54 protein-coding genes (1 of these 54 cut by a window edge) are annotated in these 56,518 nt (G+C 67.3%); 21 read left to right on the top strand and 33 right to left on the bottom strand.

Annotated elements, in window-relative coordinates:
• The 4 genes in view from QZW52_RS02840 to QZW52_RS02825 are tightly spaced (at most 7 nt apart) and all read right to left on the bottom strand, a layout consistent with a single transcriptional unit that may run on beyond the window.
• Positions 1-890: the 5' portion of a S49 family peptidase gene (locus QZW52_RS02840; RefSeq protein ID WP_293995005.1), read on the bottom strand. Its footprint begins 142 nt before the window's first position; only the first 890 of its 1,032 coding nucleotides appear in the window; the start codon lies at positions 888-890; its stop codon lies off the left edge, out of view.
• Between the two features lie 7 nt (positions 891-897).
• Positions 898-1,278 (bottom strand): Rieske (2Fe-2S) protein, encoded by a 381-nt coding sequence (locus tag QZW52_RS02835; RefSeq protein ID WP_293995003.1) that lies wholly within the window; start codon positions 1,276-1,278, stop codon positions 898-900.
• Entirely contained in the window at positions 1,275-1,952 is a 678-nt protein-coding gene (locus tag QZW52_RS02830; protein WP_293995000.1) for an HAD family hydrolase, read from the bottom strand. The genes QZW52_RS02835 and QZW52_RS02830 overlap by 4 nt, the downstream gene beginning before the upstream one ends.
• On the bottom strand, positions 1,949-2,920 hold the full coding sequence (locus QZW52_RS02825; protein ID WP_434738257.1) for an RluA family pseudouridine synthase: 972 nt from the start codon (positions 2,918-2,920) through the stop codon (positions 1,949-1,951). The genes QZW52_RS02830 and QZW52_RS02825 overlap by 4 nt, the downstream gene beginning before the upstream one ends.
• A 674-nt stretch (positions 2,921-3,594) precedes the next feature.
• On the opposite strand from QZW52_RS02825, the gene QZW52_RS02820 reads away from it, so the two are divergent.
• From QZW52_RS02820 to QZW52_RS02805, 4 genes are all read left to right on the top strand, one after another.
• Entirely contained in the window at positions 3,595-6,690 is a 3,096-nt protein-coding gene (locus QZW52_RS02820; protein WP_293994997.1) for an Rne/Rng family ribonuclease, read from the top strand.
• Positions 6,691-6,775: 85 nt separating this feature from the next.
• Entirely contained in the window at positions 6,776-8,635 is a 1,860-nt protein-coding gene (gene pabB / locus QZW52_RS02815; RefSeq protein WP_293994994.1) for an aminodeoxychorismate synthase component I, read from the top strand.
• Between the two features lie 102 nt (positions 8,636-8,737).
• A complete protein-coding gene (locus QZW52_RS02810) occupies positions 8,738-9,499 on the top strand; it encodes an OmpA family protein (protein ID WP_293994991.1) in 762 nt (253 codons plus the stop codon).
• A 38-nt stretch (positions 9,500-9,537) separates the two neighbouring features.
• Positions 9,538-11,913: a hypothetical protein gene (locus QZW52_RS02805; RefSeq protein ID WP_293994989.1), complete on the top strand. Its 2,376-nt coding sequence runs from the start codon at positions 9,538-9,540 to the stop codon at positions 11,911-11,913.
• 17 nt (positions 11,914-11,930) lie between these two features.
• Here QZW52_RS02805 and nagZ read toward each other — a convergent pair whose 3' ends face one another.
• The 22 genes from nagZ to QZW52_RS02695 form a co-directional block, all read right to left on the bottom strand.
• A complete protein-coding gene (gene nagZ / locus QZW52_RS02800) occupies positions 11,931-13,031 on the bottom strand; it encodes a beta-N-acetylhexosaminidase (protein WP_293994986.1) in 1,101 nt (366 codons plus the stop codon).
• 25 nt (positions 13,032-13,056) lie between these two features.
• Positions 13,057-13,455: a holo-ACP synthase gene (gene acpS / locus QZW52_RS02795; protein ID WP_293995012.1), complete on the bottom strand. Its 399-nt coding sequence runs from the start codon at positions 13,453-13,455 to the stop codon at positions 13,057-13,059.
• Positions 13,456-13,480: 25 nt separating this feature from the next.
• Positions 13,481-14,275, bottom strand: a complete 795-nt coding sequence (locus QZW52_RS02790) for a pyridoxine 5'-phosphate synthase (protein WP_293994982.1) — start codon at positions 14,273-14,275, stop codon at positions 13,481-13,483.
• 5 nt (positions 14,276-14,280) lie between these two features.
• Positions 14,281-15,099, bottom strand: a complete 819-nt coding sequence (gene recO / locus QZW52_RS02785; protein ID WP_293994979.1) for a DNA repair protein RecO — start codon at positions 15,097-15,099, stop codon at positions 14,281-14,283.
• Between the two features lie 18 nt (positions 15,100-15,117).
• Positions 15,118-16,047, bottom strand: coding sequence for a GTPase Era (gene era, locus QZW52_RS02780; protein ID WP_293995009.1), 930 nt, complete (start codon positions 16,045-16,047; stop codon positions 15,118-15,120).
• Between the two features lie 206 nt (positions 16,048-16,253).
• Positions 16,254-16,952: a ribonuclease III gene (rnc, locus tag QZW52_RS02775; protein ID WP_293994975.1), complete on the bottom strand. Its 699-nt coding sequence runs from the start codon at positions 16,950-16,952 to the stop codon at positions 16,254-16,256.
• Positions 16,953-16,975: 23 nt separating this feature from the next.
• The gene (locus QZW52_RS02770; protein WP_293994972.1) at positions 16,976-17,368 is read right to left on the bottom strand and encodes a DUF4845 domain-containing protein; all 393 of its coding nucleotides are present in this window, start codon (positions 17,366-17,368) and stop codon (positions 16,976-16,978) included.
• 11 nt (positions 17,369-17,379) lie between these two features.
• Positions 17,380-18,351, bottom strand: a complete 972-nt coding sequence (gene lepB, locus QZW52_RS02765; protein WP_293994969.1) for a signal peptidase I — start codon at positions 18,349-18,351, stop codon at positions 17,380-17,382.
• Positions 18,352-18,391: 40 nt separating this feature from the next.
• Complete coding sequence (gene lepA, locus QZW52_RS02760) at positions 18,392-20,200, bottom strand: translation elongation factor 4 (RefSeq protein ID WP_293994967.1); 1,809 nt, start codon at positions 20,198-20,200, stop codon at positions 18,392-18,394.
• A gap of 169 nt (positions 20,201-20,369) precedes the next feature.
• On the bottom strand, positions 20,370-21,917 hold the full coding sequence (locus QZW52_RS02755) for a DegQ family serine endoprotease (RefSeq protein ID WP_293994964.1): 1,548 nt from the start codon (positions 21,915-21,917) through the stop codon (positions 20,370-20,372).
• A gap of 69 nt (positions 21,918-21,986) precedes the next feature.
• A complete protein-coding gene (locus QZW52_RS02750) occupies positions 21,987-23,042 on the bottom strand; it encodes a MucB/RseB C-terminal domain-containing protein (protein WP_293994962.1) in 1,056 nt (351 codons plus the stop codon).
• A complete protein-coding gene (locus tag QZW52_RS02745) occupies positions 23,039-23,632 on the bottom strand; it encodes a sigma-E factor negative regulatory protein (protein WP_293994959.1) in 594 nt (197 codons plus the stop codon). The genes QZW52_RS02750 and QZW52_RS02745 overlap by 4 nt, the downstream gene beginning before the upstream one ends.
• A gap of 25 nt (positions 23,633-23,657) precedes the next feature.
• Positions 23,658-24,266: an RNA polymerase sigma factor RpoE gene (gene rpoE, locus QZW52_RS02740; RefSeq protein WP_293994956.1), complete on the bottom strand. Its 609-nt coding sequence runs from the start codon at positions 24,264-24,266 to the stop codon at positions 23,658-23,660.
• Positions 24,259-24,750 carry a hypothetical protein gene (locus QZW52_RS02735; RefSeq protein ID WP_293994953.1) on the bottom strand — a complete coding sequence of 164 codons (492 nt, stop codon included), beginning with the start codon at positions 24,748-24,750 and terminating at the stop codon, positions 24,259-24,261. The genes rpoE and QZW52_RS02735 overlap by 8 nt, the downstream gene beginning before the upstream one ends.
• 33 nt (positions 24,751-24,783) lie before the next feature.
• Complete coding sequence (gene fabF / locus QZW52_RS02730; protein WP_293994951.1) at positions 24,784-26,028, bottom strand: beta-ketoacyl-ACP synthase II; 1,245 nt, start codon at positions 26,026-26,028, stop codon at positions 24,784-24,786.
• Between the two features lie 27 nt (positions 26,029-26,055).
• A complete protein-coding gene (gene acpP / locus QZW52_RS02725; protein WP_293994947.1) occupies positions 26,056-26,292 on the bottom strand; it encodes an acyl carrier protein in 237 nt (78 codons plus the stop codon).
• 120 nt (positions 26,293-26,412) lie between these two features.
• Positions 26,413-27,162, bottom strand: coding sequence for a 3-oxoacyl-ACP reductase FabG (gene fabG / locus QZW52_RS02720; RefSeq protein WP_293994944.1), 750 nt, complete (start codon positions 27,160-27,162; stop codon positions 26,413-26,415).
• Entirely contained in the window at positions 27,159-28,097 is a 939-nt protein-coding gene (gene fabD / locus QZW52_RS02715; RefSeq protein ID WP_293994941.1) for an ACP S-malonyltransferase, read from the bottom strand. Before fabD ends, fabG begins: the two co-directional genes overlap by 4 nt.
• Positions 28,098-28,171: 74 nt before the next feature.
• The gene (locus QZW52_RS02710; protein WP_293994938.1) at positions 28,172-29,173 is read right to left on the bottom strand and encodes a beta-ketoacyl-ACP synthase III; all 1,002 of its coding nucleotides are present in this window, start codon (positions 29,171-29,173) and stop codon (positions 28,172-28,174) included.
• Positions 29,170-30,276, bottom strand: coding sequence for a phosphate acyltransferase PlsX (plsX, locus tag QZW52_RS02705; RefSeq protein ID WP_293994935.1), 1,107 nt, complete (start codon positions 30,274-30,276; stop codon positions 29,170-29,172). The genes QZW52_RS02710 and plsX overlap by 4 nt, the downstream gene beginning before the upstream one ends.
• Positions 30,277-30,355: 79 nt before the next feature.
• Positions 30,356-30,538: a 50S ribosomal protein L32 gene (gene rpmF, locus QZW52_RS02700; protein ID WP_179632828.1), complete on the bottom strand. Its 183-nt coding sequence runs from the start codon at positions 30,536-30,538 to the stop codon at positions 30,356-30,358.
• A gap of 55 nt (positions 30,539-30,593) precedes the next feature.
• On the bottom strand, positions 30,594-31,181 hold the full coding sequence (locus tag QZW52_RS02695) for a YceD family protein (RefSeq protein WP_293994927.1): 588 nt from the start codon (positions 31,179-31,181) through the stop codon (positions 30,594-30,596).
• 47 nt (positions 31,182-31,228) lie between these two features.
• Between QZW52_RS02695 and QZW52_RS02690 the strand changes: the two genes are divergently transcribed.
• Positions 31,229-31,858: a Maf family nucleotide pyrophosphatase gene (locus QZW52_RS02690; RefSeq protein WP_293994925.1), complete on the top strand. Its 630-nt coding sequence runs from the start codon at positions 31,229-31,231 to the stop codon at positions 31,856-31,858.
• Complete coding sequence (locus tag QZW52_RS02685) at positions 31,855-32,625, top strand: SAM-dependent methyltransferase (protein WP_293994923.1); 771 nt, start codon at positions 31,855-31,857, stop codon at positions 32,623-32,625. Before QZW52_RS02690 ends, QZW52_RS02685 begins: the two co-directional genes overlap by 4 nt.
• Here QZW52_RS02685 and QZW52_RS02680 read toward each other — a convergent pair whose 3' ends face one another.
• Positions 32,626-34,110: a DEAD/DEAH box helicase gene (locus QZW52_RS02680; protein WP_293994921.1), complete on the bottom strand. Its 1,485-nt coding sequence runs from the start codon at positions 34,108-34,110 to the stop codon at positions 32,626-32,628.
• Between the two features lie 266 nt (positions 34,111-34,376).
• Between QZW52_RS02680 and QZW52_RS02675 the strand changes: the two genes are divergently transcribed.
• The 12 genes from QZW52_RS02675 (at position 34,377) to QZW52_RS02620 (ending at position 47,422) form a co-directional block, all read left to right on the top strand.
• Positions 34,377-35,840 (top strand): mannose-1-phosphate guanylyltransferase/mannose-6-phosphate isomerase, encoded by a 1,464-nt coding sequence (locus tag QZW52_RS02675; RefSeq protein ID WP_293994918.1) that lies wholly within the window; start codon positions 34,377-34,379, stop codon positions 35,838-35,840.
• A 56-nt stretch (positions 35,841-35,896) separates the two neighbouring features.
• Positions 35,897-36,961, top strand: coding sequence for a dTDP-glucose 4,6-dehydratase (rfbB, locus tag QZW52_RS02670; protein WP_293994916.1), 1,065 nt, complete (start codon positions 35,897-35,899; stop codon positions 36,959-36,961).
• On the top strand, positions 36,958-37,860 hold the full coding sequence (rfbD, locus tag QZW52_RS02665; protein ID WP_293994913.1) for a dTDP-4-dehydrorhamnose reductase: 903 nt from the start codon (positions 36,958-36,960) through the stop codon (positions 37,858-37,860). The genes rfbB and rfbD overlap by 4 nt, the downstream gene beginning before the upstream one ends.
• Positions 37,861-37,875: 15 nt before the next feature.
• Complete coding sequence (gene rfbA, locus QZW52_RS02660; protein ID WP_293994911.1) at positions 37,876-38,757, top strand: glucose-1-phosphate thymidylyltransferase RfbA; 882 nt, start codon at positions 37,876-37,878, stop codon at positions 38,755-38,757.
• 20 nt (positions 38,758-38,777) lie between these two features.
• A complete protein-coding gene (rfbC, locus tag QZW52_RS02655) occupies positions 38,778-39,329 on the top strand; it encodes a dTDP-4-dehydrorhamnose 3,5-epimerase (RefSeq protein WP_293994909.1) in 552 nt (183 codons plus the stop codon).
• Positions 39,330-39,433: 104 nt separating this feature from the next.
• On the top strand, positions 39,434-41,383 hold the full coding sequence (locus QZW52_RS02650; RefSeq protein ID WP_293994907.1) for an SLBB domain-containing protein: 1,950 nt from the start codon (positions 39,434-39,436) through the stop codon (positions 41,381-41,383).
• The gene (locus QZW52_RS02645) at positions 41,320-42,504 is read left to right on the top strand and encodes a Wzz/FepE/Etk N-terminal domain-containing protein (protein WP_293994905.1); all 1,185 of its coding nucleotides are present in this window, start codon (positions 41,320-41,322) and stop codon (positions 42,502-42,504) included. Before QZW52_RS02650 ends, QZW52_RS02645 begins: the two co-directional genes overlap by 64 nt.
• Before the next feature lie 27 nt (positions 42,505-42,531).
• Positions 42,532-43,707: an EpsG family protein gene (locus QZW52_RS02640; protein WP_293994903.1), complete on the top strand. Its 1,176-nt coding sequence runs from the start codon at positions 42,532-42,534 to the stop codon at positions 43,705-43,707.
• 69 nt (positions 43,708-43,776) lie between these two features.
• Positions 43,777-44,616: a glycosyltransferase family protein gene (locus QZW52_RS02635; protein WP_293994902.1), complete on the top strand. Its 840-nt coding sequence runs from the start codon at positions 43,777-43,779 to the stop codon at positions 44,614-44,616.
• Positions 44,617-44,630: 14 nt separating this feature from the next.
• Positions 44,631-45,359, top strand: coding sequence for a glycosyltransferase family 2 protein (locus QZW52_RS02630; protein WP_293994900.1), 729 nt, complete (start codon positions 44,631-44,633; stop codon positions 45,357-45,359).
• Complete coding sequence (locus QZW52_RS02625) at positions 45,359-46,108, top strand: glycosyltransferase family 2 protein (protein ID WP_293994898.1); 750 nt, start codon at positions 45,359-45,361, stop codon at positions 46,106-46,108. Before QZW52_RS02630 ends, QZW52_RS02625 begins: the two co-directional genes overlap by 1 nt.
• A 60-nt stretch (positions 46,109-46,168) precedes the next feature.
• Positions 46,169-47,422: an oligosaccharide flippase family protein gene (locus QZW52_RS02620; protein WP_293994896.1), complete on the top strand. Its 1,254-nt coding sequence runs from the start codon at positions 46,169-46,171 to the stop codon at positions 47,420-47,422.
• On the opposite strand, the gene QZW52_RS02615 is transcribed toward QZW52_RS02620, so the two are convergent.
• Positions 47,388-48,617 carry an acyltransferase family protein gene (locus QZW52_RS02615; protein WP_293994894.1) on the bottom strand — a complete coding sequence of 410 codons (1,230 nt, stop codon included), beginning with the start codon at positions 48,615-48,617 and terminating at the stop codon, positions 47,388-47,390. The genes QZW52_RS02620 and QZW52_RS02615 overlap by 35 nt on opposite strands.
• Positions 48,618-48,963: 346 nt before the next feature.
• Between QZW52_RS02615 and QZW52_RS02610 the strand changes: the two genes are divergently transcribed.
• Positions 48,964-50,085, top strand: coding sequence for an MraY family glycosyltransferase (locus QZW52_RS02610; RefSeq protein WP_293994892.1), 1,122 nt, complete (start codon positions 48,964-48,966; stop codon positions 50,083-50,085).
• A 35-nt stretch (positions 50,086-50,120) separates the two neighbouring features.
• On the opposite strand, the gene waaC is transcribed toward QZW52_RS02610, so the two are convergent.
• Positions 50,121-51,113 (bottom strand): lipopolysaccharide heptosyltransferase I, encoded by a 993-nt coding sequence (gene waaC, locus QZW52_RS02605; protein ID WP_293994891.1) that lies wholly within the window; start codon positions 51,111-51,113, stop codon positions 50,121-50,123.
• Positions 51,110-51,760, bottom strand: coding sequence for a DUF4254 domain-containing protein (locus QZW52_RS02600; protein WP_293994890.1), 651 nt, complete (start codon positions 51,758-51,760; stop codon positions 51,110-51,112). The genes waaC and QZW52_RS02600 overlap by 4 nt, the downstream gene beginning before the upstream one ends.
• A gap of 82 nt (positions 51,761-51,842) precedes the next feature.
• On the opposite strand from QZW52_RS02600, the gene QZW52_RS02595 reads away from it, so the two are divergent.
• Positions 51,843-52,790, top strand: a complete 948-nt coding sequence (locus QZW52_RS02595; protein WP_293994889.1) for a glycosyltransferase family 9 protein — start codon at positions 51,843-51,845, stop codon at positions 52,788-52,790.
• The gene (locus tag QZW52_RS02590; RefSeq protein ID WP_293994888.1) at positions 52,709-53,881 is read left to right on the top strand and encodes a glycosyltransferase family 4 protein; all 1,173 of its coding nucleotides are present in this window, start codon (positions 52,709-52,711) and stop codon (positions 53,879-53,881) included. The genes QZW52_RS02595 and QZW52_RS02590 overlap by 82 nt, the downstream gene beginning before the upstream one ends.
• Here the strand turns inward: QZW52_RS02590 and QZW52_RS02585 are convergent.
• The 3 genes from QZW52_RS02585 to QZW52_RS02575 all read right to left on the bottom strand — a co-directional run.
• Positions 53,873-54,715 carry a DUF5672 family protein gene (locus QZW52_RS02585; protein WP_293994887.1) on the bottom strand — a complete coding sequence of 281 codons (843 nt, stop codon included), beginning with the start codon at positions 54,713-54,715 and terminating at the stop codon, positions 53,873-53,875. The two genes, QZW52_RS02590 and QZW52_RS02585, sit on opposite strands and share 9 nt — an antisense overlap.
• 41 nt (positions 54,716-54,756) lie before the next feature.
• Positions 54,757-55,587, bottom strand: a complete 831-nt coding sequence (gene xdhC, locus QZW52_RS02580) for a xanthine dehydrogenase accessory protein XdhC (protein WP_293994886.1) — start codon at positions 55,585-55,587, stop codon at positions 54,757-54,759.
• Positions 55,584-56,518: molybdopterin cofactor-binding domain-containing protein (locus tag QZW52_RS02575; protein WP_293994885.1), on the bottom strand; the 935-nt coding region annotated here is incomplete at its 5' end. The genes QZW52_RS02575 and xdhC, both read right to left, overlap by 4 nt.

Genomic DNA, 56,518 nt, shown 5'->3' with positions numbered 1-56,518 from the left:
ACGTAGTCGAGGTTGCCCAGCCCATCGGCCAGCCCTTGCTTCACGGCTTCCTCGCCACTCCAGAACAGGCCGCTGAAGGTCTCGGGCGTTTCCTTCAGGCGCTCGCCACGGCCTTGCTTGACGGTGTCGATGAACTGGCGGTGGATCTGGTCGAGCATGGTCTGGGCGAAGGCGCGCTGCTTCGGGTCCAGCGGGGAATAGGGGTCGAGCATGCCCTTGTTGCTGCCGGCAGTGAGCAGCCGGCGCTCGACGCCCACCTTCTTCATGACTTCCTCGAAGCCGAACCCATCCATCAGCACGCCGATCGAGCCGACGATGGACGCCTTGTCCACGTAGATCTCGTCAGCCGCGACGGCGATGTAGTAGGCACCGGAGGCCGCGCTTTCCTCGACCACGGCGTAGAGCTTCTTGTGGTGCTTGTCCTTCAGGCGGCGGAGTTCGTCGTAGACGATGCCGGCCTGCACGGGGCTGCCACCGGGCGAGTTGATGCGCAGCACCACGGCCTGCGCGCCCTGGTCCTCGAAGGCATCCTTCAGGCCGGAAAGCAGCACCTCGGCACTCGCCTCGCCGCCCGAGCTGATCTCGCCGCGCAGCTCGACCAGGGCGGTGTGCGGGCCAGTGGGGGTGCTGCTGTGGCGGTTTTCGCTGTAGACCGTCCAGGCGGCGAACAGGCCAAGACCCAGCCAGCCGAGCCGGAAGAACAGGCTCCAGCGGCGGGTGCTGCGCCGGTCGCGCAGGTAGTCGCGGGCGAACTGCTCCATCACGGGGTCGAAGGCGCCGCGCGAGACCGCCGCCGGTGCCGCCGGTGCCACCGTGGCGGCGGGGGCGTGATGAATGGTGTCGGGGGCCGGTGCGGGCGCGGGGGAGGGCGTGTCGTCAGGCTGGGTCATGGGAGCTTCAGTCGCCGAAAGCCGGCGTCAAGGTGCTGGAAGGATACCAAGACACCTGTCCCTCGCGCTCGACCACCTGCAGCGGTTTGAGCCGCTTGCCCCGACACGGCCCGCCCACGCAATACCCGGTCGCCGGCTCGTAGACCGCGCCGTGGATCGCGCAGAGGATCCACTGGCCGCTATCGTCGAGGAAGCGCCCTTCCTTCCAGTCCATCTCGGCCGGAACGTGGGCGCACTGGTTCAGGTAGCCGACCACCTGGCCGCCGTGGCGCAGCACGAAGCCGCGGGCGGGCTGACCATATTCGAGCAGGTCGAAGACGTGGGCGAGGCCGCCGTCGGCGAGGTCGGTGGCGGCGCACAGGGGGATGGCCATCGATTGGTCGCTCATGCGTGTGCGCCCAGCCAGTCGCGCAGCTCCGCCACCGAGTGCGCGACATGCCGCGGCCCCAGCTCCCGCAGCGGCGCGTGTTCGTGCGCGCCATAGGTGACGGCCACGCTGTGTGCCCCGGCGTTGGCGGCGAGCTGCAGGTCGTGCGTGGTGTCGCCGATCATCAGCGTGCGCTCCGGCTCGACGCCGAACTCGCGCATCAGTTCGTGCAGCATCTGCGGATGCGGCTTGGAGCGGGTTTCGTCGGCGGTGCGCGTGGCGTCGAACAGCGGTGCGAGGCCGGACAGGCGCAGCGCGTCGTTCAGGCCCTGCCGGTTCTTGCCGGTCGCCACGGCCAGCCAGTGGTGGCGCAGGCGCAGTTCGGCCAGCAGCTCCGGCACACCGGCGAACAACGACACCGCCTCGTGGTCCTTGAAATAGTGATGCCGGTAGCGCCGACCGAGTTCCGGGTAGCGGTCCTGGCTCAGCCCTGGGACGGCGTGCATCAGCGCGTCCTGCAGCCCGAGGCCGATCACGTAGGACGCGGCTTCGTCGCTGGGCACGTCCACGCCCAGATCCCGGCACGCAGCCTGGATGGCGCGCACGATCAGCGCGGTCGAGTCGTAGAGCGTGCCGTCCCAGTCGAAGACGATGAGGTCGTACTGGCGCGGGCGGAAGGCGGTGGAGTCGGTCATGGCGCTGGAGCGGAAGCAGGTTTGGCGGCGGGGCGCAGGTGGGACAGCAGGGCGGTGCATTCCGGGGGCAGTGGCGCCTCCAGCTCGATGCGCTCGCCCGTGGCGGGGTGGTCGAAGGCGAGGCGGCGGGCGTGCAGGAACATGCGCTCGAAGCGGCAGCCGGGGGCGGCGGGGGCGTCGCCGCGGGCCAGCGCCTTGTTGAACGCGAAGTCGCCGTACTTGTCGTCGCCGACGATCGCATGGCCTTCGTTCAGCAGGTGGACGCGGATCTGGTGCGTGCGGCCAGTCTTGATGGTCACGTCCAGCAGCGTGCAGTCGGCGTAGCCCTGCGCGATGCGGACCAGCGAGACTGAGCGGCGGCCGTCCGGGTGGTCCGCCGCGACGGCGCACACGCGGCGCTCGCCGGCCGCGTCGAGGTACTTGTGCAGCGCCACATCGACCACCTTGCGCGCCGCCGGCCAGGCGCCGATCACCAGCGCGGCGTAGGTCTTGCCGGTCTCGCGCTGGCGGAACTGGTCCTGCAAGGCGGTCAGGGCGCTGCGCTTCTTGGCGATCAGCAGCAGGCCCGAGGTCTCGCGGTCCAGCCGATGCACGAGTTCGAGGAACTTCGCCTGTGGACGTGCCCGGCGCAACTGCTCGATCACGCCGTGGCTCACCCCCGAGCCACCATGCACCGCCACCCCCGCCGGCTTGTCGATCACCAGCAGGTGCTCGTCCTCGAAGCGGATCGGGAACTCGCGGGGCGGCGCCGTCGAAACCGTCGGCTCGCTCAGGCGCAACGGCGGCACACGCACGTCGTCGCCCGCCTCGACGCGGGAATCCGCACTGGCACGGCCCTTGTTGATGCGGACCTCGCCGCTGCGGATGATCCGGTAGACGAGGGTCTTGGGCGCACCCTTGAGTTCGCGCAGCAGGAAGTTGTCGAGGCGCTGGCCGGCGCTGCCTTCGTCGACGAGCAGGTGGCGCACGGCAGGCGGTGCCACGGGTAATCCCTCATTCAGAGGCAGGCGCGTGGCTGGTTTCGGGCCGGCTTTTCCGGAGCCGGGCCGGTTGGGCTTTGCCCCTATAATGCGTTGGACCACGATTGCGCTGTAAGTGTTTGATTTGCCTGAGTTTAGCGGGCACTGAGAATCAGCCACCAGTGCAGGGTGGTCGGACTGGCCCGCAGCCCCTGAGGGGTGTGTGGACCGGGTCCAAACGCTGATGCAGCGTGTTGCCGACTGTGTGGTGCGCCCTCCCAAGGTGAGTGCGCGGATGCTCCGGCAGCACGCAAAGAGACCACGCTGAAAGAGCCCCGAAACAAGGTTTTCGGCGGCAGCTTCCGAACAGGGGCTGTTGCCCGCGTCCGAGCACAGACGCCGTCGCATGAACGATTTCGAGTTTCCGCTTCCCGCCCCGACCCCTGGTGACTGTTGTCCCCGGTCGGAGCCGCACGCTTCAGTGTGCGCGTCGGATGGCGGACCCGTGCCCTGCCGGCCCGGAGGCCGACACCACGGCGACACTGCGTTTCCTGCCCCGGCATCCCGATCGACGCACGCGCCAACGCTGCGCCACTGAGGCGCAGTCCAGGGCGATTCCTTCCCGGCTCCGCGGCGCGGTTTCGTGCATCTCATGAAGACATGAATCATGAGGAGAGACACGCATGAAACGCATGCTGATCAACGCCACGCAGCCCGAAGAGCGCCGCCTGGCGATCGTTGACGGTCAGAAACTGATCGACTTCGAAACCGAGATCGAAGGGCGCGAACAGCGCAAGGGCAACATCTACAAGGCCGTCGTCACCCGCGTCGAGCCGTCGCTGGAAGCCTGCTTCGTCGATTACGGCGAAGACCGCCACGGCTTCCTGCCGTTCAAGGAAATCGCCCGCAGCTACTTCCGCGAAGGCACCGATGTCCGATCGGCGCGCATCCAGGACGCCATCCGCGAAGGCCAGGAGCTGCTGGTCCAGGTCGAGAAGGAAGAGCGCGGCAACAAGGGCGCGGCGCTGACCACCTTCGTCTCGCTGGCCGGCCGCTACCTCGTGCTGATGCCCAACAACCCGCGCGGTGGTGGCGTGTCGCGCCGCATCGAGGGCGAGGACCGCGAGGAGCTGAAAGAGAACCTCGAACAGCTCGAATACCCCAAGGGCATGAGCCTGATCGCCCGCACCGCCGGCATCGGCCGCACGGCGCCGGAGCTGCAGTGGGACTTGAACTACATGCTCAAGCTCTGGACCGCGATCGACGACGCGGCCAAGGGCGGCAAGGGTGCCTACCTGATTTACCAGGAATCGTCGCTGGTGATCCGTGCGATCCGCGACTACTTCACCGCCGACATCGGCGAGATCCTGATCGACACGGACGACATCTACGAGCAGGCCAAGCAGTTCATGCTGCACGTCATGCCCGAGACGGCCAACCGCGTGAAGCGTTACCGCGACGACGCGCCGCTGTTCAGCCGCTTCCAGATCGAGCACCAGATCGAGACCGCGTTCAGCCGCACGGTGCATCTGCCGTCCGGCGGCGCCATCGTCATCGACCACACCGAAGCCCTGGTGTCGATCGACGTGAACTCGGCCCGCGCCACCCGTGGCGGTGACATCGAGGAGACCGCGACCCGCACCAACCTCGAAGCTGCCGACGAGATCGCCCGACAGGCCCGCCTGCGCGACCTGGGTGGTCTGCTGGTGGTGGACTTCATCGACATGGAAGAGTCGAAGAACCGCCGCGAGGTCGAGACCCGGCTGCGCGACGCGCTGCGCTACGACCGTGCCCGCGTGCAGTTCTCGACGATCAGCAAGTTCGGCCTGCTGGAGATGAGCCGCCAGCGCCTGCGCCCCGCGCTGAGCGAAGGCAGCCACATCACCTGCCCGCGCTGCAACGGCACCGGCCACATCCGCGACACCGAGTCTTCCGCCCTGCAGACGCTGCGCATCATCCAGGAAGAGTCGATGAAGGAAGGCACGGCGGCGGTCCACGTCCAGGTGCCGGTCGAAGTTGCCAGTTTCCTGCTGAACGAGAAGCGCCCCGAGATCACCAAGATCGAGATGAAGCAGCGCGTGACGGTGATGCTGGTGCCGAACAAGCACCTCGACACGCCGAACTACAAGCTGGAGCGCCTGCGCCACGACGATCCGCGCCTGGAGAACCTGCAATCGAGCTACTCGATGGTGGAAGAGCCGGAAGACGACGTTGGCATCACGCGCCGCGAGAAGAACGTCAAGCCCAAGCAGGCGCCGATGATCCGCGGCGTGCTGCCCGACCAGCCCGCGCCGGTCGCTGTGCCCAAGGCCGAACCGGCCCCCGCTCCGGTCGCTGCCGCACCGGCGCCCGCAGTGGCGCCTCCTGCCCCGGTGGCCCCCGCGCCGGCCCCGCAAGCCGTGGCCGCTGGCACCGGTTTCTTTGGCTGGATGAAGCGCCTGTTCGGTGCTGCGCCGGCGCCGGCACCGGTCGCCCCCGTGGCTGCGCCTGTCGCTCCGGTGGTCGAAGCCCCGGTGGAAGCCAAGACCGACAAGCCGGCCGATAAGGCGGACGGCCGTGGCGAGCGCCGCGGTGGTCGCGAAGGCGGACGTGATGGTGGCCGTGACGGCAATCGCCGCGATGGTCGCCGTGGCGAACGTGGCGGTGAACGTGGTGGTGAGCGCAACAAGCCTGAAGCGGCTGAGCGCAATGGTGAACGTGCGGCTGAACGCGCGCCCGCCGAGGCCCGCCCTGAAGGTGGCCGTGGTGGACGCGGCGACCGTTCGCAGGACCGCCGCCCGGCCGAGGCGGGTGCTGTTGTCGCTGCCGCTGCCGCTGCCGTTGCGGACCTGCCGAGCAGCGGTGGTCGTCCGCCGCGCGAGCGCCGCCCGGCACCCGAAGTGGCCGCGCTGGCCGTCGAGGATGTGCAACCCGGTTTCGAGGACACCGCGTCCCCGGCGCCGGAAGGTGAAAGTGCTGCGGCCCAGGCCGAGCGCGAAGGCCGCCGCCGCCGCCGTGGTGGCCGTGGTCGCCGTGACCGCGAAGAGGCACGTCCCGGCGAGAACGGGGCCGAGGCCGAAGGTGGTGATGCCGCTGCCGTGACCACAGAGACTGCGTCCGCTGCCGAACCGGCTGCAGACGCTGCTGTTGGCGCTGCTGCCGCTGTTGGCACCGAGCCGCGCACCGACGACATGGGTGAAGACGGCCGTCGCCGTCGCCGTGGCCGTGGTGGCCGCAACCGCGAAGAGGCGCCGGCGGATGCTGCCGTGGCACCGGCCGATGCCGATGCCGTGGTCGCGGAAGCGGCTGTGGTGGAATCCGCCGTGGTCGTGGCACCGGTGGTGGTCGCTGCGGCGGTCGAGCCGGTGGTTGCGGCTGCGCCGGTGGCGGATGTGATCCCGGACGCTCCGGTGGCCGAGGTTGCGCCGGCCGTGGCAGCGGTGGCGGAAGTGGCCGCAGTGGCCGCGCCGGTCGCTGTCGCACCGATCGCCGAAGCCCCTGCTGCGGTGGTGGTCGTCGCCGCGCCGGTCGTGGCTGCGCCGGTCTATGTCCTGCAGCTCGACGAGCTGGCCGCGGTGGCCCGTGGCGCGGGACTGGAGTGGATCAACAGCGACACCGACAAGGTCCGCGCCGTGCAGGAAGCCATTGCCAGCACGCCCGCCCCGGTGCGCCAGCCGCGCGTGCCGCGTCCGGTGGTCGTGGTCGATGAAGGTCCGCTGATCCTGGTCGAGACGCGCCGCGATCTGGCCAGCCTGCAACTGCCGTTCGAGACCACCAGCTCGGAGTCTGCCGAAGCCTGATCGACCGCACCTCGACCGCTTCGACCCGACGCCGCCCGGCCTTGCGCCCGGCGGCGTTTTTTTGCCCGCTTTGCCCGTTTTACCCATGTCCTCACCCATCCCTCACCCCGTGTTTGCCCTGCTGGACGACGCCAGCGCCCCCGCCGATGTGCCCGCGAGCCGGCTGTTCACCGGCTGGCTCGGCGAATACCGCTGCACCGACCCGGCGGAGCTGGCGGCCGTCTGGTCCGCGGCGACGGCGGGTCTGGTGCAGGGCGAGCACCTGGTGGTGCTGGCCGACTATGAGTGGGGGGTGCGGCTGGCGGGGTTGGCGGCGCCACCGGGGGCCTTGCGGCTGCTGTGGTTTGCGCGCTGCGAGCGGCTCGCGGGGCCTGAGGTCGAGGCGTGGCTGGCGCAGCAGGACGGCACGGCGGCGCCCGGCCCCGCCGGTGTGGTCGGCCTGACGCCGGACGACGGCGAGGCGACCTACGCCGCCGCCATCGCCGAGATCCACGCCCGCATCCGCGCCGGAGAAACCTACCAGGTCAACCACACGCAGCGCCTGCGCGGCCGCAGCGTCGGCACACCGCTGGCGCTCTACCGGCGGCTGCGGGCGGCACAACCCGTCCCCTTCGGCGCCCTGATCGCCTTGCCGCAGGACCACTGGGTGCTGTCCTGTTCCCCCGAGCTGTTCGTGCGGCACACGGCCGGCCACCTCGTCACCCGACCCATGAAAGGCACCGCCCCGCGCCATGCCGACCCCCTCGCCGACCAGGCCAGCGCCGACTGGCTGGCCAGCGACGCGAAGAACCGCGCCGAGAACCTGATGATCGTGGACCTGCTGCGCAATGACCTGGGCCGCCTGGCGACGGTCGGCAGCGTGCGCGTGCCGGCGCTGTTCGCCATCGAGCCGTACCAGACGGTGTTCCAGATGACCTCGACCATCGAGGCCGACCTGCCGCCCGCCACCGACCTGCCCGATGTGCTGCGCGCGATGTTCCCCTGTGGCTCGATCACCGGCGCACCCAAGCACCAGACGATGTCGCTCATCGGCCAGCTCGAATCCTCGCCCCGCGGTCTCTACACCGGCGCGATCGGCTGGATCGACGCGCCGGGCGCTGCCGACCGCGCAGCCGGTCGGGTGCTGGGCGACTTCTGCCTGTCGGTGGCGATCCGGACGCTGGAGGTCGGCACAGCCCATCCGCAGGACGGCACGCGCGCGGTGACGCTGGGCGTGGGCGGCGGCATCGTGCTGGATTCGGATGCGGTGTCGGAGGCGGCGGAGTGTCGCCACAAGGTCCGCTTCCTGACCCGCACCGATCCCGGCTTCACCTTGTTCGAGACGCTGCGGGTCGAGGGCCGGCAGGTGTGCCGCTTCGAGGCCCATCTGGCGCGGCTGCTCGCCAGTGCGGTGGCGCTGGGGTTCACTGCGTCGGCCGCCGCGGTGCGGGCGGCGGTGGACGAGGTACTGCAGTCCCTCTCGGTGGTGCCTGCGCAAGTGGTGCGGCTGCGGGTCGATCTGTCCCATGATGGCCGGCTGGCCTGCCGCAGTGGGGCGCTGACACCCTTGCCGGACGGCCCCGTGCGCCTGCTCGGGCCGACGGGCCGCGTGCCCCTGCAGGAATCGGCGCTGCTCGGCCACAAGACCTCCTTGCGCACCGCCTACGACGCCGCTGTGCGGGAAGCCGAGTCCGTGGGCGCCTTCGACCGGTTGTTCGTCAACGCCGCCGGGGCACTGACCGAAGGGGGGCGCAGCACGCTGCTGGTCCGGCTGGACGGACGCTGGACCACTCCGCCGCTGTCCGCCGGGGTGCTGCCGGGGGTCATGCGGTCGGCGCTGCTGGCGGACGCGGGCTGGGCCGTGTCCGAACGCCTGCTCTGGCCGGCGGATCTGGCGCGTGCAGAGGGGTTGGCGGTGTGCAATGCACTGCGCGGAGTCTTGCCTGCGGTGCTGGTTTCTCCTTAGTTCCTTGGCTCATGGCTTACCCCGATCCCCACCGAAAGGATGTTAAAGAAGTCACAAGTACCGATACATTACTCGGCATTAGGACGGCAAAGAGGAGACGAAATGTCGAGGCGATGGTGGAGTTGCCCGGTCTGCACCGTACTGGGCTTGGTGGGTCTGGCCCTGTTGGCGTGGTGGCTGATCGGGCGTGGTGACGGCAAGGCAGACGCGGTGCGCCAGCGCACGGAAGCGGATGCGGCTGAAGTGCTGAGCGCGGCCGGGTTCCCCTGGGCGCGCTTGAAGATCGACAACGAGGTGGGCCGCATCGTCGGTGATGCGCCCTCGGTGGCGCAGCGCACGGCGGCCTACGCGGCGGCGAACACCACCTTGCTGCCGATGATGGGCGTACCCGGCGTGTTCGCGCGGCTGGAGGACGGGCAATCGTCCCCGGCCCTTGCGCTGCCCGAGGTGCCCGCAGTTCCCAAGGTGCCCCAGGCGGCGGCCTCCGGTGCATTGACCGCCGAGGACTGCCAGGTCGCGATGGCGCGGGTGCTGGAGTCGCGGCAGATCCGGTTCAAGCTGGCCTCCGCGGAGCTGGATCCGAGCAGCGTGCCCTTGCTGGACCAACTGCACGGCCTGTCCCGGCGCTGTCCCCAGGCACGGATGCGCGTCGAAGGACACACCGACGCCCAAGGCGACGCGGTCGCGAACATGCGCCTGTCGCAGCGCCGGGCGCAGGCCGTGGTGGAGGCACTCGCCAAGCGGGGCATGGCGGCGAACCGCTTGCAGGCGCAGGGCTTCGGCGAAGAGCGTCTGCTCGATGCCGGCAGCACGCCCGAGGCCCACGAGCGCAACCGGCGCATCGAGTTCCATCTGGCTCCCTAGCCCAACCCCAACACTGCGAACACTGCGGAGAGACCACCATGTACCTGTTGAGCCAGCTCTGGCTGTACCTCTTGCTGGCCTGTCTGGCCGGACTCGCCCTCGGCCTGCTGCTGAACCGGATCTGCCAGCAACGCCGCCATGCCACCGAACTCGCCGCGCTCCAGGCGCAGCACAGCGAGGCCCGCGCACGCTCGGATGCGGTCCTGGTGGACTTGCGCGGTGAACATGCGCTGGCACTGGAAGCCGCTGGCGCCGACCACGCGGCGCTGCAAACCCGGCTGGAGGCGCTGGACACGGAACACCGCCTCACCGGCGAACGTGCCCTGGCACTGAGCGCGAGCGTGGACGAGCACCAGACCGCACGCCAGGGGCTGGTGTCGGAGGTCGAGTCGCTGCAGGGGCGCCTGGGCGCGCTGCAGGCCACGTACGAATCGCGCATCACGCTGCTCAACACCGAAACCAGCCATGCGGTCCAGTTGACGGATGAATTGGCGGCGCTGCAGGCGCGGCATGCTGCGCTGGAAGAGGCGCACCGCAGCGCCCTCGCCGAGCGGGCCGAGGTCGCCAAGGAAGCGTATGCCGCCTTGATCGACACCCAGGCCGAGCGCGATGCCGCCCGTGCGGCCGCTGCAGAGACCGAGGCCGAGTTGATGCGGGAGCGGCAGGCTGCCGTGCTCGCCGCTGGCGTGGCTGCCGCTGCGGCGCTGTCGGCACGCCAGGCTGCTGCGCAAGCTGAAAGCGCGGCACGGCAGCAAGCCGACACCATCGCCGCACGGGACGCCGAGTTGGCCGCGCTGCGCAACCAGCACGCAGCGTTGCAAGGCGATCTGAGCCACCACCAGTCGCTGCTGTCGGTGGAGACGGGCCGTGGTGCTGAACTGCTGGCGGGCCTGACGGTGCTGCAGGGCACCCACAGTGCTGCGCTGAGCGCCCATGGCGACGCGCTGGCGCAGGCGCAGACCGAACTGGACGCCACCCGCCAGACCGCCGCGGTGACCGAAGCGGAGTTGCAGGCCCGGCTCATGGCAGAGCGCGAGGCTGCCGCCGCTGCTGCAGCGCAAACCGCTGCCCGAGTCGCGGCTGCGGAAGCTGACCGTGTGGCACAGGCCGACACCATCGCCGCACGGGACACCGAGCTGGCCGCGCTGCGCGACCAGCACACGGCGCTGCAAGGCGATCTTAGCCACCACCAGTCGCTGCTGTCGGTGGAGACGGGCCGTGGTGCTGAACTGCTGGCGGGCCTGACGGTGCTGCAGGGCACCCACAGTGCTGCGCTGAGCGCCCATGGCGACGCGCTGGCGAGGGCGGAAGCCGAACTGGCCGCAGCCCGCCAGACCGCTGCAGCGACCGAAGTGGAGTTGCAGGCCCGGCTCGTGGCGGAGCGCGAGGCTGCCGCCGATGCCGCCGCGAAAACCGCAGCGCAAACCGCTGCCCAAGTCGCCGCTGCGGAAGCTGACCGCGCTGCACAAGCTGACCACACCGCTCAGCAGCACGCCGACGCCACGGCCGTGCTCGAAACTGAGCTGGCCAGGCTGCGCGATGCCGCCGCCGCGTGTGACGCCGAGGCGTCACGGCAGGCCGCCCGCGCCACCGAAGTCGAGGCGGAACTCTCCCGCGAGCGGCAGGCGGCGCTCCTTGCCGCCGGCGTGGCCGCTGCCGCTGCGTTGAGCCGCCAGCAGTCGCACCAGCACGCCCTGGCTACGCTGGAGCAGCAGCACACCGACCTCACGGCCCAGCGCGACCGCCGCATCGCCGAGTTGCAGGCGCTGCTGGCCGACCAGGAGGCCGCGTGGCAGGCGGCTGAACGCCAGGCTCAGGAATTGCGCGATGCCCAGGCTGCCGGCCAATCCGCGGCCCAATTGCGCGAGCAGGCAATCCAGCAGGAGCTGGCACTCACCCAGACCCGCATCCAGGAGCTGGAGACCGAACTGCGCACCCTGCGCCTCACGCTGACCGAAAACGACGAGCAGCTCGCCACCCTGAGCGCCCGTCTGCAGGCCGAGCGCGACCAGCAGCAGGCCGCGCAGTTGCGCATTGCCGAACTCGCCGCGCTTGTGCCGCCGCCCGCGCCGGAGGTGCCGGTGGTCGTGCGTCCGGCGGTGTCGGCGGCGGCGACCATCACCAGCGCCGAACTGGAGCGGCTGGTGCTGGCCGCCGGGGCCGGACAACAGCCCGCGCCGGTCGAGGTAGACCACCAGCGCCCCGATGACCTCAAGATCATCGACGGCATCGGCCCGGTCAATGAACGCTGGTTGCACGCGCACGGCGTGCATTACTTCTGGCAGATCGCGAGCTGGTCGCCGGCCGAGCTGGCGTGGGTGGCGCACCACCTGCCCAACTTCGGCTCCCGCGTCTACCGCGAGAACTGGATCGCGCAGGCGGCCAAGCTGGCCGCCCAGCAGTCGATCCGCTGAACGGCCGCGGCGGGGGATCAGCTCCCCAGCCGCTCCAGCGCCCGCAGGTAGGGCGCATGGTGCATCAGGTCGTCCCACGGGATCGGCGGCGTCTGGGGCAGCAGCGCCAGGCGCCGTTCCTCGCTGTCGGGGCTGGTCTGCCACGCGCCGCGCTCCAGTGCCGCGGCGAGTCCGTCGAGCAGGTCGTCCACCGCCTTGCCCCCATCCAGCGACTGGTTGCACAGCAGCACCATGTCGCAGCCCGCCGCCAGTGCCAGCACCGCCGCTTCCGCGTAGTCCAGCACAGCGCCATTCTTCACCCCCGGCACGCGCCGCGCCCCTTCCATGCTCAGGTCATCGCTGAACACGAGGCCCGTGAAGCCCAGCCGCTCGCGCAGGATGCCCTGGATCCAGCGCGACGAGTAACCCGCCGGGCGCTTGTCCACCTTCGGGTAGATGACGTGCGCCGGCATCACGCTGGCCAGGCTGGTCGAGAGCCATTCATACGGCCGCGCATCGTCGGTGAGGATGGCGGTCAGCGTGCGCTCGTCGCGTGGCACGGCAACGTGGCTGTCTGCCTCCGCCCAGCCGTGGCCGGGGAAGTGCTTGCCGCAGTTCGCCATGCCCGCTTGCAGCAACCCATGCATCAGGCTGCGCGCCAACGTGCCGACCACTCGCGGATCGCGGTGAAACGCGCGGCTGCCGATCACGCCGCTGCGGCCGTGGTCGAGGTCGAGCACCGGCGTGAAGCTCAGATCGACGCCGCAGGCGCGCAGCTCGGCGGCCAGGATGTAGCCGGCGGCGGTCGCCATGTCGCAGGCGGTCATCGCACCGTGGCCCGTACCATGGCGGCCATCGTCCATCCAGCGTTCGCCCAGCGTACGCATCGCGGGCAGGTGCGTGAACCCGTCGGTGCGGAACCGCTGCACCCGGCCGCCTTCGTGGTCCACGCTGACCACGATGTCCGGGCGCGTTGCCTTGATCTCGGCAACGAGCTGGGTGAGCTGGGCGCGGTCCTGCCAGTTGCGGGTGAACAGGATCAGACCGCCCACCAGCGGGTGCTGCAGGCGGCGGCGGTCGTCGCCGTTCAGCGTGAGACCGGCGACATCGAGGACGACAGGGGCGTGGGCGTGGTGCATCGGCAGGGCAGGTCCGTGGGAGAGGTCAGGGGGTGCGGGTTTCGACCACGACGAAGCTGGTCGCGTAGTCGGTTTCGTCGGTCAGGCTGACGTGGGCGGCCAGATCGCGTGCGGCAAACCAGTCGGCCAGCGGGCCGTGCAGGCGGATGAAGGGCTTGCCGCTGGGTTCGTTGAGCGTCTCGCAGTCGCGCCACTGCATGGGGGCACGCAGGCCGAGTCCGATCGCCTTGGAAAATGCTTCCTTGGCAGAAAACCGGGTGGCCAGATAGGCGACGCCGCGCGCCTCGACCTTGGCGCGGCGGTGGTGGAAGACCTGCAGCTCGGTCGGCCCCAGCACCTTCTCGGCGAAGCGGTCACCGCGCCGGCCCAGCACCGCGGCGATGCGGCGGATGTCGCAGATGTCGGTGCCGATGCCGTGGACCATCGCGGTGTCCGGGTGGTCGGTGGCGTCAGCGGGCAGGCGCAAAGGCGCGCTGGATGCACCGCTGGTAGTCGCGCACCGTCTCGGTGTAGCCGAGTTCCAGCGCGTCGGCGATGAGCGCGTGGCCGATGGACACCTCCTGCACCCCGGGCACGGCGCGCAGGAAATCGCTGAGATTGTCGCGGTTCAGGTCGTGGCCCGCGTTGATCCCCAGGCCGACCGACAGCGCGGCTTCGGCAGCCCGGACGTAGCGGTCGAGCACCTCGGCTTGCCGCGGCGTGCCCCAGGCACTGGCATAGGCTTCGGTGTACAGCTCCACCCGGTCGGCGCCGAGGTCGCTGGCGGCGCGCATCATCTCGGGGATCGGGTCCATGAACAGGCTCACGCGCACGCCCAAGGTCCGCGTTTCCTCGATCAGCGGACGCAGCCGCTCGGCGTCGTCGGGGAAGGTCCAGCCGTGGTCCGAGGTGAACTGGCCGACCGTGTCCGGGACGAACGTGGCCTGGTGTGGTCGCACGGCGCGTACCACGTCCATCAGGTTGTGGAAGGGGTTGCCCTCGATGTTGAACTCGGTGTGCGGCCATGCCTGCAGCAGCGCGGCCAGATCGGTCACGTCGTCCGCGCGGATGTGGCGCGCGTCGGGGCGCGGGTGGACGGTGATGCCTTGTGCGCCGGCTTCGAGGACGAAGGTGGCCGCGCGGGTCACGCTCGGGAGGCCCAGGTGCCGCGTGTTGCGCAGCAGGGCGACCTTGTTGAGGTTGACCGACAGGGCGGTACGGCCACTGTGGGCGTTGCACGATTCGGGGGCGACGAGGGGATTCATGGTGGTCAGCGGGCGGTGTCGGTCAGTTTCTGCAGCTCGACCATCAGCGCGCGGGTGCGCAGCATCGAGGTGCCGAGATGGTAGTGCAGCAGGTGGCGCAACTGCGTGCGCAGCTCGGGCAGGGCGCCTTGACAAGTCTGCTGCAGCGCGCCGAGATCGAACGCATTCAGTGCCGACTGCAGCGCCAGCAGCGTGGCGCCACCGAGGCCCGGTGCGCCGTCGGGCAGCGGATGGACGCCGGTGTCGGGATGCAGCCCGTGGCGCACGTCCGTCCGCACCGGTTGCTGCGTCAGCGTCACCCGGTCCAGCTCCGGCAGCACCCCCGATTCGCGCAGCAGCCACAGCTCGAAGGCGCGCAGCGCAGCGGCGGTCTGCGCCTCGTCGTGCGGGGCGAGGCGGGGCAGGGTGGCGGCGTAGACCTCGAACAGGCGCGGGTGGGCGTCATGCCGCGCCAGTCCACGCAGCAGCAGCTCGTTGAGGTGGAATCCCGCCAGCAGCGCCGCACCCGACAGCATCGCGCCACCGCCCGCCCATTCGGCGCCACGCAGCAGGTGGAGATCGGGTGGCGCGTCGTGGCCGCCGGTGTCGGGGTGGGGTTCGGTGTCGCGCCGGGCGGTCTTGCCACCGAGCACGATCGTCAGCCGCTGGAAGGGCAGCAGCACGCAGCGCATCTGCGAGTGCGGCCGTTTCGCGCCCTTGGCGACCGCGGCGATGCGGCCGTGCTCGCGGGTCCAGAGATCGAGGACCAGGCTGGACTCGCTCCAGTCGTGGTGGTGCAGCACATAGGCCGCGATCGCTGCGGGCGCGGCACGGCGCGTGGCCATCGGCGAGCGGCCTCGGGCTTACTCGTAGCCGTAGCTCTTGAGCCGCTTCTCGTCGTCGGCCCAGCCCGAACGGACCTTGACCCAGACTTCGAGGAACACCTTGCGGTCGGTGAGCCGCTCCAGCTCGGTGCGGGCCTCGGAGCTGATGCGCTTCAACCGCTCGCCGCCTTCGCCGATGACCATGCCCTTGTGGGCGTCGCGCTCGACGATGATGGTCGCGGCGATGCGGTTCAACCGCCCCCCTTCGACCTCTTCGTACTTGTCGATCTGCACCGTGGACGTGTATGGCAGCTCGTCCCCCGTCAGGCGGAACAGCTTCTCGCGGATCAGCTCGGCCGCCAGGAACTTGTCGCTGCGGTCGGTCAGCGCGTCCGCGTCGTAGTACCAGGGCTGCTCGGGCAGGTAGGGGCGGATGATGTCCAGCAGGCGCTGGGTGTCGTCCTTCTTGGTTGCGGTCAGCGGCACGAACTCGGTGAAGGCGTGCTTGGCCTGCATCTGCTGCAGCCAGGGCAGCAGGTCCGAGCGGCGCGTGATGAGGTCGAGCTTGTTGGCGATCAGGAAGGTCGGCTTGCCCGTCGGGATCAGCGACAGCACCTTGGCGTCGGCAGGACCAAAACGGCCCGCGTCCACCACGAACAGCACCACGTCCACGTCACCGAGCACCGACTGCACCGTCTTGTTGAGGTTGCGGTTCAGTGCCGCGGTGCCGCGGGTGGTGTGGGTGGTCTGGAAGCCTGGGGTGTCCACGAAGACGTACTGCGTGTCGGCCTGGGTCGAGATGCCGGTGATGCGGTGGCGGGTGGTCTGCGCCTTGCGGGAGGTGATGCTGACCTTTTGGCCGATGAGCGTGTTCAGCAGCGTCGATTTGCCCACGTTCGGGCGGCCCACGATGGCGATGAGGCCGCAGCGGCGGTCGCCGTCGTTCGAGCCGACGGCGGCCTTGAGCATCGTGTCGAGGTCCGGTGCGTCGTAGGCGAGTTCGTCGGCGTCCTCTCCGAGGTCGTCTTCGTCCTCGTCGTCGCCATCCACGATGGGCTGGCCGTCGTCGTCGAGTTCGATCAGGGCGTCGTTCAGACCGTCTTCATCGGCAAAGTCGTCCACCGGATCGAGCAGGTCGTCCGGCAGGGTGGCCGCGTGCGGCTTGGAGGGGGTGGTCATTCTGGGGCGGCGCTCAGTTGTTCGAGGACAAGGCGCGCGGCTTCTTGTTCGGCGGCGCGGCGGGAGCGGCCTTCGCCGCGGGCCTGCACACCGGAGCCGGCGATGCTGCAGACGACGACGAAGGTCTGGTCGTGTGCGCGGCCACGGGTGGCTTCGATGCGGTAATCGGGGACGCTCTGGCGGCGCGCCTGCAGCCATTCCTGGAGCTGGGTCTTGGCGTCCTTGCCCCAGGCCTGGGTAGCGGTCTCGGAGATCAGCGGTTCGAACAGGCGGCGGACCAGGGCCTCTGCCGCGTCGAAACCCGAATCGCGGAACACCGCCCCGATGACCGCTTCGAGCGCATCGGCCAGGATCGACGGCCGCTGGGCGCCACCACCACGGGCCTCGCCATCCGACAGGCGCAGCACCGCCGGCAGGTCCAGCGACAAGGCGATGCGGTGCAGCATGTCCTGGCGCACCAGGTGGGCGCGGATGCGGGTCAGGTCGCCTTCGGGGGAGTCGTCGTACTGCTCGAACAGCAGGTCGGAGACGGCCATGTTCAGCACCGAGTCGCCGAGGAATTCGAGCCGCTCGTAGTGGTCGGCGCCGAAGCTGCGGTGCGTCAGCGCGCAGACGAGCAGCTCACGCTGGCGGAAGGTGTAGCCCAGGCGCTGGGAGAGGGATTCGAGGGCAGCAGACAGATTCGACGGATTCAAGACAGACCTTCAGACCTTCAGATTCACTGCGACCGGCCACGGTACTTGATCAACAGCGAGACCGGGCCGAACAGTTCGATTTCCTTGTCGTAGGCAAAGGCCACGACGATCCGGTCATTGTCCTTGGTCACGTCGAGATCCTTGCCGGAAATCGACTGTATCGAATACTCGATGCTCTTGGCACGTTCGAAGGCGGCGCGGATTTCCGGCACGGTGCCGCCGCCCTCGATGGCGATCTTGCTCACCACGCGCTTGATGGTGGCGAACTCGTTGATGGTCGGCAGCACGCGCATCGCCACCAGTGCCCCCATGGACAGCAACACCGCCCAGAAGACCAGGCCGAGCAGCGTGACGCCGCGTTGCGTCGCCGGGCGCGCGGCAGCAGCGACCGGAACCGGATAAGAACGTGGAACCATCCGAGAACTCCTCAATTGAAGGGGCCGATGCGCTTGAGACTGCCGAAGTTCATCCACACGAAGAAGGCCCGGCCGACGATGTTCTCGTCCGGCACGAAGCCCCAGAAGCGCGAATCTTCGGAGTTGTCGCGGTTGTCGCCCATCATGAAGTAGTGTCCTGCAGGAACCTTGCAGGTGACGCCTTCGGCGGTGTAACGGCAGTTTTCAACCCCCGGAAACTGTCGTGCGCGCATGCCGTAGCTCGACGGCTGTTGCGGATCGACCAGCAGCCTGTGGGTCACGCCGTCGCCCACGTCCTCGCGGAACTGGCGCGAGTAGGTGCGGCGGTCCTCGTCGTAGTAGTCGTCGAGCTGCTGCAGCGGCGCGAGCTTGCCGTTGAGGTAGAGCTTCTGGTTGATGTAGGCGATCTCGTCACCGGGCACGCCGACCACGCGCTTGATGAAGTCGATGCCCGGATCGACCGGGTAGCGGAACACCATCACGTCGCCGCGCTTCGGGTCGTTCAGCGGGACGAGCTTCTTGTTGATCACCGGGATGCGGATGCCGTAGTGGAACTTGTTCACCAGGATCAGGTCGCCGATTTCCAGCGTCGGGATCATCGAGCCGGACGGGATCTTGAACGGCTCGAACAGGAAGGAGCGCAGCAGGAACACCATCAGGATCACCGGGAAGAGCCCTGCGGTCCAGTCGAGCCACCACGGCTGGGCGAGCAGGCGCTGGCGGGCCGGTTCGACATCGGTGTCCACCTTGTCGATGCCCAGGCGGGCGAGTTCTGCCCGGCGCGCACCGTCCTGCTGGGTCAGTGTCGCGGCCGCCGCCAGGCGCTTCGGCAGGAACACGAACCGCTCGGCCAGCCAGTAGGCGGCCGTGACGACGGTGAGGATGAACAGCAGCAGCGAGAAGTTGCCGCTCCATTTGCCCAGGTACCAGCCCGTGCCGAAGAAGGCGAGGCAGGCGTAGAGGATGCCGGTGAGGAGGCCCATCGTTCGTCCGGTTGGTGTGGTGAGGAGCGGGGTGGTGCGCTCAGTCTTCGACGCGCAGGATGGCGAGGAACGCTTCCTGCGGCACTTCGACCGAGCCGATCTGCTTCATGCGCTTCTTGCCGGCCTTCTGCTTTTCGAGCAGCTTGCGCTTGCGGCTGATGTCGCCGCCGTAGCATTTTGCCAGCACGTTCTTGCGCAGCGCCTTGATGTTCTCCCGCGAGATGATGTTGGCGCCGATGGCCGCCTGGATCACCACGTCGTACATCTGGCGGGGAATCTGCTCGCGCATCTTCGACGCCACGGCCCGGCCGCGGTACAGGCTCTGCGCCCGGTGGACGATGATCGACAGCGCATCGACCCGGTCGCCGTTGATCAGCAGATCGACCTTGACCACGTCGGAGGCGCGGTATTCCTTGAACTCGTAGTCCATCGAGGCATAGCCACGCGACACCGATTTCAGCTTGTCGAAGAAGTCCAGCACGATCTCCGCCAGCGGCATCTCGTAGGTGAGCATGACCTGGCGGCCGTGGTAGGCCATGTTGAGCTGCACGCCGCGCTTCTGGTTCGCCAGCGTCATCACGGCGCCGACGTAGTCCTGAGGCATGTAGAGATGCACGGTGACGATCGGCTCGCGGATCTCGTTGATGCGGCCGAGGTCGGGCATCTTCGAGGGGTTCTCGACCTGGATGACCTCGCCGCCGTTCAGCTCGACCTCGTACACCACGCTCGGCGCGGTGGTGATCAGGTCCTGGTCGAACTCGCGCTCCAGCCGCTCCTGCACGATCTCCATGTGCAGCAGGCCGAGGAAGCCGCAGCGGAAGCCGAAGCCCAGCGCCTGCGAGACTTCCGGCTCGTAGCGCAGCGACGAGTCGTTGAGCTTGAGCTTTTCCAGGGCGTCGCGGAGCTGGTCGTATTCGCTGGCCTCGGTCGGGTAGAGCCCGGCGAAGACCTGCGGCTGGATTTCCTTGAAGCCGGGCAGGGCTTCCAGCGCCGGGCCGGCGTTGTTCGGGAGCTTCTTTTCCAGCGTGATGGTGTCGCCGACCTTGGCCGCCTGCAGCTCCTTGATGCCCGCGATGATGAAACCGACCTCGCCGGCCTTCAGGAACTCGCGGTTCTCGGATTTCGGCGTGAAGACCCCCAGATGCTCGATGGGGTAGAGCGCGTTGCTCGCCATCATGCGGATGCGTTCGCCCTTCTTGAGCACGCCATCCACCACCCGCACCAGCATCACCACGCCGACGTAGTTGTCGAACCAGGAGTCCACGATCATGGCGCGCGGCGGGCCGTCCGGATCACCCTTGGGCGGCGGCATGCGGGTGATGACGGCCTCCAAGATCTCGTCGATGCCCATGCCCGTCTTGGCTGAGCAGGGGATGGCATCGGTGGCGTCGATGCCGATCACGTCCTCGATCTCGGCCTTGGCGTTGTCCGGGTCGGCACTCGCCAGGTCCATCTTGTTCAGCACCGGCACCACCAGCACGCCCAGTTCGAGCGCGGTGTAGCAGTTCGCCACCGTCTGCGCTTCCACGCCCTGGCTGGCGTCCACCACCAGCAGCGCGCCCTCGCAGGCCGACAGCGAGCGGCTGACTTCATACGAGAAGTCCACATGTCCCGGCGTGTCGATCAGGTTGAGGTTGTAGACCTGTCCGTCCTGCGCCTTGTACTGCAGCGAGGCGGTCTGGGCCTTGATCGTGATGCCACGCTCGCGCTCGATGTCCATCGAGTCGAGCACCTGCGCTTCCATCTCGCGGTCGCTCAAGCCTCCGCAACGCTGGATGAGGCGGTCGGCCAACGTGCTCTTGCCGTGGTCGATGTGGGCAATGATGGAGAAGTTTCTGATGTGGTCCATGGGCCTGGGGGCATGCGCGCGGCGACAAAAAAAAGGCACGTCCTAGCGTTGACGCGCCTTCCAACACGCGTGTACTTCGGGTAGCCCGGTCGCAGTGTGGGTGGGCGATTGTAGCGCGCCGCTGGTCGGGGCCGGTTCTGGTGGCCTGTGCAGCGGCGCTGGGCCAGCGTCAGCGTCCGGGGCGGATCACCACGTACTGCGCCGCGTCGCCACGGCGCAGCAGCAGGTTGACCGGGCGGGCCTTGTCCAGCTTGCCCACCAGCGCCTCGAACTGCCGCGCATCGCTCACCTCGCTGTTGGCCACCGCCAGCACCAGGTCGCCTTCCTGCACGCCGGCACGGGCGGCCGGACCTTCTGCAGCGGTGATCAGTACGCCGCCCTTGAGCTTGAGTTCCTTGCGCTGCTCGGCGGTGAGGTCCACGAGGGTCAGGCCGAGCGAGGCAATCTGCGTGCTGGCGGGCGGGGCCTTGGGGTCGGCCTTGCCGCGCTGGGCGACGGGACGGACTTCCGGCTCCAGTTCGGCCACCGTGACCGCGAGGTCGCGCGTCGCACCACGGCGCAGCACCTGCAGCGTGCTCTTGGTCCCCGGCTTGGTGTTGCCGACCAGACGCGGCAGGTCGCTCCATTTGTCCACCACCTTGCCGTCGAAGCGGGTCACGATGTCGCCGGCCTCCAGCCCCGCCTTTTCAGCAGGACCACCCGGCTCGACCGAACGCACCAGCGCCCCTGCCGCCTTGGGCAGCCCCAGCGATTCGGCCACGTCCTTGGTGACTTCGCCGATCTGCACGCCGATGCGCCCGCGCACGACCCGGCCGCCGGACTTGAGCTGTTCGGCGATGCGGGTCGCCTCGTCGATGGGGATCGCGAACGAGATGCCCATGTAGCCGCCCGAGCGGCTGTAGATCTGCGAGTTGATGCCCACCACCTCGCCGCGCATGTTGATCAGCGGGCCGCCGGAGTTGCCGGGGTTGATCGCCACGTCGGTCTGGATGAAGGGCAGCAGGTCGCCGGTGTCGCGCGCCTTGGCACTGACGATGCCGGCGGTGACGGTGTTGTCCAGGTCGAAGGGCGAACCGATGGCGATCACCCATTCCCCGACCCGCAGCTTGCCCACATCGCCGAAGCGCACGGCGGGCAGGCCGCTGGCCTCGATCTTGAGCACGGCCACGTCGGTGCGCTTGTCGGCGCCGACGACCTTGGCCTTGAACTCGCGCTTGTCAGCCAGGCGCACGACGACCTCGTCCGCCCCCTCGACGACGTGGGCGTTGGTCATCACCAGACCGTCGGCCGCGATGATGAAGCCGGAGCCGACGCCGCGCGGTGTGCCGCCCCCTTCGCCGTCATCGGGTTGCGGTTGCTGGGGCTGCGGCTGGCCGCGGCGCGGGTCTTGCGGGCGGGGAATCGGGATGCCGAAGAAGCGGCGGAAGAACTCCTGCATCTCGGCGTCCGGGGCGCCTTCCTGGCCGGCGGTGGCGGCGGCGGCTTTGGTCGAGGTGCGGATGTTGACGACGGCCGGGCCGACCTGCTCCACCAGATCGGCGAAGTCAGGCAGGCCGCGCACGAGGGGCGTGCTGGTGGCCGACGGTGTGGCTGCGGACGACTGGGCCGTCGCGTCGCGGTGGCTCACCAGCGTCGTGGCCAGGCCGACCGAGGTGATCAACGCCGCTGCAGCGATCAGCCAGCGACGTGAAGCATGTCGGACATTGAAATCGGGCATCGGTGGTTCCAGTGCGGTCAGGAAGAAAGGACAAAACAGTATGAAACGGAGCGGATTCGGCGTGGTTTCTCAGGGCTTGCGCCGCTCCAGGCCATCGACGAACTGCTGCAGTGCCGTGACCGGCACGGCCCCCACGGCGGTGATCCACCAGTCGCCGTTGCGGCGGCTCAGCGCACTCGTGCTGCCGACCGTGGCCGGCACTTCGCGCTTGTGCAGTGCGGCGACAAAGGGTTCGATGAAGACCGAGACGTGGGTCAGGCCGTCGCTGTAGACCGCCTGGACCATGGTGGTGGTGTCGCCGGACGCGCCTGCCGCCGATGCACCGGGGGCTGCCGTTCGGGCGATCCACGGGGCCATCGGTCGGCGCACGATCTGGCGGGTCTCGAACCCCGGCACGGGTGTGTGCAGCGTCCAGCCTTCGTTGTCGAGGGTGGTGGCGGTGTAGACCGGCTTGCTGACCTTGTAGCCATCGAGCCGGTGCATCTCCTGCAGCAGCGTCTGGGCCGACAGCTTGACGTGGAGCTGCAGCTCCGAGAACGAGGCCGATTCGAGCACCTCGCCCCGCTCGTTGAGCAGGTCCGAGCGCAGCAGCAGCCCGGTGCGGCGTTCCAGCCAGAGCCGCCGCGGAAAGCGCAGGGCATCGCGCGGCTTGAACACCACGACCTGTGCCGCGTGGCCCGCGATGCGTTCGTCGTCGCCGGTCTGCAGTTCGTACTGGTCGAGCTGTGCGCCGTCGCCGGGCTGCAGCGGCGAGGGGAAGCGGCCGACGAGTTCGCGCTGCTCGATCAGCGCCGTGCGGGTGCCGGGCCAGAGCACATGCACGGTGTCGTTGTGGCGGTAGACCTGGCGCATCTGGCCGTCCAGCGCCTCGATGCGCTCGATCTGGTCGCGGCCATCGCAGAAGTGGGTGATGCGCGAGCTGGTCATGTGGCCGCCGTGGCTGACCACGTAGGTGCCCACGAAACTGCGGCGCAGCGCGGCGTCCTGGATGCGCTTCACGATCGCCACGGTGTCCTGCGGGGGACTGCCGGCCCAGACCACCGGCATCGGGCTGGCGAGCACACCGACCAGCGCGGCCGTGGCCTTCCAGCGGATGCGGTGCCGGACGTCGAACGGGGGGCTCATCGCGACGGCATCGGCTCGTAGGCGGCGCTGCGCATGAAGCCCGGCGCAGGACCGAGGGCCGGGGTGCCGGGGAACTGCTGGTGCGCGTCGAGGTAGCGGACCAGTTCGGCATCCGGCTGCGCGGCTTTCAGCGCGGCGGCGGTGCGGGCCGTGTCGCTGCGGGAGGCGGTGGCCAGGGTCTGGCTGTCCTGACCGCCCGGTCGAGTGACCAGCACAGCACCCGCCACCAGCGCCACGCCCGCCGCCATCCCGACCGGTGCCACCCAGCGGCGCAGGTGAAAACGGGAGTGGCGCCCGCCGGTGGCCGTGGGGGCCACCGCCGTCGGCGCCAGTACCACGGGTTCCTGCGCCAGGCGTGTACGCACCGCCTGCAGGAACGCGGCATCGGCGCCGCTGCGTCGGGACAGGTCTTCCGAGCGCAGCACGTCGCCGATCAGGTGGTAGGCGTGCCACTGGGCACGGACGTCGGCGTCCTGCTTCCATTCGCGGCAGGACGCGGCAACGGCGTCGGACGTGCTGTCGCCATCCATCAGCGACGACAGTTGCGCACGGGCGCAGGTCCGGTCATCGGGCAGGTCGGGTTCGGTCATCAGGCACTCCAGGCAAGGCCGCGCATCACCAGCGTTGGCCCTGTTTCGTATCCAGCAAGGGGCGCAGCTTCACGGCAATCGCTTCGCGGGCGCGGAAAATGCGCGAGCGAACCGTGCCGATCGGACATGCCATGGCCAAGGCAATCTCTTCGTACGAAAGCCCTTCGATCTCGCGCAGCAGAATGGCTTGTCGCAGATCGTCCGGCAAGGCGTCGATGGCGTTGTTGACCGTGGTCGCGATTTCGCGGCTGGCCATCAGTGCCTCGGGCGTCTCGTCATGGCTTAGTTCGTGTCGGGGACGGTTAGTTTCATCGTCGTCGTCAGAAGACGAGGCCAGCGCGCTTTCCGTCAGCACCGGATCACGTTTCATGTCCGACAAGGCTTTCTTGGCGGTGTTGACGGCGATGCGGTAGAGCCAGGTGTAGAACGCGCTCTCGCCCCGGAACTGCGGCATGGCCCGGTAGGCGCGGATGAAGGTTTCCTGCGCAAGGTCGGGCACGAGGTCCACGTCGCGCACGAAACGGCCGATCAGGCGCTCGATGCGGCGCTGGTACTTGACCACCAGCATCTCGAAGGCATGTACCTCGCCGCGCTTGACCCGCTCCACCAGCAACTGATCGGTGTCGTCACTCATCGGGCATGGGGTCTGTGGGCCGGATCGAACCGGGGCTGAACACTGCACAGCGCAGGGCATGCCACTGCGCGGCATGTGCGCGGCGCGACACGGGAATCCACGCCGAGGGGATGTCGGGCCCGCCGTGGCGCAGCAGCAGCCAGTCCTGTCCCGCGACCATGCAGTCGATCTGGCCGAGGCGTGGCGGCGCGCAGGTTTTGCCGTTCGCAGTGCGTTGCAGGTGCCACAGGCCGTCCGCTGGCTGCCAGATCAGCGTGCCGCGTTGTTGTGCCGCAGGGTGCGCTGGCAGGAGCAACCACAGGGCAGGGATCGCCGACAAGGTCGCCGCCGCCCACATCGGCCAGCCGGGTGGACCGGCTTGCGCGGTGTGCCAGCCCAGCCAGCCCACCACGGTGAGCACCCCCATGCCGCCACCCGCCCGCAGCCCCAGGCGCCAGAGGGGGTCTGGCTGCAGGGTCAGCGTCAGGGCAGGCGCGTGGTGCATCGCCGACCCGTGTGCTGGTGGTGGTGGCGGTGGTCAGACGCGGCGGAAAACCAGCGTGCCGTTGGTGCCGCCGAAACCGAAGTTGTTCTTGACGGCCACGTCGATCCGCATCTCGCGTGCGGTGTTGGCGCAGTAGTCGAGATCGCAGGCCGGATCCTGGTTGAAGAGGTTGATCGTCGGTGGCGAGATCTGGTGGTGCAGCGCGAGCGCCGTGAATACCGATTCGATGCCACCCGCGCCACCCAGGAGGTGCCCGGTCATCGACTTGGTGGAGTTCACCACGAGCTTGTTCGCGTGGTCGCCGAAGGCGAGCTTGATCGCGTTGGTCTCGTTGGCGTCACCCAGCGGGGTCGAGGTGCCGTGGGCGTTGACATACTGCACGGCGTCGGCGTTGAGGCCGGCGTTGCGCAAGGCCATCTGCATCGAGCGGCGGGGGCCGTCCACGTTGGGTGCAGTCATGTGGTACGCGTCGCCGCTCATGCCGAAACCGGAGATTTCGGCATAGATCTTGGCGCCGCGCTTCTTGGCGTGTTCGTATTCCTCGACGACCATCACGCCGGCACCTTCACCGAGCACGAAGCCGTCGCGGTCCTTGTCCCAGGGGCGAGAGGCCGTCTTGGGATCGTCGTTGCGCGTGGACAGCGCCTTGGCCGACGCGAAACCGCCCATGCCCAGCGGCGAGACGGTTGCTTCGGCGCCGCCGGCCACCATCACGTCCACGTCGCCGTGTTCGATCATGCGGGCGGCCATGCCGATGCTGTGCAGCCCGGTGGAGCAGGCGGTCACGATGGCCAGGTTCGGGCCCTTGAAGCCGCTCAGGATCGACACATGACCGGAAATCATGTTGATGATCGAGGCGGGCACGAAGAACGGCGAAATCCGCCGCGGGCCGCGGGCACGGTATTCATCGTTGGTCGCCTCGATCAGCGGCAGGCCACCGATGCCCGAGCCGACCATCACGCCGATGCGCTCGGCGAGTTCTTCGCTCAGCGCATCGCCCGTCGGCAAGCCGGAATCCCGGATCGCCTGCAGCGACGCCGCGATGCCGTAATGGATGAAGGTATCCATGTGACGGGCTTCTTTCGCGGGGATGTAGTCCTCGATCCGGAAGCCTTTCACCTCACCCGCAAAACGCACCGACATGTTCGATGCATCGAAGCGGGTCACATGATCGATACCGGATTGTCCGGCCACGATGTTGGCCCAGGACTCGTCCACGGTGTTGCCCACCGGGGTGACGAGGCCCAGACCGGTCACGACAATACGGCGACGGGTCATGCGTTTACGTGCGGTTGAGCGTGCGGTTTACTTGGCGTTGGCCGTGGCGTAGTCGATCGCCGCCTTGACGGTGGTGATCTTCTCGGCCTCTTCATCGGGAATCTCGATGCCGAATTCGTCTTCCAGCGCCATCACGAGTTCGACCGTGTCCAGCGAATCGGCACCGAGGTCAGCCACGAATGATTTTTCAGGTTTGACGTCGTCTTCGGCCACACCGAGTTGTTCGGCGATGATCTTCTTGACGCGTGCTTCGATGTCGCTCATTTCTCTCCTCCGAGAGGGTTGGTACAAAACAGCCTGCGATTCTAAGGGTTCCGTGCGACAAGTCACTCGGAAGCTGCCCGGGGGGTCCGCGCAGGGCAGAAGTCGGACCCTCCGGACGGATCAGTTCATGTACATGCCACCGTTGACGTGCAGTTCTGTTCCGGTGATGTAACCGGCCGCAGGCGACGCCAGGAAGGCTACCGCTTCGGCGATGTCCTCGGGCGAACCCAGGCGGCCCAGCGGGATCTGCGCGGTCAGCGCGGCCTTCTGGGCGTCGGGCAGCACCTCGGTCATGTCGGTGGCGATGAAGCCGGGGGCGACGCAGTTGACCGTGATGTTGCGGCTGCCGAGTTCGCGGGCCAGCGAGCGGGTCATGCCCGCCACGCCGGCCTTGGAGGCGCAGTAGTTGGCCTGGCCCGGGTTGCCGGAGGCGCCGACCACCGAGGTGATGTTGACGATGCGGCCGAAGCGCTGCTTCATCATCGGCTTGATCGCGGCGCGGCAGGCGCGGAAGACGGACTTGAGGTTGGTGTCGATCACCGCATCCCAGTCGTCGTCCTTCAGGCGCATCGCCAGCGTGTCGCGGGTGATGCCGGCGTTGTTGACCAGCACGTGCAGGCCGCCATGGGTCTTCACGATGCTGTCGATCGTGGCATCCAGCGCCGCGGCGTCGGTGACGTTGAGCGTCAGGCCCAGGCCACCGAAGGGGGCCAGCGCCTCGCCGATGGTGGCTGCGCCGCTGTCGCTGGTGGCCGTGCCGATGACCTTGAAGCCACGCTGGGCCAGCATCAGGGCAATGGCACGACCGATGCCGCGGCTGGCGCCGGTGACGAGGGCGACCTGTTGGGGGGCTTGGGCAGGGGCGTTCATGCGAGCAGGGCCTTGGCAGCGGCCAGCGTGGCCGGGTCGTAGAAAGTCGTGGTGACGAGTTCGGCGTCGATGCGCTTGACCATGCCGGACAGCACCTTGCCGGGGCCGCATTCGCTCACATGCGTCATGCCGCGGGCCTTGAGTTCACCCACCAGCTCGACCCAGCGCACGGCACCGAAGGCTTGCCGATAGAGCGCGTCGCGGATCGCGTCCGGGTCGGTCTGCACTGCCACATCGACGTTGTTCAGCACGGGGATCCGCGGCGTCTGCAGGTCGATCGACACCAGCCGCTCGCGCAGACGCTCCGCTGCAGGCTTCATCAGGCTGGAGTGGAACGGGGCGGACACCGGCAGCGACAGCGCGCGCTTGGCCCCCATCGCCTTGAGGACCACGCAGCCGTGTTCGACGCCGGCCTTGCTGCCCGCGATGACGGTCTGTTTCGGGTCGTTGAAGTTGACGGCTTCGACCACTTCGCCTGATTCTGCGGCCGCCTTGGCACAACCTTCGCGCACGGCGGCCGGATCGAGTCCGAGGATCGCGGCCATGCCACCGGTGCCGACCGGGACGGCGTCCTGCATCGCCTGGGCGCGCAGCCGGACCAGCGGCAGCGCGTCGGCCAATGTCAGGCAGCCGGCGGCCACCAGCGCGGTGTACTCGCCCAGCGAGTGGCCCGCGACGAAAGCCGGCGCGGCGCCGCCCTCGGCCAGCCACGCCCGGTAGCTGGCGATGCCCGCGGTCAGCATGACCGGCTGGGTGTTGGTGGTCAGGTCCAGGGCTTCCTTGGGACCATCGGCGATCAGTCGGGCGATGTCTTCACCCAGGGCGGCACTGGCCTCTTCGAGGGTGGCGCGCACGGCAGGGTGGTCGCCCCAGTCGGAGAGCATGCCCACCGATTGAGAACCTTGGCCGGGGAACACGAAGGCAAACGCGGTCATGGTGCGAGATCCGAAGAATGGGTCCAAAGAAAGCGTGGCGTGGAATGCGCGGTGTGCGTGGGGCAGGCCGTGGCTCAGTAGTCCACCAGCACCGAACCCCAGGTGAACCCGCCGCCGACGCCTTCCAGCAACAGCGTCTGGCCACGCTGGATGCGCCCGCTGCGCACGCCGGTGTCCAGCGCCAGCGGGATCGAGGCGGCCGAGGTGTTGCCATGCTGATCGACGGTGACGATCACCTTCTCCAGCGGCAGTTTCAGCTTCCTGGCCGTGCTCTGCATGATGCGGATGTTGGCCTGGTGCGGGATCAGCCAGTCGATGTCGCTGTCCTGGCGGTTGGCCTTGGCGAGGCTGGCGCGGGCGGTCTTTTCGAGCACGCCCACCGCCAGCTTGAACACGGCCTGTCCGTCCATCTTGAGCACCGGATCACCTAGGACCTGCCCGCCCGAGACGGTGCCCGGCACGCACAGGATGTCCAGATGGCGGCCGTCGGCGTTCAGGTCGGTGGCAAGGATGCCCGGCGTCTCGCTGGCCGACAGCACCACGGCGCCAGCCCCGTCACCGAACAGCACGCAGGTCGTGCGGTCCTTGAAATCGAGGATGCGCGAGAACACCTCGGCACCGATCACCAGCGCGTGGCGGGCGGTGCCGGTGCGGATCATCGCGTCGGCGATGGTCAGCGCATAGACAAAACCCGAGCACACGGCCTGCACGTCGAAGGCGGGGCAGCCATGCACGATGCCGAGCTTGCGCTGCACGATGGTCGCGGCGGACGGGAACACCATGTCCGGCGTCGAGGTGGCCACGATGATCAGGCCGATGTCGGCACCGGTCAGCCCGGCGGCCTCGATGGCGTGGCGGCCCGCCTCGACAGCCAGATCGCTGGCGTTTTGGTCAGCACCGACGAAGTGCCGGGCGCGGATGCCGGTGCGCTCCACGATCCACTCGTCCGACGATTCGACGCCTTGCGTGGCCAGTTCGGCCACGAGATCGGCGTTGGTCAGGCGGCGCGGGGGCAGGGCGCTGCCGGTGCCGGCGATGCGCGAGTAGCGGGGCGAGGGGGGTGTGGTGGTGGTCATGCGGCGTGGCGTGCCGCCGGCGCCTCGGGCGGTGTGGCGGACGGACCCGCACCGGGCAGCGCCTGCAGCGTTTCGAGAATCCGGTCGTGGACCCGGTCGAGCAGTCGGTTTCGGGCGGCATCATACGCCCGGTTCAGCGCATTCTCGAAGGCCAATGCGTCGGCCGAGCCGTGGCTCTTGAACACGAGACCCCGCAGCCCGAGCAGCGCCGCGCCATTGAAGCGGCGGTGGTCGAGCCGACGGGAGAACCGCTTGAGCATCGGCATCGCCAGGAACGCGACGAGCTTGGTCAGCGGTGTCCGGGTGAACTCCTGCTTGAGGAAGCTCGTGATCATCCCGGCCAGACCTTCGGCCGTTTTCAGTGCCACGTTGCCGACAAAGCCATCGCACACCACCAGATCGGTCGTGCCCTTGAAGATGTCGTTGCCTTCGACGTTGCCGTGGAAGTTCAAGTGACCGGCGAGCGACGCCGCGCGCAGCAGCTCGCCTGCGCGCTTGATCGTCTCGCTCCCCTTGATGACCTCTTCACCAATGTTGAGCAGACCGACGGAGGGTTGCTCCTTGCCTTCGACGGCCGACACCAGCGCGCTGCCCATCACCGCGAACTGCAGCAGGTGCTCCGCGGTGCAATCGACGTTCGCGCCCAGGTCCAGCATCGTCGTGTACAGACCATGCTGGTTGGGCATCACGCTGGCGATGGCCGGACGGTCGATGCCTTCGAGGGTCTTGAGCAGGTAGCGGGCGACCGCCATCAACGCACCCGTGTTGCCGGCCGACACGCAGGCATCGGCTTCGGACGCACCTTCGGCATTGCGCTTGACCTGCTGGATGGCCACCCGCATCGAGGAGTCACGCTTCTTGCGGAGCGCGACTTCGACGGGATCGTCCATCTCGACCACCTCGGTGGCCGTCACCAGGCGACAGCGTTCCCAGCCAGCGGCGGGCGCAAGCGCCTCGGCCTTGCCGACGAGAATCAGTTCAGCCTGGGGATGCTGGTCAAGGAAGGATCTGCAGGCCGGTAGCGTCACGGACGGGCCGTGGTCGCCGCCCATGCAATCCACCGACAGTCGAACCGGGCGAGCAAGAGGGGCAGTGGCGTTCAAGACTGGTCAGACTCGGTGGCAATACCCGCAATGGCCGCAACACCCGCGTGGGGTTGCGAGACCCAGTGGTGCAAAAGACTCAGGCGTCTGCCTTGGTCTTGAACACCTTGCGACCACGGTAGAAACCGGTCGGGCTGATGTGGTGGCGCAGATGCACTTCACCGGTGGTGGATTCGATCGCGGTGCCCGGCGTGTTCAGGGCGTTGTGCGAGCGGTGCATACCGCGCTTGGAAGGCGACTTCTTGTTTTGCTGGACAGCCATGGCTTACTCCTGAACGCTGGAAATTCTGATTTTCCGATTGGAAAAGCCTTCGATTCTAGCATGAGTCCTTGCGCAGTGCGGCGAGGGCAGCAAACGGATGGGGGGATGGCGTTGCTTCCTGCTCCGTGCCTGGGGCGGCGGGGACTGCGGCGCCGAGGTCTTCCTCGCCAACGCTGAGCTGCACCGGGACCGGGCAGACCCCGTGCCGGGGGACGATCGGCGCGACCAGCAGCAGCTCGTCCTCGACCAGCTCCAGCAGGTCGAACTGGCGGCTGAGCACCAGCACGTCCTCCTCGGCGTCGGCGTCGAGTTCCGCAGCCTGGCGCTCGTTCTCGACGAACAGGAACCAGCGGTCGAAGGCCAGTGGCACCTCGACCCCTTCGAGGCAACGCTGGCACTGCTGCGACACCGCGGTCGAGCCGGTCAGGTGCAGCCAGACCTGTGGCGGGCCACCGCGTTGTGGCCGCAACTCGCCTTGCACGGCCCACACCACGGGCGATGCGGTGTCGAGGGCGGCTTCGGTGTGGCGCAACTGGAGCAGGCGCTCGAAGCCGTCGATGGCATCGCTGCCGGCGAGGGGTTCGCCGGACTCGGCGAAGTGCCGCACGTCGAGGCGGCGGGGATGGAATTCACGCGCTTTCATGGCGCGCAGTGTACGGGGGCGCACTGGTGTGGTGGAACAATGCCGGGATGCTTCCTTTCCTTCCCCCTGTGCCGGCGCTGGTGCTGGCATCCACCTCGGTCTACCGGCGCGAGTTGCTGGCACGGCTGCGGCTGCCCTTCGAGGTACTGGCTCCCGAAGTCGATGAAACCCCGCTGCCGGGTGAGTCGCCCGCGGTACTGAGCGAGCGTCTGGCCCTGGCCAAGGCCCGCGCCGTGGCCATGCTGCGCCCGCACGCGGTCGTGATCGGCTCCGACCAGGTGGCCGAACTCGGCGGCCAGCCCATCGGCAAACCCGGCGACCACGCCAACGCTGTCGCGCAACTGCAGGCGATGCGGGGCCGTTCGGTGGTGTTCCACACGGCGGTGGCGGTCCTGCGGCACGACACGGCGTTCGAGGCGGTGCGGCGCGTGCCGGTGACGGTGCGGTTCCGGGCGCTCAGCGATGTGGAGATCGAGACCTACCTGCGGCTGGAGCAGCCCTACGACTGTGCCGGCAGTGCCAAGTGCGAGACGCTGGGCATCACGCTGCTCGATGCCATCGAATCCGATGACCCGACCGCGCTGATCGGCCTGCCCTTGATCGTCACGTCGGCGCTGCTGCGGCAGGCAGGGCTGGACACGCTGGCGGTCCACGCCGGGCATGGGGGTGGGGCATGAAGGGGCGTCTCTGGCTGGTGCCCAACACGCTCGACCTGGGCACGGTGGCCGACGGCGTGCCCTTGCCGGATCTGCAGGACGTGTTGCCGCTGGGTGCGATCCGGGTCGCCGCCGGGCTGACGCACTGGGTGGCTGAAAACGCCCGCAGCGCGCGTGCCTTGCTCAAGCGGGTGGACGCCGTGGTGCCGCTGGCGCAGCCGCTGCAGGCGCTGTCGATCCGTGAACTGCCGCGGCCACCCAAAGGCCGGCCGGATGCGCGCACCCCGGTGCCGGACTGGGCCGGTCTGCTGGCGCCGGCGCTGGCGGGGCACGATGTGGGCCTGGTGTCGGAGGCAGGATTGCCGGCGGTGGCCGATCCTGGTGCCGAGCTGGTGCGGGTCGCCCATGCGCAGGGCGTGGCGGTGATGCCGCTGTCCGGGCCGAGTTCGCTCATCCTGGCGGTGGCCGCGAGCGGGTTGAACGGGCAGAGCTTCGCGTTCGTCGGCTACCTGCCCACCGATGCGGCAGGGCGGGGACAGCGGCTGCGCGAGCTGGAAGCCCACTCGCGCCGCTGGCAGCAGACGCAGTTGCTCATCGAGACGCCCTACCGCAACGCCGCGATGGCGCAGGCGCTGGTCGGCAGCCTGCACCCGGACACCTGGCTCAGCATCAGTTGCGGCTTGACCCTGGCCGGCGGGAGCACGCGCACCCAGCGCGTGGCGCAGTGGCGGGCTGCGCCGCCGACGCTGCCCGCCGACGTGCCGGCGGTGTTCGCGTTCCTGGCGTGATCAGCTCGGCGTCTTGCCACCCAGCAGGCTGGCGATGCGGCGCTTGGGCTTGGAGACCAGACCCGACACGGGGTTGGCGCCCGCAGACGGGGTGGGTGCGGCCGGCGAGTCTTCCCAGACAGGGGCGGCTTTGGGATCGGGTTCGTAGGGGCGGTCGAAGAACGGGTCGTGCGACGACCGCCCGCTGCGCACCGGGCGCGGTGCTGGCGTGGTGGCCGGTGCGGCCAGGCCCACGGGTGCGGCCACTGACCGTGGCTCGCTGTACGCTGGAGCGTCCTCGGCATCACGGCGGCGGCGCGGCCGGTCGTTCTCCAGCTCGAACGTTTCCAGCGGGATCGTTTTCTTGATCAGCTTCTCGATGTCGCTGACCAGCCGGGTGTCGTCGCGCGTCGCCAGCGTGATGGCGATGCCCGAGGCGCCGGCGCGGCCCGTGCGGCCGATGCGGTGGACGTAGTCCTCGGCGTTGAACGGCACGTCGTAGTTGAAGACGGCGGGCAGGTCGGCGATGTCCAGACCGCGGGCGGCCACGTCGGTGGCGACCAGCAGATCGACCTCGCCGGCCTTGAACGCGGCCAGTGATTTCAGGCGCTCGTCCTGCGACTTGTCGCCGTGCAGTGCGGCGGTGCGCAGGCCATCGCGCTCGAAGGTGCGGGCCAGCCGGGCGGCGCCGAGCTTGGAGTTGACGAAGATGAGGGCTTGCCGGATCTCGCGCTGGCGCAGGATCTGGGTGATCACGCGGCGCTTGTCCTCGTCGGCGACGCTGTAGAAGCGCTGCTCGACGTTGGTGGCGGTCGCGTTCGGGCGGGCCACTTCGACCAGCACGGGATCCTGCAGGTAGCTCTGCGCCAGCTTCTTGATTTCGGGCGAGAACGTGGCCGAGAACAGCAGCGTCTGGCGCGTCTTGGGCAGGTAGCTCAGGATGCGCTGCAGGTCGGGCAGGAAGCCGATGTCGAGCATCCGGTCGGCTTCATCCAGCACGACGTATTCGACCTGGTTGAGCTGGCAGTTCTTGAGCTGGATGTGGTCGAGCAGGCGGCCCGGCGTGGCGATCAGCACTTCGACGCCGCGCTTGAGTTCGGCCGTCTGCGGTGCGATGTCGATGCCACCGAAGACGCAGGCCACGCGCAGGTTGCTGTGCTGGGCGTAGGTCTTGATGTTGACGGCGACCTGGTCGGCCAGTTCGCGGGTCGGTGCCAGCACCAGGGCGCGCACCGGGTGGCGGGCCGGGGATGCGCTCGCGTTCTCGTGCTTGAGCATCTTCTGCAGCAGGGGCAGCGAAAACGCCGCCGTCTTGCCGGTGCCCGTCTGGGCGGCACCCATCACGTCTCGGCCTTCCAGCACGATCGGGATGGCCTTGGCCTGGATGGGCGTCATCGTCTCGTAACCGGCGTCACCGATGGCACGCTGGAGCTTGGCGTCCAGAGGCAGGGTGTCGAAGCGGGCGGGTGCGGCCAGATCGGGCGCAGTGTCAAGTTGGGGGGTCATCACGGGCGTGATTATCCCGCGGATGCTGCGAGCGGGTGTCGTTCTGGCGTGAAATGACCACAAGCGCGCTTCGGTTTGTCAAGTCCGCTGTGCGTTTCTCGCGTCAGGCGGAGTCCGTGGATGCAGTGAGATGTTTCTTGGTGTCCGCTGAATAAGGGCCAAACTTTGCACGGCCCGGACCTCCTTGGGCTGCCGATGCGCTGAATTGCCCCGTGCGGTCTGCACAATTCAGGGCATCTATTCACCATCAGGGACACAGGCATCTCATGAGCCAACCTATTTCAGCTTCTTCGCCGATCGCCGTTCAACCCGTCATCATGGCCGGAGGCAGCGGCACCCGGCTGTGGCCGCTGTCCCGCGCGGGCTATCCGAAACAGTTCCTGGTGCTCGGTGACAGCAACCAGAGCCTGTTCCAGGAGGCCGCGGAGCGCCTGTCCGCATTGGCGGCGGCCGACCTGGCGATCGCGGCGCCGCTGATCGTCGGCAACGAGGAGCACCGCTTCCTCGTGCTCGACCAGTTGCGCGAGATCCGCCAGACGCCGCTGTCGGTCGTGCTGGAGCCGATGGGCCGCAACACGGCGCCGGCCCTGACGCTGGCCGCGCTGCAGGCGCTGGAAGCCGGCGCCGACCCGGTGCTCGTGGTCACGCCCGCGGACCAGACCGTCACCGACCCGAGCGCCTACACCGCCGCACTGCAACAGGCCGTGCGTCTGGCCGCCCACGGTGCCATCGCCATCCTCGGCATCACGCCGGACGCGCCCGAAACCGGCTACGGCTACATCCGCACGACCCCGGAACCCGGCGCCGCCCGCGTGGCCCAGTTCGTCGAGAAGCCGGATCTGGAGACCGCCGAGCGGTACCTGCGCGAGGGCGGCTACTTCTGGAACAGCGGCATGTTCGTGCTGAAGGCGTCGGTGTGGATGCAGGCGCTGGAGACCTTCCGCCCCGACATCGCCGCAGCCACCCGCGCCGCCTGGACGGTGCGCAAGACGGACGCCAGCTTCGTGCGCCCCGGCAAGGCCGAGTTCGCGGCCGTGCCGAGCGAGTCGGTGGACTACGCCGTGATGGAGCGTTGCCCCGGCTCGGAGTTCGACATCCGCATGGTGCCGCTGAGCGCCGGCTGGAACGATCTGGGGGCCTGGGATGCGGTGTGGCAAGTGGCCCGCAAGGACGCCAATGGCAACGCCAGCGTCGGCGACGTGATCACGCAGGACAGCAACAACACGCTGGTCCACGCCTCGGGCCGGCTGGTCAGCGTGGTCGGGCTGGACGACGTGGTGGTGATCGAGACGGCCGATGCGGTCATGGTCGCCGACCGCAGCCGCAGCCAGGACGTGAAGAAGATCGTGGCCCAGCTCCACCAGGCTGGCCGCACCGAGCACAACCTGCACCGCAAGGTCCACCGCCCCTGGGGCTGGTACGACAGCATCGACAACGGCCCGCGCTTCCAGGTCAAGCGGATCATGGTCAAGCCGGGCGCCTCCCTGAGCCTGCAGATGCACCACCACCGCGCCGAGCACTGGATCGTGGTCACGGGCACGGCCGAGATCACCAACGGCGACAAGGTGCTGATGCTCACCGAGAACCAGTCCACCTACATCCCGCTGGGACAGGTGCATCGGCTGGCCAATCCGGGCCGGGTGCCGCTGGAGATCATCGAGGTGCAGTCGGGCTCCTACCTGGGTGAGGACGACATCGTGCGTTACGAGGACACCTACGGGCGCAACTGAGTCTCCTGCACAATCGCGCAAACCCCGATTCACCCACCCGTTCAGCAGTTCAGCACATGATCCTCATCACAGGCGCAGCCGGTTTCATCGGCGGAAACTTTGTCCACCACTGGTTCGAGCGCAGTGAAGAACCGGTCGTCGTGCTGGACAAGCTGACGTACGCGGGCAACCCGCAGACGATCGCGGAGCATGTCGAGGCGGGCCGCTGCACGCTGGTGCAGGGCGACATCGGCGACCGGGCGCTGGTCAGCGAGTTGCTGCAGACGCACCAGCCGCGCGCGGTGCTGCACTTCGCCGCCGAGAGCCACGTGGACCGCAGCATCCACGGCCCCGGCGAGTTCATCCAGACCAACATGGTCGGCACGTTCGAGCTGCTCGAAGCGGTGCGGTCGTACTGGGGCGCGCTGGAGGCCGAACCCAAGGCAGCGTTCCGCTTCCTGCACGTCTCCACCGACGAGGTCTATGGCTCGCTGTCCGACACCGACCCGGCGTTTTCCGAGACCACGCCGTACGCGCCCAACAGCCCGTACTCGGCCAGCAAGGCCGGCTCCGACCACCTGGTGCGCGCCTACCACCACACGTACGGTCTGCCGACGCTCACCACCAACTGCTCGAACAACTACGGCCCGTACCACTTCCCCGAGAAGCTCATCCCGCTGATGATCCTGAACGCCCTGGACGGCAAGCCGCTGCCGGTGTACGGCGACGGGCAGAACATCCGCGACTGGCTGTTTGTCCGCGACCACTGCGAGGCGATCCGGCAGGTGCTGGCCAAGGGCCGGCTGGGCGAGGTCTACAACGTCGGCGGCAAGAACGAGATCAAGAATCTGGACGTGGTGCAGGTCATTTGCCGCAAGCTCGACGTGCTGCGGCCGAAGGCCGACGGCACGCTGTACGAAGCGCAGATCGCCTTCGTCACCGACCGCCCGGGCCACGACCGCCGCTACGCGATCGACCCGACGAAGATCGAGCGCGAGATCGGCTGGACGCCGGCCGAGACCTTCGAGTCGGGCATCGACAAGACCGTGCGCTGGTACCTGGAGAACACGCAGTGGATCGACGCGGTGCGCACCGGCGCCTACCGCGACTGGGTCAGCCAGAACTACGGCGAGCGCGCATGAGCGGCCTCAAGATTCTCCTGCTCGGCCAGGGCGGACAGGTCGGCTGGGAACTCCAGCGCGCCCTCGCCCCGCTGGGCGAAGTCGTCGGACTCGACCACGACAGCACCCACCTGCACGGCGACTTCAGCCAGCCCGAGCGGCTCGCCGAGACGGTGGCGGCGGTGCGGCCGGACCTCATCGTCAATGCCGCCGCCCACACCGCCGTGGACAAGGCCGAGAGCGAGCCGGGTCTCGCACGCGCCATCAATGCCACCGCCCCTGGCGTGCTGGCGCGCTGCGCGGCCGAGACCGGCGCGTGGCTGGTCCACTACAGCACCGACTACGTCTTCGACGGCTCGGGCGACCAGCCCCGCCGCGAAGACGCACCCACCGGCCCGCTGAGCGTGTATGGCCAGACCAAGCTCGACGGCGAAGACGCCATCCGCGCCAGCGGCTGCCGCCACCTGATCCTGCGCACGAGCTGGGTCTATGCGGCGCGCGGCGGCAACTTCGCCAAGACCATGCTCCGGCTGGCCGCCGAGCGCGACAAGCTCACCGTGATCGACGACCAGATCGGCGCCCCCACCGGGGCTGACCTGCTCGCCGACCTCACCGCGCAGATGCTGCGCACCGTGATGGCCCAGCCCGATCTGGATCTCTCGGGCATCTACCACGCGGTGGCCGGGGGGCAGACAAGCTGGCACGGCTATGCCAGCTTCGTCATCGAGCAAGCCCGGCGCTTGGGCCGCGAACTGAAGGTGCAGGCCATCGACCCCGTGCCGACCACCGCTTTCCCGACGCCCGCCAAGCGCCCGCTGAACTCGCGCCTCGACACCACCAGGCTGCAGGCCACCTTCGGCCTGCGCCTGCCGCCGTGGCAGCAGGGCGTCGAGCGCATGCTCACCGAAATCCTCGCCTGATCCACTGGAGTTCCCATGCAACGCAAAGGCATCATCCTGGCCGGCGGCTCCGGCACCCGGCTGCACCCGGCGACACTGGCCATCAGCAAGCAGCTGCTGCCGGTCTACGACAAGCCGATGATCTATTACCCGCTGAGCACGCTGATGCTCGCCGGGATCCGCGACATCCTCATCATCAGCACGCCGCAGGACACGCCCCGCTTCGAGGCCCTGTTCGGTGACGGCAGCCGCTGGGGCCTGAACCTGAGCTACTGCGTCCAGCCCAGTCCGGATGGCCTGGCACAAGCCTTCATCCTGGGCCGCGAGTTCGTCGGCGGGCACCCGAGCGCGCTGGTGCTGGGCGACAACATCTTCCACGGCCACGACCTGCAGCACCTGCTCAACAGCGCCACGGCCCGTGGCGACGGCGCCAGCGTCTTCGCCTACCACGTCCACGATCCGGAACGCTACGGCGTGGTGGACTTCGACGCGCAGCGCCGCGCCCTCAGCATCGAGGAAAAGCCCAAGGCGCCGAAGAGCCATTACGCGGTCACGGGGCTGTACTTCTACGACACGCAGGTCTGCGACATCGCGGCGAACATCGCGCCCAGCCCGCGTGGCGAGCTGGAGATCACGGACGTGAACGCGGTCTACCTGAAGCAGGGCCAGCTCCACGTCGAGATCATGGGCCGCGGCTACGCCTGGCTGGACACGGGCACGCACGACAGCCTGATGGAGGCCGGGCAGTTCATCGCGACACTGGAGAAGCGCCAGGGCCTGAAGGTGGCGTGTCCGGAGGAGATCGCCTACCGGCGCGGCTGGATCGACGCCGCGCAACTGGAGCGGCTGGCCCAGCCACTGCTCAAGAACGGCTATGGGCAGTACCTGCAGAAGGTGCTGCACGAGAAGGTCTACTGAACACCCCCACCCTGCACACCATGCACGTCATCCGCACCGCCATCCCCGATGTCCTGATCCTCGAACCCAAGGTGTTCGGCGATGCCCGTGGCTTCTTCATGGAGAGCTACAACCAGAAGGTGTTCAACGAGGCTGTCGGACACGACGTGCATTTCGTGCAGGACAACCACTCGCGCTCGGCCAAGGGCGTGCTGCGCGGGCTGCACTACCAGTTGCCGCCGCACGCGCAGGGCAAGCTCGTGCGCTGCACGCAGGGTGCCGTGTTCGACGTGGCCGTGGACCTGCGCCAGAGCAGCCCGACCTTCGGGCAGTGGGTTGGCGTGGAACTGACGGGCGAGAACCACCGGCAATTCTGGATCCCGCCCGGCTTCGCGCATGGGTTCGTCGTCACCAGCGACAGCGCGGATTTCCTTTACAAGACCACCGATCTCTACGCACCAGCCTGCGAAGGGGCGCTGCGCTGGGATGACCCCGCCGTTGGCATCACCTGGCCCGATCTGGGCATGGCACCGCTGCTGTCGGCCAAGGACGTGGTGGCCCCTGCGCTGGCCGAAGCACGCCGCTTCGCCTGAATCCTTATCGGCGCCTGGACCACTGCGGGCGTTCGGAATCCACCCTCTACAATCGGCGCCGCCCCCGGAACCCTGGGGGCCGCTTCGATCTGGTCCGACGCTCCATGTTTGCTTCTCGCCTGAAATTCCCCTTCTGCCGTCTTGGCGCTGTGGCGCTGCTCACTGCGGCCGCGGCACCCTGGACGCTGGCGCAGACCGCCACGGTACAGACCAACGACTCCAGCGCCACGCCGGCCGCGTCCCAGCCGGCCAATGCCGGTGCAGGCCCCAGCGGCCCGGTGCGCTTGCAGCAATCGTCGGCCGCACGGGGCGCCGCCGCCCGTGCAGGCACCCACGATGGCACGGACGAACGCCTGCGCGACCGCGAGGATCCTGCCGCACAAGATGACGCCGCCGCCTTGCTGACCCGGGCAGGTGCCGTCAGCGTCGATGAGTTCGAAGCCTATGTGCGCAAGCTGGGCTACTCGGGCGTGCAGCGGTTTGGCCAGGAACTCATCACCGGCAAGGCCAACTACGACACGGCCGAGTCCAGCGGGCTGGTGCCGGCCGACTACATCGTCGGCACCAACGACGAACTGCAGATCTCTCTCTGGGGTTCGGTCGATGCCGATCTGCGCCTGCTGGTCGATCGCAGTGGCCGCATCTCGATTCCCCGCGTCGGCACCATCATGGTGGCTGGCGTGCGCTTTGCCGATCTGACCGACGTGATCTCGCGCCGCGTCGGGCAGGTGTTCCGCAACTACCAGATCAGCGTCTCGCTCGGCCAGATCCGCAGCGTGCGGGTGTACCTGACCGGCTACGTGAAGCGCCCTGGCGTGTACACCGTGGGCGGCCTGTCGAGCGTGGTCAATGCGCTGATGCGCAGTGGCGGCCCGGCATCGGCCGGCAGCCTGCGCAGCATCGAGCTGCGGCGCGGCAAGGAAACCGTCACCCGCTACGACCTCTACGACCTGCTGCTCAAGGGCGACCGCAGCGCCGACCGCGTCGTGCAGAACGGCGACGTGATCCACGTCGGCCCGGTGGGCGCACAGGTCGCGCTGGTGGGCAGCGTCAACCGGCCGGCCATCTTCGAGGTCAAGCCCGGAGAGAAGGTGGCGGACATTGTCGCGATGGCCGGTGGTTTCACGGCGGTGGCCGACCGCAGCCGTCTGGCCATCGAGCGGCTCGACGACCGCTCCAAGACCCGCATCACCCAGCTCAGCCTGCCCGAGGACAGTGCGCAACTGCCGGGCAGCGGCGATGTCCTGCGGGCCTTCAGCGCGGTGGATGCCACCCAGCCGGTGGCGCGCCAGAACAAGCGCGTGCGGATCGAAGGGGAAGTGACCAAGCCGGGCGAGTACGTGCTGCCCCCAGGCGTCACCACCCAGATGGCGATCAGCCTGGCCGGTGGACTGACGCCGAACGCCTTTGTCTATGGCACGGAGTTCACGCGCGAGAGCGTGCGCGTGGCGCAGCAGCAGAGCTATGACCGTGCCCTGCGCGACATGGAAACCGAATTCGCCCGCGCCTCGGCGACCCAGCGCGCCATCAGCGCCGACGAGGCTGCGACCTTCGAGCAGCGCAGCACCGCCACCTCCCGCCTGATCGAGAAACTCCGCCAGGTGCGCCCGACCGGTCGGGTCGTCCTGCAGGTGGCGCCAGACGCCAGCACCATCCCGGATCTGCCCATCGAGGACGGCGACCGCGTCTACGTGCCCGCGCGGCCGACCACGGTCAGCGTGTTCGGCTCGGTGTTCAACAGCGGCGCCTTCCTGCTGGACCCCGGCAAGACGCTGGGCGACTACCTGAATCTGGCGGGTGGGCCGACCCGCGGCTCCGATCCGGGCAGCACGTTCGTGCTGCGACCCAACGGCAGCGTGCTGAGCCAGCTCCAGCAAGCGTCGCTTTTCGGGCTGGTGGGCGGTGTGACCAAGGTCAAGGCCGAGCCGGGTGACACGGTGTTCGTGCCGGAGATGATGAACAAGACGACCTGGGTGCAGGATTTGAAGGAATGGACGCAGATCCTTTACCAGTTTGGTATTGGGGCGGCGGCGTTGAAGACGTTGAAGAACTGACCACCCTTATGAAAAATCCAGCGCAGCGTTCCGACGCCTTCGACGATGCCGATGAGGGCGCCGGCTTGGTCGAGCTTGCGGGCATGGTCGGGGCGCAATGGGCGCGTGTGCTGTTGGCCTCGGTCGTGTGTGGCGCACTGGGGTTCGGCGGCGCCATGCTCATCCCACCGACCTTCACCGCACGCTCTCTGATCATGCCGCCCCAGCAGCAGCAAAACATCGCTGCAGCGGCCCTCGGCTCGCTTGGCGCCCTTGCCGGGCTGGCCGGTGGCATCAGTGTCAAGAACACAGGCGATCAGTATGTCGCGCTGCTGCAGAGCACCACGGTTTCCGATCGGGTCATCGAGCGGTTCAAATTGAAGGACGTGTACGACGAGTCCTACATGGTGGATGCCAGAAAGGAGCTGCTGAAAAATGTCCTCATCCAGATCGGGAAAAAAGACGGGCTGATTTCGATTGAAGTCGATGACCACAGTCCCCAGCGTGCTGCGGAGATGGCGAATTACTACATCGAGGAGCTGCGCGGACTCACCAATACCCTGGCCGTGAGCGAAGCCCAGCAGCGCCGTGTTTTCTTTGAGAACAAACTCAAGGAAGCCAAGATCAAGTTGGCCGAAGCCCAGATTTCCTTGCAAGCGAGTGGGTTCGGTGCCGGTGTTCTGATGGCCGAGCCCCGTGCGGCGGCCGAGGGATATGCCAAGCTCAAGGCCGAAGCCACCGCAGCGGACATCAAGCTGCAAACCCTGCGAAGGGTATTGGCCGACGGTGCGCAGGAAGTGGTTGTGCAGCAAGCCCAGCTAACGGCATTGCGCGCCGAGCTGACCCGTCTGGAGCAGAAAGAGCCTGCACGTGGCGATGCCGATTACATCAACCGATACCGCGACTACAAGTACCAGGAAACTCTGTACGACCTGTATGCCAAGCAATATGAGCTGGCGCGTGCTGACGAAAGCCGGGAAGGTGCGCTGATTCAGGTGGTCGATGTGGCAGCTCCTCCCGAGAAAAAAAGTAAACCCCGTCGCGGCTTGATCGCGTTGGCGGCGGCTGTCGTGGCCGGGTTGGCCATGGCCAGCCGGGCCGTGGTGCAGGGTTTGCGCCGGAAAAATGCGCAGCTTGCCTGAGACTGCCCTGCCGCGGCGTGCAGTGCGATGATCTACATCACCGTGTTTGCCCTCATGGCTGCGGTCATGGGTGCGCAGTACCGCCGCATATCCGCGCAGGCACTGGGGGTTATCTTCGCCATGCTGCTGGCGACGATGGCCGCCCTGCGCGGACCCCAGGTTGCGGAAGATTTTCTGGTCTACGAAACTTGGTACACCTACCGAGGTGATGATGCTGGGTTTCTGGAGCGACCTGTTCTGTTCGAGGCGCTCTATTTTCTGCTGAACGATGCGTTTGCTTCGGCGCTGTTGCCATTCAGGGTATTTGTTTGGGTGCTTGCATTCTTGGCAGTGTTTTTGAAGCTCAACGCCATTCAGTGGTTTTCTCGCAGTGGCTGGGCCACTGCCGCGGGGGTTCTGACCTACACGCTGACGTTTTTCCTGCTGCATGAGTTCACGCAGATTCGAGCGGGTTTGGCTGTTGCGATTGTGTTTTATGGACTGCGGTATCTCTACCGCGGTGAGCATCTAAAATTTCTTGGGGCCATTGTCTTGGCCATCGGGTTTCACAGCTCTGCACTGATCTTTCTGGTGTTCCTGCTGCCTGTTCAGGGCCGGGCGGCGGGTTGGATAGACAAGGTGTTGCTGGGCTTGACCACCGTGCTGTTCGCCTTTGCTGCGCGCGGCATCGCGCCCGGCAGTGTCTTGTTGAATCTGCTGGCGGGGCTGGACCCGCGCATTGCGCTGTATGTGACGTTCTCGGAAACCACCAACGCCGAAGCTGCCAATCCACTGGCGGTGCCCGCGCTGATGCTGTTTGTGCTGGCCCTGTCGTTGGCACGTGTCGAAATACCGATATTTCACGCTTCGCGTGGTGGATTCCGTCTGCACTGGCGCGGCGGCTGGCGCCGACGCTTGACTGAAACACCCGTGAAGCAATCTCCGGTGCCGCTGTCACGGGACGTCTGGATGCTCGTTCTCGGGCGGCGCGGAATTCTATTTGGCCTGATTTTTTTGATCTCCCTGGCGCCGGTCAAGGAACTGGCCCTGCGGCTGTTCGAGATCAACATCGTGTTCTTGCCACTGATGGCGACCTGTCTGTTTGCCAGTCGTCGAAAATACTTCGCGAAATGCATGGTCATGGGATGGGTTCTGGCCACGGCCTATGTGTATGTCGTGCGTGATGAGGGATTGGTCAGAAGCTACTCGGTGTTTTTCCTGTGATGATCGGGATATCTTTGAAAGAACAAGCAAGTGACTCTTGATGGTACGGATGGAGAAAACTGCGAAAAATTGCTGGCGGTGATCGTCCTCTACAACAGGACGTTGCAGCAGGTGCCGTGCGGTGTGCAGATTCTGCGCTGGCTGGATACCCATCAGTTGGCGCATTGTCTGGTGTATGACAACAGTGTGATCGACCATGCCCGAATGGGTATTCCAGTGCAGGAAAATATCGGGTATATCCACGATCCTGCCAATGGCGGCACCCGCCGTGCATACCACCGCGCCCTTGAGGAAGCAGAACGCAACGGCTGCCGCTGGGTTTTGTTCTTGGACCATGACACACATCTGCCGGTGGATTTTCTCGACGCGACGGCTGCTGCGCTCAGCTCTGCCGGGGCGGATGCGCCTCGCTGCGCGGCGATCGTGCCAGAAATCAAGGATGGGGCTGTCGCTATCTCACCCTCCCGCATCACTGGCTATGGGCGAGTGATGCAATGGTCCCGCGCAGCGCCCAGGACGGCGGGTGAATTGACCGCCATTTCATCGGCCACCGTGGCACGGGTTTCCGCGCTGAAGAGATTGGTGCCGTTCCCGGCGGAATTCTCGCTCGATTATCTGGATCACTGGATATTTCGAGAGATTCAACGGCATGGGGGTATGATACTGGTTTCCAATGCCTTGGTGGCGCACTCCCTGTCCGTGCAGGATCTGGGTAGCATCGGGGTCAGCCGGTACCAGTCCATTCTGGCGGCAGAGGACTTTTTTCTGGCTTCCGGGGTAAGCTATTCTCGCTGGAAATACCTGCTCTGGCAGTCGGCACGAACAGCCAAAATGCTGGTGCGGGTGCGGCGATTGGATTTGTTTGGTGTTTGTGTTTCGATGCTGCTGAAGGTGGGGAGGGTTCGATGAAGGTATCCGTCGTGATGGCAACCTACAACGGTCTGAAATACTTGCCGATACAGATCGATACGGTCGTTGGCCAGTTGCAGCTTGGAGACGAGTTGGTGGTGGTGGACGATGCTTCCTCCGATGGCACGGTGGATTACATTCGATCACTGCAGTCCCGCTTCATCCGGCTGATCGAAAATCCAGCCAACCAAGGTGTTTTTGCTTCGTTTGAGACCGGCCTTCTGGCAGCCACGGGGGACGTGATTTTCTTGTGTGATCAGGATGACGTCTGGCTGCCGGGAAAGAGGGATACCATGACCGCGTGCTTCGATGCTGATGCGTCGGTCCAGGTGGTGATATCGGATGCCCAGCTGGTTGATGGGCAAGGGCATGTGTTTGCCCCTTCGTTCATGGCTACGCGTGGTGGCTTTCATGGCAGCATTTGGAGTACCTTGGTCCGCAACCGATACCTTGGCTGCGCGATGGCGATACGCCGCGATCTGCTGCGGGCTGCCTTGCCAATCCCGAAGCGCGTGCCCATGCACGACATGTGGGTCGGTGCGCTTGGCACGCTGCTCGGGCGGGTGGATTATGTCGATCGCCCCTTGATTCAATATCGACGGCACGGCGGAAACGTCAGTCCTTCTACTCCCCAGGGAATTCTGCAGATGGTCCGCTGGCGCTTGACCCTGGCATGGCTGCTGGCGATACGCATGGTCCGTGTTGGGATGGGTTCCCGACTTGCCGTCAGGCCGGAGCAATGATGCTAAAAATCTCTGTGGTCACGGCTGTTTTCAACAAGCATGACACGGTTGCTGGTGCGCTGGATTCCTTGTTTTCGCAGACTTATTCGGGTGTTGAATCCGTCGTCATCGATGGAGGCTCATCGGACGGCACACTGGCCGTGTTGGAAAAATACCGCGACCGTGTGGCCGTGCTGGTGAGCGAGCCCGATGGTGGCATTTACGATGCACTGAATAAGGGCATCGCGAGATCCAGCGGCGACGTGATCGGCTTTTTGCACGCCGACGATGTTCTCGCTGACGCCCAAGTACTCCAGCGCATTGCCATTGCATTCGAAGATCCCCAAGTCGATGCTGTGTATGCCGATCTGAAGTATGTGAAACATGACGATGTGAACCGGCAGGTCAGGTATTGGCGATCAAGGGAATTCACGCCCGCACTGCTGCGCCGGGGCTGGATGCCACCGCATCCGACATTTTATGTGCGCCGAGCAGTCTATGAACAAATGGGAGGCTTTGATACAAGGTATCGTATTGCGGCCGATTATGATTCAATTCTGCGATTTTTTGGGTCGAAGAATTTCTTCTCTTGCTATATTCCGCACGTGCTGGTTCTAATGCGCACAGGCGGGGCGAGCAACCGGTCGTTGCGCAACATTATTCTGAAGTCGCGCGAAGACTATAGTGCCTTGCGGCGCAATCGTGTTGGCGGACTGCTGACGCTGGTGAGCAAGAATTTGAGCAAGCTTGGGCAATTTTTCTTGCGCTGATCCATCCAATTCAGTGGGTGCTGGTCAATGAATGGGGAATGATGTGAAGCGACATTGCGCATGAAATTGCCACTGGAAAACATCTTGTTTTCGGCGCTGAAAATCGTCGTTAACCAGATACTACCGATCATTATTTTGCCGTATCTGATGAAACGCTTGGGCGATCACCAGTTCGGTTTGATGATGATTGCGCAGACAGTTTCTTTGTTCGGCGTGGCCACTGTTGAGTATGGATTCAACCTCACCGGAGTGCGCCGGGTGGTCATGATCGGACCGGATCGGGTGCAATTGCTGCACTTGTTCCGCGACATCAACCTCGTCAAACTGCTGTTTTGTTTGGCTTGTGTACTGCTGTTCAGTCTGTTCAGGCTGGTGTCGTCTGCTTCGGCGGATTTGCTGCTGGCCATCGCTTGCAGTTTTCTGACGGTGTTGGGTGCTGCGTTGCAGCCGAACTGGTTTTTCATGGGGCTGGAGCGGTTCAGGGTGATTTCACTCTCGCAGGTGGCTGCGCGTGCAGTTTGCCTGCTCTCCATTTTTTTTGTTGTCGCCGGACCGCAGGACTATTTGCCCGCATTGGTGCTGTTCTTCTTGCCGACACTGCTGTCGGCAGGGATTCAGCTGGTGTTTTGCCGGCAATTTTTTTCTGGCATGGGTGCTGTCCGGCACCGTTTTCGTCTAGCGCACCTCGTGCGCTGTGCGGTAGACGGTGTCGATATCTACATGGGACAGATGGCCGCCACGCTGTTTGCCAGTGTCAACACGCTGGTGTTGGGGCTGGTGTCGGGGCCAGCGGATTCCGGCCGGTATGCGTTTGCCGAGAAGCTCATGCGCGGGCTGGCTGTTCTGTCTACGCCGATCACCGAAGCCATTTTTCCGCGTGTCGTGGCGGGATTGGAGTCGAATCTGTCGGGCGCACTCCGCTTTCTGAGCAGGATATTGGCGTGGGGGGTGGTGGCGTATGGCGTGGGTGCTGTGGCCGCCTATGTATTCTTCGATGCAGCCATGGCGCTGCTGGCCTTGCAGCGGGGCTCTGACATCAAGCAGATATTCGCTGTCATCGCGATCGTGCCTGCGCTCATTTTTTGCAACAATATCTGTGGAACCCAGGTAGTGCTTGGATTGGGCCATGCGCGCCTGTATCGCAACGTGGTTCTAGTCTCCGGGCTGGCATTGGTGGCTTGGTCGGCGGCGCTGGTGATGGCGTGGGGCGTTCAGGGGGCGGCTTGGGCCTTGTTGCTGGGCGAGATCGGAATTTGTGCCGGCATGGTGTGGGCCAGTCTCAAGGTGGTCCGATATCCCTGGATTTGGCGGTAAGCGGCTTTGTCATGGCGGCGGGGGCAGGGGCTTTTCGCCGGATCCAGGCCACCACGGCCGGCGTGGCCTGCTGGGCGGGTTTCTCGATCCAGCGGCTGGCAGCGTAGCTCAACAGGATCAGCGGCACGGACAAACCCACCACCAGCGTCCAATGTTCCGCCTCTGACCAGCGGGCCATTTCCGACCAGCCGACCAGCCAGTGGAAGACGAAAGACAGAAGCAACCCGTGCAGCAGGTACAGGCTGTAGGCCATTTCCCCCAGTATCCGGGAAGGTGCGGCCGACAGGATACCGAACAGGTCATTGCCGCAGGCCATCAGGATGAACGCGGTGGACAGCAGCACCAGGGCTGGTGGCGTGTAAGCAGTCGGAGTCCATTTGACCGCCAGTCCCAGGCAGAGCAGTACGATCAGCCCAGTCCACCGCAGGCGGGAAAATCGGCAAATGGTTTCGTTGCGGACAGCATACGCGGCGAGTACGCCACCTAAAAATGGCAGCAATCTCAGGTCCAGATGCCAGACCGCTTTGAATAACAGGACATTGAGAAAGCCAAACAGCAGCCAGCCTCGCGAGGGGTTTTGTTTGCGCAAGAGGAAGGCCAGTGCAGGCAGACCAAGGTAAAACCACCATTCGTATGGCAGAGACCATGTGACGCCCGCCATGAGCCTGTTGGCATGGGGCAAACTGTTCACCGATTCACCCCGAGGTACTGTGAAGATCAGCCAGTTGAGGACTTCAGTCCATAATTGGCGCGTTGACACACGCAGCGTCCAGTCCGTCAGGGCCCAGGCCATCAGCCAGAGGATCGCCACGGCCACTGCGTACAGTGGAAACAGGCGCATCACCCGTGCGACGTACAGTCGCACCCAGTCGATCGGACGGTGCTGGCTGTCCAGGATCTTGCCCGTGAAGAGGAATGCCGTGATCATGAAGAACAGCGCCACGCTGCTGTCGCCGAAATGCCGGTACAAGTTTGACGTGGGTGTCGTCCAGGTGTGTTGGTGTAATTGAACAAACCAGATACTGCCGTGATGCAGAAATACAAAAAAGGCAAGGAAGCCTCTGAGGCCATCGATTGCCGTATGGCGCTCTCTGTCTGCAGGCAGGGATTGACACTTGGCGAGCAGTCCCGTGGTGCCCAGTGCCAGTGCCAAGGCTGCTACTGCGATCCAGGGGTTATAGAGATCCAGCGCCATGCCATCCTGGTCTTTGATTTTTGATGAATCGGGAATGCGCCCATTTGTTAGCGCATTTTTGCTGCAGCATTTTATACGAACCGTGCAGGTGTTCCCCTTGGCCTGTGTTACGGCGGGTCGCGGTCGTGGTCGCAAGCCATGTGGAACGGCTGTGTTTCACCGGGGACGGTTGGTGATGCAAGCGTGAAGTTTCTTTTATTTACAAAATTTCACTTGCGGATAAGAAATTTTTAATCTTGTAAGCGTGAGTTCTGTCACACACACGGACTCGGCTTCTTGTTAGAACAGCAGACTGTCGGGTGTAACCCTGAACTCTTGGGGCTTGCCGACGCTAGGAGTGGATGCCATGTTGCTTTTGATCTGTGCCTTTGTGTTCTCCTTCCTCGCTACCTTGCTGGTGGTGCGCTCGGCTGCCCACCATGGACACCTGTCGGGCGACACGGACAAGGCGCAGCCCCAGAAATTCCATGCCCATGCCGTGCCCCGCATTGGTGGGGTGGGCATCGTTGTCGGGGTACTGGCGGGTGGGGCGGCGGCGTTCTTTTCGAAGACCGAGGGGCTGGCCCTGCTGGTGGCGCTGGGCGCCTGCGGCCTTGTCGCGTTCGCGGCGGGGCTGATCGAGGACTTCACCAAGCGCGTCACTCCCAAGCAGCGCTTGCTGGCAACGGTGGCTGCGGCTGCGTTGGCGGTGTGGCTGGCCGACGCGATCATCTCCCGTACCGGCATTCCGGGGTTCGACAACCTCATGGTCGTGGCCGGCTTTCCGCTGATGCTCACGCTGCTCGCAGTGGCGGGCGTAGCCAATTCGGTCAACATCATCGACGGGTTCAATGGATTGGCGTCGATGTGCGTGGCCATCATGCTGGCGGCATTGGCCTATGTGGCGTTCCAGGTCAATGACTACACCATCATGCATTGCGCCCTGATCTGCCTGGGTGCCGTGCTGGGCTTTTTCGTCTTCAACTACCCGCTGGGCCTGATCTTTCTGGGGGATGGAGGCGCCTACTTTCTCGGCTTCTGGGTCGCGGAACTCGGCATCCTGCTGGTCCACCGCAACCCGGCGGTGTCACCAGTGTTCCCGCTGCTGCTGTGCGCCTACCCGATCTTCGAAACGCTGTTCACCATGTACCGCCGCCGCGTGATCCGTGGCCGTCCGGTGGGCCTGCCCGATGCCACCCACCTGCACAGCCTGATCTACCGCCGCCTGATGCGCTGGGCCATCGGCAAGCGCGATGCGGCGAACCTGCTGCGCCGCAATTCGATGACTTCACCCTACCTGTGGGCGTTGTGCTCGATGTCGGTGGCACCGGCCGTGCTGTGGTGGGACGACGGGCAGGCCCTGTCGGTCTGGCTGCTGCTGTTCTGCGCGTCGTATCTGGTGATCTACCGCGCCATCGTCCAGTTCCGCACTCCTCGCTTCCTGCTGCGCAAGGCGGACCACTGGGCTGCGCCGGTCGAGGAACACTGACGGAAGGGCGACACCTCCGGGTGTCTGTCGCCGGCTCAGGTGTGGTCGCCGCCCAGCCGCAGGTGCTGGTCCAGTTGCGCCAGGATTTGAGCGCGTGCCGGCCGCAAACCCTTGCCGCCAAAACTGGCCACCTGCCCGGCGCCGGTGATCCCCGCCAGCCCCGGTGCGTGGTCGCAGTAGATGCCGATCGTTGGCCGGCCGAGTGCCGCCGCGAGGTGCGAGAACCCGGTGTCCAGCCCGACGACCTGCCGGGCATGGTGCAGCACCGCTGCGGTGTCCGCCACGGTCAGAAAAGGAGGCACCGTGCCACCGCAGCCTGACGCGATGCGGTCGGCGCGTGCGTGTTCTTCGGGACTGCCCCACAGGATCACCGGCAGCAGCCCCGCCGCACGCAGGTGCAGGCCCAGCGCGATCCAGTCCTCCTCGGGCCAGAGTTTCTCGGGACGGCTGGCGCAGGGGATGAGCACGGCATACGGCTGCGGCACCTGCCACTGACCGGGTGGCGGTGCCAGTCCGAAATCGGGCGGCGTGTCCGGCAGCGCGTAGCCCAGACTGGCCGCCGCCAGCCGGCGGCAACGCTCCACCGCCTGCAGATCGCGGGGCACCGCAAAACGGTCCCTGTAAAACCAGGCGGCGGCCGGCTCGCGGATGCTGGCCGCGTCGTACCCCGCCAGCGGTCCGCGTGCCTGCTTGGCCCACAGCACGCTCTTGAGCAGCCCCTGCAGGTCCAGCACCAGATCAAACGGCGCACGCCGCAGCTCGTCCCGAACGCGGCCGATCGCCGCGCGCGTCTCGGCGCGCCAGAGGGTCTTGCGCCATTTGCGCCAGGCGATCGGCACGACCTGGTCCACCCCAGGGTGCAGCCCGGGAATGGCCGCGAACGGCGCCTCGACCAGCCAGCTCACCTCCAGCCCGGGATCGGCCCGCCGCATGTCGCTGACCGCCGGCAGGGCATGGACCACATCCCCCATCGACGAGGTCTTGACGATCAGCACCCGCCTGCGCAGTGGGACTGCGGCCGTGGTCATGCGCCAGCGGCCTTGGCTTCCTTCACCAGCTCGGGATTGAAGCGTGCGTCGTTGTACATCTTGAACTGGCGGTACACCTTGAAGTACGCCTGCCCGGCCTGCGCCTGGGCGATCAGGGCTTCCAGGCAGTCCCCCAGGTCGGCGCGCTGCTGCTGCAGGCGCGCCAGCCGCTCCTGGGCGCTGGCAATGTGGTCGGCCGCCACGTCCTGGCGCTGCGTCTGGGCCTGCATGGCGTGGATCTTCAGGGCCATGATCGACATGCGGTCGATGATGCTGCCGGCGGTCTCGCTGTTCAGCCGCGCGCCTGCGGGCACGGTCGAGCGGGGGGCGGGGGTGTGGACCGTCTCCGGGTCCACCAGCCCGAGGGCCAGCAGCAGGATCTCGTCGATGCGCTCGGTGGCGTCGTTGCGGGCCTGGTTGAAGCCGTCGATGGCACGCTTGTTGGCGGCGATCTCCTGCGCCTCGACGGTGGTGCGGCGGGCCAGGTCTTCCTCGGCCCAGAGCCGGCTGTTGAAGCGGTGGTTGGCCTGGATCCACTGCCAGAGTCCGCTGTCCGGCGGCGGCGGCTCGGTTTGCGGCCAGCCAGCGGTGGCGAGCAGGCCGTCGTGGCGGGCCGCGACGCTGGCCCGCGTGGGCAGGGCGGGCAAGGAAGACCGGGTTGTCAGGGGCTGGTGCATGGCAGAATGCAATAAGTATTCCATGCATTATCACCCCTGAATTCACGTCAAGATGCCCGTCAAGATGGCACCACGTCCGCTGGTCGTCCGGCTGCGCAACTGGGTCGGCGATGTCGTCCTCGGCGTTCCCGCCCTGCAGTTGCTGCAGTCCCATGGGTACGACCTGCACCTGGTCGGCAAGGGTTGGGCGCCGGCCTTGCTCGCCGGGCAGGGCTGGCCTGTCCATGTCCGCCCCGCAACGCTGCGCGGACGCGTGGCCCAACTGCGCACCCTGCGACAACAAGCCTGTGTGGCCGATCCCGGCTTCGATCGCCGCGAGAACATGCTGGTGCTGCCCACGGCGTTTTCCGGCGCGCTGGAGGCACGACTGGCGGGTCTGCATGCGGTCGGTTATGCGCAGGAGGCCCGCGGCTGGCTCCTGGCCCGCAGCGAGCCGATCACCTATGGCGGACATGCGCTGACCAGCTACTGGGAACTGGTTTGCCGGTTCCTGCGCATCGAGTTGCCTGCGCCGGCCAGCATCGACCTGCAGACCGCACCACCCGACCAGCAGCAAGCCGATGCGCTCATCGCGGCAGCCGGTCTGAAACCCGGTTTCATCGTCATCTGCCCCTTCGCGGGCGGCCTGTTCGAGAAGCAGGACAAGACCTGGCCCGCCTTCCCCGCCCTGACCCGCGCCCTGCTCGCCAGCGGCCGGCAGCTCGTGGCCTGCCCTGGGCCGGGCGAAGAGACGACCGTGACCCGCGACCACCCCGGCGTCACCTTGCTGCCCGGCGTCAGGCTGGGGGTCTATGGCGGACTGCTGCGGCGTGCCGGACTGGTGGTCTCCAACGACACCGGCCCGGCCCATCTGGCGGCGGCCGTGGGCGCGCCCGTGCTCAGCGTGCTGGGGCCGACCAAGCCCGAGCAGTGGGCACCATGGGGTCCGCAAGTCCGCACCGTGCGCCGCTGGCCCGAGTGGCCGACGGTGGACGAGGTGCTGGCGGCAGCGGCGAGATGACGCCCGTGCGGCACATCGGCCTGGGCCTGGGCCGCATCCGGCATTGGCACGACGGTCTCGGCGAGTTCTCCCGGCAGTTGGGCCATGCGCTGGCCGAGCAGGCGCCGAGATTGGCGCAGGAACACGCCTGGCGCCTGCACTTCCACCTGCCCAGGCGCTGGCACGGCGTGTTCGGTGATGCGGTCGGCTACCTCGACACCGACACGACCCAGCGTTGGCTCCATGTGCAATGGCCGGTGCGCGGGGTGCGCTTCGACCTCTGGCACACGCTGCACCAGCACAACCGGCTGCTGGCCCCGACCGGGACGCGCCGGCAGATCGAAACGGTCCATGACCTGAATTTCCTGCACGCCAAAGGCCCCGACAAGATCGACCGCTACCGCCGCATCCTGCAGCGCCGGCTGCAGCAGCGCGACGCTGCCATCGCCATCACCCACCATGTCGCGGCCGATCTGGCCCGCGAGCTGCCCGCGCTGGCGACGCCGGTGCGGGTGATCCACAACGGTGCCACCGACCTGACCGGGGTGCTCCAGACGCCCCCGGCGGCCTGGGTGGAGGGGCCATGCGCTGCAGGGTTCCTGCTCCACATCAGCCGCATGGCGCCGACCAAGAACATCGAGGCGCTGCTGGCGCTGGCCGCCGCCTGGCCGGAGCAGACGCTGGTGCTGGCGGGGGCGTCCAGCCCGTACACCGACACCGTGCGGCGGCAGGTGGCCGAGCGCGGGCTGTCGAACGTGCGCTTCCACCTGGATCTGGACGAGGGCACCAAGGCGTGGCTCTACGCGCACTGCCGCGCCTTCCTCTTTCCGTCGTTCGCCGAGGGTTTCGGTCTGCCGCCGATCGAGGCGATGCATTTCGGCAAGTCCGTCTTCCTGTCGCGCCTCACCTCGCTGCCGGAGGTCGGGGGCGACGTGGCGCATTACTTCGACGGGTTTGACGGCGCTGCGATGCGGGCCGTGGTCGAGGCAGGGCTGTGGCAAGACGCGGCACCCGGCCGGGCCGACGCGATCCGCCACCACGCCCGCTGTTTTTCGTGGACGCGGTGCGCGGCCGAGTACCTGCGGCTGTACGCCGAGCGCCTCTCAGGCTGACCAGCCCAGGCGCCGGGCGACGCGCAGCGCGGCCAGCCTGACCTGCAGTTGCCGCGTGCGGCGGTCGTGCTGGCCGGCACGCAGCCGCCGGTCCAGCACGCGGGCGGCGTCGTCCAGCCGGCGGTCCTGCAGCAGGGCGCGGCAGAGGTCGCGTGCGTCCATGCCGACGAACATCGGGTCCGGCAGCGTGTCGATCAGCGCGTGCAGCGCGGCCGGCGACAGCGCCCGGTGCAGGTTGAACATCCCGTGGAAGCCGAACGTCGGTCCCGGGGACGGCACGCGCTCATGGGCGAAGCGGGCCGCGAGGGCTGGCGGCGCGAACCGGATGCCATGCGCCTGCTCCAGCAACACGCGGTGGTCCTGGCAGATGCAGGTGTCTTCCGGATGGGTCGGGGTGATGCGCGTGTCCTCCAGCGCCTCCAGCAGCCGCCGTGAACGCAGCGAGAACCCGCCGTTGCCCACGCTGCGGTGCGGGGGTTCGTCGCGCAACAGGGCGCCGATGTAGTCGTAGTCCAGGAACTCCGGCGTCCACTGCGTCGCATCCAGGATGAAGCCGTCCCACTGGACCACCAGCAGGTGCGGCGTCCGCACATGGGCGAGCAGGCCCCGGAGCATGAACTGCGAATACTCGGGCACCGACCGGATCGCCACCGGCAGCGCCTCGATGCCGTCCGGCAGCGGGCCGGCTGCGGTGGCCGCATCGGTGAACAGCAGGGTGCGGGCGAAACGCGCCTGGGTCCGGCACCGGTGCAGGGCTTGCAGGGCCAGGGCCGGGGTGCGGTTGTCCACGCAGACCAGCGTGACCCCGGGCAGGTCGAGGGTGGGGTGTGCCATCGCGTCGGTGTGTGTGGTCGTGTGTCGGCAGGGCGGCGATTCTAGGGCGACGCCGCGGCCGGACGGCGCGCCGGCAAGCACAGCAACTGCGCCACGACCGCCAGGGCCAGCACCGCCGGCTCCTTGCCGGTGATGCCGGCCAGCCCGATCGGGCACGTCATCCGCGCCAGCACGTCGCCGGGCAGGCCGCGTTCCTCGAACCGGCGCAGAAACCGCGCCCGCTTCGTCGCACTGCCGATCAGCCCGCAAAACCCCGCATCCCCCCGCCGCAGGACCGCTTCGGTGACGCGCTCGTCGAGGTCATGCCGGTGCGTCATCACGAGGAAGAATGCGCCTGGCGGCGCCAGCGCCACCTCCGCTTCCGGGGTGTCCGCGCACACCCGTTCGATGTGCGGCGGCTCGGCGCCGGTCAGCGCCGGGAATTCGTTCTCGCGCGCGTCGATCCATTGGACATGGCAGTCGATGTCGGCCAGCAGCTTCGCGGTGGCCCGCCCGACATGGCCGGCGCCGTGCAACTGCAGGAAGAAGCGCGGCGGCGGCACGGGCCAGTCCGCCAGGGACGCTTCGGACAGCGGCTGCAGCCGCAGCACGATCCGCCCGCCGCAGCACTGCCCGAGCGCCGGCCCGAGCGGCAGGTCCAGGTCCGTTGGCGCCAGGGGGGTCTGGCGCAGGCGCTCGCGTGCGGCGGCGATCGCCCGCCATTCGAGGTGTCCGCCACCGACCGTGCCGAGCACGGCGTCCTCGGCGACGACCATGCGCGTGCCGGCCTCGCGCGGGGTCGAACCGTGGTGCGACAGGATCTGTACCTCGATGGCGCGCCGCCCCTGCGCGAGCCAGCGCCGCGCCTGTGCTTGCAGCGCGCCCGGCGTCATGCGGCCGGTACCGCCTGGACGACTTCGACCGCGTCGAGGATCGCCTCGCTGGTCGCAGGCGCCCGCAGCGGCGGATCGACCCGGTGCCCGCCCACCGCCGAGACCGCATCCCGGATCGCCAGGAACACGCTGAACGACAGCAGCAGCGGCGGCTCGCCGACCGCCTTGCTGCGGTGGATGCTGTCGGCCGGATTGCGGTGGTCGTAGAGCCGGACGTTGAAGGTACCCGGCGCCACCGGCACATCGTTGGCGGTCGGGATCTTGTAGGTGCTTGGCGCGTGGGTCAGCAGCAGGCCGGCATTGCGCGAGCCATCCACCGGCTGCCAGCGCAGTTCCTCGGTGGTCAGCCAGCCCATGCCCTGCACGAACGCGCCCTCGATCTGGCCGATGTCCACGGCAGGGTTCAGCGACGCGCCGACATCGTGCAGCGCGTCGGCCCGCAGCAAGCGCCACTCGCCGGTCAGCGTGTCCACGATGACTTCGCTCAGCGCCGCGCCGTAGGCGAAGTAGTAGAACGGCTTGCCCTGCAGCGTGTCGCGGTCCCAGTGCAGGCCGGGGGTGGCGTAGAAACCGTCGCTCCAGAGCTGCACGCGGGCGGTGTAGGCCAGTGCGACCAGCTCGGTGAACGGCATCGACTGCTCGCCTGACGAGACCACGCCATCGCCGAAACGCACCGTGTCGGCGCTGACCTGCCAGCGTGCGGCGACGCACTGCGCCAGCCGGGTGCGGACCTGCCGGGCGGCGTCCTGCGCGGCCTTGCCGTTGAGGTCGGTGCCGGTGGAGGCGGCGGTGGCGGAGGTGTTGGCGACCTTGTGCGTGTCGGTGGCGCTGACCCGCACGCGCTCGAAGGCGATGCCGAGTTCGTGCGCGACGACCTGCGCGACCTTGGTGTTCAGCCCCTGGCCCATCTCGGTGCCGCCGTGGTTCACGA

The sequence above is a fragment of the Sphaerotilus sp. genome (genome assembly GCF_013299175.1).
Classification (GTDB): domain Bacteria; phylum Pseudomonadota; class Gammaproteobacteria; order Burkholderiales; family Burkholderiaceae_C; genus Sphaerotilus.
The sequence above is the reverse complement of the archived record's forward strand: the minus strand, read 5'-3'. Positions and strand labels throughout refer to the sequence as shown.

Coding starts and splice junctions, on each gene's coding strand:
- QZW52_RS02835 (WP_293995003.1), bottom strand. CDS start 1,278: ATGAGCGACCAATCGATGGCCATCCCCCTGTGCGCCGCCACCGACCTC.
- QZW52_RS02830 (WP_293995000.1), bottom strand. CDS start 1,952: ATGACCGACTCCACCGCCTTCCGCCCGCGCCAGTACGACCTCATCGTC.
- QZW52_RS02820 (WP_293994997.1), top strand. CDS start 3,595: ATGAAACGCATGCTGATCAACGCCACGCAGCCCGAAGAGCGCCGCCTG.
- pabB (WP_293994994.1), top strand. CDS start 6,776: ATGTCCTCACCCATCCCTCACCCCGTGTTTGCCCTGCTGGACGACGCC.
- QZW52_RS02810 (WP_293994991.1), top strand. CDS start 8,738: ATGTCGAGGCGATGGTGGAGTTGCCCGGTCTGCACCGTACTGGGCTTG.
- QZW52_RS02805 (WP_293994989.1), top strand. CDS start 9,538: ATGTACCTGTTGAGCCAGCTCTGGCTGTACCTCTTGCTGGCCTGTCTG.
- nagZ (WP_293994986.1), bottom strand. CDS start 13,031: ATGCACCACGCCCACGCCCCTGTCGTCCTCGATGTCGCCGGTCTCACG.
- acpS (WP_293995012.1), bottom strand. CDS start 13,455: ATGGTCCACGGCATCGGCACCGACATCTGCGACATCCGCCGCATCGCC.
- QZW52_RS02790 (WP_293994982.1), bottom strand. CDS start 14,275: ATGAATCCCCTCGTCGCCCCCGAATCGTGCAACGCCCACAGTGGCCGT.
- recO (WP_293994979.1), bottom strand. CDS start 15,099: ATGGCCACGCGCCGTGCCGCGCCCGCAGCGATCGCGGCCTATGTGCTG.
- era (WP_293995009.1), bottom strand. CDS start 16,047: ATGCTCAAGGCCGCCGTCGGCTCGAACGACGGCGACCGCCGCTGCGGC.
- QZW52_RS02770 (WP_293994972.1), bottom strand. CDS start 17,368: ATGGTTCCACGTTCTTATCCGGTTCCGGTCGCTGCTGCCGCGCGCCCG.
- lepB (WP_293994969.1), bottom strand. CDS start 18,351: ATGGGCCTCCTCACCGGCATCCTCTACGCCTGCCTCGCCTTCTTCGGC.
- lepA (WP_293994967.1), bottom strand. CDS start 20,200: ATGGACCACATCAGAAACTTCTCCATCATTGCCCACATCGACCACGGC.
- QZW52_RS02755 (WP_293994964.1), bottom strand. CDS start 21,917: ATGCCCGATTTCAATGTCCGACATGCTTCACGTCGCTGGCTGATCGCT.
- QZW52_RS02750 (WP_293994962.1), bottom strand. CDS start 23,042: ATGAGCCCCCCGTTCGACGTCCGGCACCGCATCCGCTGGAAGGCCACG.
- QZW52_RS02745 (WP_293994959.1), bottom strand. CDS start 23,632: ATGACCGAACCCGACCTGCCCGATGACCGGACCTGCGCCCGTGCGCAA.
- rpoE (WP_293994956.1), bottom strand. CDS start 24,266: ATGAGTGACGACACCGATCAGTTGCTGGTGGAGCGGGTCAAGCGCGGC.
- QZW52_RS02735 (WP_293994953.1), bottom strand. CDS start 24,750: ATGCACCACGCGCCTGCCCTGACGCTGACCCTGCAGCCAGACCCCCTC.
- fabF (WP_293994951.1), bottom strand. CDS start 26,028: ATGACCCGTCGCCGTATTGTCGTGACCGGTCTGGGCCTCGTCACCCCG.
- acpP (WP_293994947.1), bottom strand. CDS start 26,292: ATGAGCGACATCGAAGCACGCGTCAAGAAGATCATCGCCGAACAACTC.
- fabG (WP_293994944.1), bottom strand. CDS start 27,162: ATGAACGCCCCTGCCCAAGCCCCCCAACAGGTCGCCCTCGTCACCGGC.
- fabD (WP_293994941.1), bottom strand. CDS start 28,097: ATGACCGCGTTTGCCTTCGTGTTCCCCGGCCAAGGTTCTCAATCGGTG.
- QZW52_RS02710 (WP_293994938.1), bottom strand. CDS start 29,173: ATGACCACCACCACACCCCCCTCGCCCCGCTACTCGCGCATCGCCGGC.
- rpmF (WP_179632828.1), bottom strand. CDS start 30,538: ATGGCTGTCCAGCAAAACAAGAAGTCGCCTTCCAAGCGCGGTATGCAC.
- QZW52_RS02695 (WP_293994927.1), bottom strand. CDS start 31,181: ATGAAAGCGCGTGAATTCCATCCCCGCCGCCTCGACGTGCGGCACTTC.
- QZW52_RS02690 (WP_293994925.1), top strand. CDS start 31,229: ATGCTTCCTTTCCTTCCCCCTGTGCCGGCGCTGGTGCTGGCATCCACC.
- QZW52_RS02685 (WP_293994923.1), top strand. CDS start 31,855: ATGAAGGGGCGTCTCTGGCTGGTGCCCAACACGCTCGACCTGGGCACG.
- QZW52_RS02680 (WP_293994921.1), bottom strand. CDS start 34,110: ATGACCCCCCAACTTGACACTGCGCCCGATCTGGCCGCACCCGCCCGC.
- QZW52_RS02675 (WP_293994918.1), top strand. CDS start 34,377: ATGAGCCAACCTATTTCAGCTTCTTCGCCGATCGCCGTTCAACCCGTC.
- rfbB (WP_293994916.1), top strand. CDS start 35,897: ATGATCCTCATCACAGGCGCAGCCGGTTTCATCGGCGGAAACTTTGTC.
- rfbD (WP_293994913.1), top strand. CDS start 36,958: ATGAGCGGCCTCAAGATTCTCCTGCTCGGCCAGGGCGGACAGGTCGGC.
- rfbA (WP_293994911.1), top strand. CDS start 37,876: ATGCAACGCAAAGGCATCATCCTGGCCGGCGGCTCCGGCACCCGGCTG.
- rfbC (WP_293994909.1), top strand. CDS start 38,778: ATGCACGTCATCCGCACCGCCATCCCCGATGTCCTGATCCTCGAACCC.
- QZW52_RS02650 (WP_293994907.1), top strand. CDS start 39,434: ATGTTTGCTTCTCGCCTGAAATTCCCCTTCTGCCGTCTTGGCGCTGTG.
- QZW52_RS02645 (WP_293994905.1), top strand. CDS start 41,320: ATGGACGCAGATCCTTTACCAGTTTGGTATTGGGGCGGCGGCGTTGAA.
- QZW52_RS02640 (WP_293994903.1), top strand. CDS start 42,532: ATGATCTACATCACCGTGTTTGCCCTCATGGCTGCGGTCATGGGTGCG.
- QZW52_RS02630 (WP_293994900.1), top strand. CDS start 44,631: ATGGCAACCTACAACGGTCTGAAATACTTGCCGATACAGATCGATACG.
- QZW52_RS02625 (WP_293994898.1), top strand. CDS start 45,359: ATGCTAAAAATCTCTGTGGTCACGGCTGTTTTCAACAAGCATGACACG.
- QZW52_RS02620 (WP_293994896.1), top strand. CDS start 46,169: ATGAAATTGCCACTGGAAAACATCTTGTTTTCGGCGCTGAAAATCGTC.
- QZW52_RS02615 (WP_293994894.1), bottom strand. CDS start 48,617: ATGGCGCTGGATCTCTATAACCCCTGGATCGCAGTAGCAGCCTTGGCA.
- QZW52_RS02610 (WP_293994892.1), top strand. CDS start 48,964: ATGTTGCTTTTGATCTGTGCCTTTGTGTTCTCCTTCCTCGCTACCTTG.
- waaC (WP_293994891.1), bottom strand. CDS start 51,113: ATGACCACGGCCGCAGTCCCACTGCGCAGGCGGGTGCTGATCGTCAAG.
- QZW52_RS02595 (WP_293994889.1), top strand. CDS start 51,843: ATGCCCGTCAAGATGGCACCACGTCCGCTGGTCGTCCGGCTGCGCAAC.
- QZW52_RS02590 (WP_293994888.1), top strand. CDS start 52,709: ATGGGGTCCGCAAGTCCGCACCGTGCGCCGCTGGCCCGAGTGGCCGAC.
- QZW52_RS02585 (WP_293994887.1), bottom strand. CDS start 54,715: ATGGCACACCCCACCCTCGACCTGCCCGGGGTCACGCTGGTCTGCGTG.
- xdhC (WP_293994886.1), bottom strand. CDS start 55,587: ATGACGCCGGGCGCGCTGCAAGCACAGGCGCGGCGCTGGCTCGCGCAG.